We start from the raw sequence: 57,671 nt of genomic DNA on the forward strand, positions 1-57,671 counted from the left end.
GGTCGCTGCGCAGCGCGACGAAGGGGCGCTCCCCCGACGTCCACTGAGCGACGGTCCGCCAGCCCCCGGCGGCCGCGCGGTCGAGCAGGGCGCGGAGATCGCCGCCTGGGCCGTGCGCCGACGGTCGCCACGCTGGCGTGCGACGGGCTTCGGTCTCGCTGGAGTGGCAGAAGCCTCGCATCCGGCGTAGCAGCGGCTACGAACACCCTGTAGTGCCGCACGCTCGCGTACCGCTCTCGAGTCTCGTTCCTTGCTCGCCTGCTCGAGGCGTCACGTCCCGCAGGGAGGTGAACGCGTCAGGCGGACGGCCCATGAAAGCGTGCGCTTCTCCCGCACAGGACGCAGGGTCGAGCAGAGCCGTGAGGAGCACCGATGAACGAGAGAAGGGACGGTGCCGCAGAGGACGACTCGGAGCCCCACTGTGGACCGTCGTCCCGCGCAAACCGGGTGGACGTATTACTGACGCGCACAGCCGTGGGGGACGAGCAGGCGTTCGCCGGGGTCTACGACGCCCTCGCACCGCAGGTGATGGGACTGGCCTACCGGGTGCTGCGGGACCAGGCGCAGTCGGAGGAGGTTACCCAGGACGTGATGGTGGAGGTATGGCGCAACGCGAACCGGTTCCGACCGGAGCGGGGATCCGCTCGGAACTGGGTGCTCACTCTCGCGCATCGCCGAGCCGTGGACCGGGTGCGGTCGGTCGCCGCGGGCCGCGCCCGTGAGCTGCGAGTCGGGGCCCGGGACCGGAACCGGCCCTTCGACACCGTGGTCGAAGAGGTGGAGGGGCGAGAGGAACATCGCGTGGTCTTCCGCTGCCTGGCCGGACTTGCCAAGCATCTGAGACTCCCCCTGGTACTGGCGTACTACGAGGGACTCACGTACGCGGAGGTGGCCGATGCACTGGCTGCTCCCGCGGGCACCGTCAAGTCACGGATGCGGCAGGGACTGCGGCACCTGCGCGAGTGTCTGGAGACGGGGTCATGATTGCCGACGACGACCCGCACAACGATGCCGGAGCCTATGTGCTGCACGCTCTGCCGCCCGACGAGGCGCGCGCCTTCGAGAGCCACCTGGCCAACTGTGCGGCATGCTGGCGCGAGGTGGAGGAACTGTCCGGCGTGGCTGCCCTGCTGGGGGCGGCCGAGGCCCGCACTCCGCCCCCGCAGCTACGAGACAGAGTGCTCGGACTGATCATCGTAGTGGGCCAGGAGCGGGGCTCACTCGAGCCGTATGGGCCTGCCAAGCAGCAGGAGACGCCGGTCCGCCGTGCCGAAGTGAGAGAGCGGTGGTACCGACGCCGTGCCCGGCGTCTTGGTCTGGCCCTGGCAGCGGCTGTCGCGGCCGCGGTCGCTCTGGGTGGCGCCACTTGGTGGCAGTACTCGGAAGCCGACAGCGCACGTCAGCAGGCCGACAGCGCCCGTCGGCAGGCCGCCGCCGCCGATGCCGAAGGCGAGGCACTCACCGACCTTTTGGCCGCCCCCGACGCGACCATCAGCACGGCGGAGCTGTCCCAGGGCGCGACGGCCAGCGTGATCGCCTCACGCACTCAGGAACAGGCCGCGTTCGTTGCTGCGGGCCTGCCGCCGCTCACCGACGACCGTACATACGAACTCTGGTACGCGGAGGCCGGAACGTTCCGGCCCGCTGGCCTGCTGGCAGGCGTCGGCGGACGCCTCGCGCACATCCTTGAACGACCGCTCGAAGGGGCTACCGCCGTCGGCATCACCGTGGAACCCGCGGGTGGTTCGAAGCAGCCCACCACCGACCCGCTCGGCGTCATCACCGTCCCGGCGTGATCCACGACCCCTAACTCGGACTGTTTCTGTCTTGAGCATGGCCGTAATCGCAGGAGCGGTATGGGCCGCGTGGCTGGGCGGGACCAGCATCGCGATGTCGGCGCGGATGGTACGGCGACCGGCACGTACGAGGTATGGCAGATCCTGGGCCTGGTGGTGACCTTGCTGGTCCCGTCGACGTGGGCGGCGTCCTGCCGCCACGTCCCGGTGAGCGGTGATCGGCACGACGGCGGGTCTGGCCGTCGCGGCGTACATCGACTGGTCGGACCATGCGAGCAGTCTGATCGGGGTGGGGTCCTGCTGCCGGTGCTGGGCAGCCTGGCCGGGAAGGCGGCCACTTCGGCGGTGGTGAGTGTTTGCCTGCGGTCCTGTCTTGGCGTCGGCTCGTAGGCGCATGTCCGGGCGCGTCGGGTTGAAGCTCAGGACGCGCCCAAGGGCGCGACCCGCGAGCGGCGCGGCCGCGAGGCCCGGATCGTCGCCACGACAGCCCCGGATCCCGCCGTCCCGAGGCCGCCCTTCCAGCCGCGCGGCCCGCTGGTTCAGCGCTTCCTCATCGCCGTTGTCCAGGACAGGCGCACGAAGTGGAACTGGTTGCCGTGCCGTTACCGCTGCTGCCACAGCAGGCAGGGGAGCCGACCAGCCCGCGTTCGCCGCTTCCTGGTGCGTCGCGAGGCCGTACGCCGCGTACGCCTACAGCTTCTCGACGAGCCGGGACGACGCAGAGCAGCAGCACGCCTGAGGCTACTCCGATTAAACATGCCGCATGCAGCTAGTGCGCGTCAGGCAACGTCCCTCCCTGTTGCGGTCCGATCGCGGCGTCGGCTGGGTTCGGGGAGTGTCGGGAGTGAGGCCGCAGGTTGGCGAGACGCTCGCCAACTCGAGAATCCTCCGGTCGGCGGGCTGGTCTTCCGCCTAGGGTGTCGATCATGTTCAAGGCAGGAGTGGGGTTCTTCGCATTGTTCGGGCTTGGCTGGTGGTTGCTGGCCACGAGTGCGTTCGACGGCCTTGCACGGCTGGTCGAGGGCGTGGTCGGCTGCGCCGTAACCTTGGGGTTGATGCTCGCCGCGCGCCGGCTTCTCCCCTCGTCGGCAGGGGGTTCATTCCCCGCGGAACGGCGTCGGCGGTTCAATCAGATCAACGGTCTCCAGTGGCTGCTGATCGTCGTCATCGCCGTGGTGTGCGCCCGCGCCGCAATGCCAGTGCTCATTCCCCCGCTGGTCGCGATTGTCGTTGGGCTCCACTTCCTTCCGCTCGCAGGGGTGTTCGAGCAGTCCCGGCTGCGGGTGCCGGCGGTGCTGTTGATCACGGCCGGTGCATCGGGCATGGCCGTCTGGCTCACGAACGGCCCGGACAAGACCGTTCGCCTCGTAGTGGGCCTCATCTCTGCGCTTTGCCTGTGGGGCATGGCAATGTGGACGGTCACCGGGGCAGCTTCCGCTGCCGAGCACGGCATCCGGGAGTGAGGGGGCCAGCGGCACAAGACACTCACCCTGTAGGAGTGCAGAGCGGGTGATGGTGCGCGAGATCGAGGAGTTCGAGGACAGGCGACTGCTTCCACAACTTCAATACCCACTGCATTGACTCCCTGTATCCGAAGTACAACGACGGTCGGCCGAAGACCTTCACCCTGCCTAATACTCCAGTTGCAGTTCGCTATCTCTGCTGGTCAGAGGCGCCTTCTTGAGTCTATTCGGCTGCCGTGGCGTCAGGTGCCGGAAGTTCGTAACCTCCACCGTGGCGGCGACGGTAGTGGCAGCGTCGTGCGGTTGCCTGATGGCGGCGCCGCCACCAGGACCAGCTCAGTGCGTGATCGGTTTTCCGCCGGTGTGTCGGTGGGCGACGGTGAACTGCCAGGAGCCGCCGGACTTCTGCCACGGTGAGGGGTGCAAGGTCACCGGAACCGTTTCTGCGACCCCCCTTGCCGTCGGTGCGGTGGCGGACATGGCCGCGAGGAAGGCGTGGGCCAGCATGGCGAGGGCGATGTGCCGGTAGCAGCCCGGATAGCGTCGGACCTCGTACTGATCCAGGCCGCATTCGTTCTTCGCGGCCTGGAAGCACTCCTCGATCGCCCACCGGCTGCCGGCGATCCGGGCCAGCTCGGCAACCTCAGTGCCGACGGGTGCGTAGGCGAGGTAGTAGGCGATCTCTTTCGGCCGGGTGAGGCTGCGGCGGGCGAGGACCCACCGGTCGTGCGTGGGCTGATCACCGTCGAAGTCGTGGACGGCCGGCAGTTTCGCCGCGGCCCAGTCATAGACGCGAGGCCCCTTCGCCCCGTCACCGCAGGAATGACGTTCCCAGGCTTCATCCGGCGCTTGGGCGATCACGAGATCGATCCGGCCCAGCGCGGGGACGGGCTGGGACTTCGGGACGGCCAGGACATAGCCGATGCTGGCTTCCTCCAGCATTCGCCGCAGCCGCCATTCCTGGGGGTGAGGTCGGCGTGGCAGGCGAGTGGTGACCAGCAGGACGGCGGCGGTCCTGACGCTGACGCCGGGTATCGACGTCAGGACTTGGGAAAGAGACATCCGATGCAGTTGATCTGTCAAGGCTGGCAGCCTGGGAAGTCTGTCGGAGGTGTGTGGCAGCATCCGCAGCATGACGAGTACATGTCGGCGTACACGGGAACGTACTCTTCTCCGCAGCCGCGTACGGACGAACGTCCCCAGCTTTGACCGCGGGCAGCAGTGCGGCAGAGGACCCGGTTAGCAGGCGCGGCGGGTCTCTCCCCGCGAGACGGTCCAGCACGCGCATCCACTCGCACCGGCTGGCTCTCGGCGATGTGGTGACCGAAGAACGCGATCGCGTCGGCGTGCTCGTAGTTGCCCGGCTGCCCGTCCGAGCCGAAGCTCTCCTGAAGCGCCTCCCCGGCGGCGGCCGTACACAGCCGGGTGTGCCGTCGAGATGGGTGGTGCCGACGCCGCCCCGCGCGAGCACGGCGAGGGCGTAGTACTCCTCCAGGAACAGCTGCCCCGAGATGTAGGAGCCGATCGCTCCCGGGCTCGCTCATCGAGCAGCTCGCGCGAGCGGGCGGCCACCAACTCCATGGCGGTGTCCCATCCGCCTCCACCAGCCGCCCGTCCCGACGTACCAGCGGCCGGGTCAGCCAGTCGGAGCCATTCGCCTGCCAGTCGAACAGGTCTTTAGGACCGAGCCGACCCCGGTTGACCCGCTCCACCTCACGGCCCCGCACGCCCACCATCCGGCCGTCGGCCTCCGCGACGTCTATGGCTTCGCCGTCGGAGTGCAGGATCGACGCCGCCTGCACCCACCGCTGCACGGACGCTCGCGTCACCCCCTCTGCAAGGAAGTGTCCACCTGCCCTGGCCAGCTCCCGTGCCGCCCGCAGACCGTCCTCGCCCCCACGGCTGCGCGATACGACCCATCGAGTCCACCATGCCGTTCTCCTGCCCGTGTACCGGTGCCCGGCCCGGGGTACCCGCGCCGTGGAACTGACTCAGATGCCTGAGGCAAGGAAGGAGGGTCGCGTGTCCGAGAGCCGCGAACACAACGAGGAGCGTCCGGAGAGCGCGCTGGAGGAGATCTTGCGCGAGGTGGAGGACGCTGAGACCCGCGATCCAGCGTCTGCGACCGAGCGACGGCACCGGGGCGAGGCCGGCGACGCCACCTCACCGAACACCGGAGCCCAGAACGACAGCAACGGCGACTGAAGCGAGACCGGACTTCGCGACGGGTGCTCGAGCGCATAGCTGTTGGGCACGGAGCGAGGCCTGAAGGCGTGGTGCCGGCTGTGGAGAGCGGCTGCAGAGCTGGTGCCCCGCGCCATGCGAAGGCTGGCCAAGAGGCGGTAGGGGCCGTCCACCCGTGAAGCGGCACGCCGACGAAGCAGAGGCAGGACCCGGCAGGTAGATCCGTGGCAGCCGGTGAACCAGGACGGAGAGACAATGAGCGGGACGAGTCAGCGGACGGTCGTGGTGACCGGGGCCAGCGGAGGGATCGGTCGGGCAACCGCCCGCATGTTCGCTGAACGGGGCGATCGGGTGGCGCTCCTGGCGCGGGGCCGGGCAGGTCTGGACGCGGCGGCGGCCGATGTACGGCAGGCCGGAGGGCAGGCGCTGCCAGTCGTCACCGACATGGCGGAATGGGACCAGGTGCGGGACGCCGCCAAGCGAGTAGAAGAAGAGCTGGGCCTCGTCGACGTCTGGGTGAACAACGCCTTCACCGCCGCGTTCGGCAAGTTCACCGACGTTCCCCCGGAGGAGTTCCAGCAGGCGACGAGGTCGACCTACCTGGGGTACGTCCACGGCACCCGGGCGGCCCTCGACCACATGCTGGCACGGGACCGCGGCGCGATCGTGCAGGTCGGCTCTGCGCTCGCCTACCGCGGCATCCCCCTCCAGAGCGCCTACTGCGGTGCCAAGCACGCCATCCAGGGCTTCACCGAATCGGTGCGGTGCGAGCTGCTGCATGACAAGTCGTCCGTCCGCATCACGATGGTGCAGATGCCGGCCGTCAACACCCCCCAGTTCTCCTGGCTGCGCACCCACCTGCCCCAGCACGCCCAGCCGGTTCCCCCGATCTACCAGCCCGAGATCGCCGCCCGTGCCGTACTGCGCGCCGCCGACCACCCGCAGCGCCGGGAGTACTGGGTGGGTACGTCCACTGTGCTGACGCTGCTCGCCAACGCCGTCGTGCCGGGCCTCCTCGACCGCTATCTAGCGCACACCGGTTTCGACGCCCAGCAGACCGACGCCCACGCCCAGAGCGAAGGGCCCGGCAACCTCTGGGAACCCGCCGACGAGGATGAGGACTACGGCGCCCACGGCGTCTTCGACCGCCAGGCGTACACCCACAGCCCCCAGACATGGGCGAGCCGTCACCACCTGGGCAAGGCCCTGGCCGCCGCCGGGCTCGCCGGGGCGGGCTATGCCGCCCTGCGCCGCCGCAGCCGTCCCTGAAAGCCGAGACCCGCCCACCCGACGCACCGCGCGGTTTGCGTGCGCCGGGCCCGGGATACACGGTCGTGGCACTCCCGCCACCCCCAGTGGAAGGCCGTTCATGGACCCGGTCGATCTCCCCCTTCCCATAGTCAAGCGTCCCCGGTCGCAGACCGACGCGCAGGCACTCGAACGGGAGTTGCGGGCCAGGGTCGACGGAGAGGTCCGGTTCGACGCCGGCACCCGGGCGGCCTACTCGACGGACGGCTCGAACTATCGGCAGGTGCCCATCGCGGTGGTGCTCCCGCACACGGTGGAAGCGGTACAGGAGACAGTCGCCGTCTGCCAGGAGCTGGCGGCGCCGCTGCTGTCTAGGGGCGGAGGCACCAGTTTGGCGGGGGAGTGCTGCAACACCGCCGTCGTCATCGACTGGAGCAAGTACTGCCACCGCCTGGTCTCCGTGGATGAGGACAACCGGCGCTGCGTGGTGGAGCCGGGCATCGTCCTGGACGACCTGAACCGGCAGCTGGCCGAGTACGGCCTCATGTACGGGCCCAAGCCGGCCACCCATCCCAATTGCACCATCGGCGGGATGATCGGCAACAACTCCTGCGGGTCGACCGCGCAGGCGTACGGCAAGGTTGTGGACAACCTGCACCGCCTGGAAGTCCTGACCTACGACGGTGTCCGCATGTGGGTGGGGCGGACGGACGAGGAGAACCTGGAGCGGCTCATGGAATCCGACGGGCGCACGGGTGAACTGTTCCGGGGCCTGGCGGCGCTGCGAGACCGGTACGCCACTCTGATCCGCGAGCGCTACCCCGACATTCCGCGCCGCGTCTCCGGCTACAACCTGGATTCGCTGCTGCCCGAACACGGCTTCGATGTCGCCGGTCTGCTGACCGGTTCCGAGTCCACCCTGGTCACCGTCCTCCACGCCGAGCTGGACCTCGTCCCTGTACCGCAGGAGACCGCCCTCGTGGTCCTCGGCTACGAGGACATCTGCCGGGCAGCCGACCACATACCCGCGGTTCTGGACCACGAACCGGCCGCACTGGAGGGCGTGGATCACCAGCTGATCCACTTCCAGCAGGAGAAGCACCTGAACTCGAAGGCGCTCAAAGTTCTGCCCGACGGCCAGGCCTACCTGATGGTCGAACTGACCGGCGACACCCGCCAGGAGGTCGAGGACAAGGCGCGCGCCCTGATCGATGCCAAGCCGGACGACGTGGACCACACCTGGTACGACGACCGGGAGCACATGAGCGAGCTGTGGCAGGTGCGGGAGTCCGGGCTCGGGGCCACCGCGCACGTGCCCGGCAGACCCGACACCTGGGAAGGCTGGGAAGACTCGGCCGTGCCAGTCGACTGCCTCGGGGACTACCTCCGCGACCTGAAGAGGCTTTACGAGGAGTTCGACTACGGGCACCCTTCCGTTTACGGGCATTTCGGCCATGGCTGCGTCCACACCCGCATCCCCTTCGACCTGGAGTCCGAGGCGGGCATCGCCCGGATGAGGGCGTTCGTGGAACGCGCCGCCGACCTGGTGGTGTCCTATGGCGGTTCGCTGTCCGGGGAGCACGGCGACGGGCAGTCGCGGGGGGAGCTGCTGGGGAAGATGTTCGGGCCCGAGCTGATCGAGGGGTTCGAGAGACTGAAGGGGCTCTTCGACCCGGGCAACCGGATGAACCCCGGCAAGGTGGTCGTGCCGTACCGGCTGGACGAGAATCTCCGCCTCGGAGCCGATCACCTGCCGTGGGAGCCGGAGACGGTCTTCGCCTTCCCGGACGACGACGGCAGATTCAGCCGGGCGGCGACCCGGTGCGTCGGCGTCGGCAAGTGCCGCTCCTCGGAGGGCGGAGTGATGTGTCCCAGCTACCGGGCCACACGCGAGGAGGAGCACTCTACCCGGGGCCGCGCCCGCCTTCTGTTCGAGATGGTCAACAACGACGGCGACTCACCCATCACGGACGGCTGGCGGTCCGACGCCGTTCACGACGCCCTGGATCTGTGCCTCGCCTGCAAGGGCTGCAAGACGGACTGCCCGGTCAACGTCGACATGGCCACCTACAAGGCGGAGTTCCTGCACCACCACTACAAGGGTCGGCTCCGTCCCCTCGCGCACTATTCGATGGGGTGGCTGCCGGCGGTTGCCCGAGTCGTGGCACGCGCGCCGCGCACCGTCAACGCCCTCGCGGCGGTGGACTGGGTGGCGCGTGTGGCGAAGGCACTCGGGGGAGTGGCGCCGCAGCGGCAGGTGCCGGTTTTCGCGGAGCAGCGGTTCACCGAGTGGTGGCGCCGACGCGGCGGATCCCGCGGCAGTGGGCACCGGGGCGAGGTCGTGGTCTGGCCGGACACGTTCACCGACCACTTCCACCCCGCGATCGGCCGCGCCGCCGTGGAGGTCTTGGAGGCAGCCGGTTTCCGCGTCACGGTGCCCGAAGCCGTGGTCTGCTGCGGACTCACCTGGATTTCCACCGGTCAGCTGGGCGTCGCCCGGCGCGTCCTCGGCCACACCGTTGACGTGCTCCGCGAGGACCTGCGCCGCGGTACCCCCGTGGTGGGCCTGGAGCCCAGTTGTACGGCTGTTTTCCGGTCCGACGCGGGCGAGCTGCTGCCGAAGGATCCCGACGTGGAACGGTTGCGCGCCCAGACCCGCACCCTCGCGGAACTGCTCGTCGAACGGGCCGACGACTGGGAGCCGCCCCGGGTCGATGCCCGGGCGGTGGTGCAGCGCCACTGTCACCAGTACGCCGTCATGGGCTTCGATGCCGACCGGGAGATCCTCCGGCGCGCCGGGGTGGACGCCGATTTCCTCGACGAGGGCTGCTGCGGACTTGCCGGCAACTTCGGTTTCGAGAAGGGTCACTACGAGGTCTCCATGGCCTGCGCCGAAGCCGGTCTCCTCCCCGCCGTACGGGAGTCGGACGCGTCGACACTGGTCCTCGCGGACGGCTTCAGCTGCCGTACCCAGGTCGACCAGTGCGACGCCGGACGTACGCCGCTGCATCTGGCGGAGGTCTTGGCCGCCGGGCTCAAGGGTCACACCGCGGTGCCGGAGCGGCCGCAGGCACCAGGTGCGCGCGCGCTGCTTCCCACTGTCGCGGCTGGTGCCGTCGTGACGCTCCTTGGAGTTCTGACGGCCGCACGGCGCTTGAAGCACACAGGACGACGGAGGCAGTGACAGACGCCCTGTGAGCAAGCTCATGATCGAGAAGGAGTGGAAATGCCCACAGGATCGGACCGCAAGCGTGCGCGTCAGTACGAGCACATCAAGACATTTCATGAGGAGCGGGGCGCCTCCACGGCCGTGCGAAGGAAACCGCCGCCAGGACCGTGAACAAGGAACGCGCCCGTTCGGGTGAGTCACGGTCCGCCAGCCGCACCTCCACCGGGGATCCCAAGTCCGCCCCCCTAGTGTGGAAGCGGAGGGTCCGGGAATGGCAAGGGCCCTCAGGGGCGGACTTGCTGGCGATCAGCTCTACAACGAGGCTCGGCAGAGGAACATCAGGCACCTAAAGGGAGACGGGACCGAGACCGGCGGCAGAAGTTGGCTGCTACTTGGGCCCCTGCTGGACTCTCGGGTCTGTCACCGGCCCTCCAACGCGGGCCCTCCCTGACCACCGCCGAAGCGTGCCGAACACTCCAGGAGAAGGGCGTGCACGAAGCCCTGCGGCAGATTCCCCCGCAACTGGCGCTGCCTGACGTCGTACTCCTCGGCGAACAGCCCGGCGGATCCGCAGGCGGAACGGGTCCGCTCGAACCACCTCAGCGCCTCCTCCCTCCGGCCCAGAGCCTGGGAGGCCAGCGCCATCATGAAGCCACAGAGCAGAAACGCCCCCTCGGCATCGCCCAGCGGCTCGTCGCCGTGGTGGAAGCGGTAGACGTAGCCGTCCTCCGTCAGCCTGTGCAGCACTTCGGAGCACGTGCGGGCAAGGCTGGGGTCGGTCCGCGGCACCGCCCCGCGGGCCAGCGGCAGGAGGAGGGCCGCGTCGGGGCCCGGGTCATCTGCGGCGCGCTGCCAGTAGCCGTCGGGGTGCAGGCAGCGCGCCCGGGTGGCGTCCATGATGCGGTCGGCCAAGCGTGCCCAGTCACCGGACGCACGCGTCAGGTTCTGCTGCTCGAGGGCGCGCAGGCCGGCGACACAGCTGAGGCGCGAGTGCGTCCACCAGCGTTCCTCCAGTTCCCACAGCCCCGCCTCCGGTTCCTCCCAGCTCTCGGCGACGGCCTCCGCGGCCCGGCGGGCCGCTTTCACGCCCCGCGCATCGAGCGCGTCATGGCGGGCGGCAGCGGCGAACAACTGGAGAGCCTCGCCGTACGCGTCCAGCTGGAACTGCCGCCCGGCCCGGTTGCCCGCTCGGTCACCGCCTCCCGGGTAGCCGATGAAGGGCAGCGAGTGCTCGGCCGGCGGCGGGCGGCCGTCGACGGTGTAGGCGGGGCGCAGCCGGGGACCGTCCTCCAGGATGCGGTCGGCGACGAATCCCACCGCGCGGTCCAGCAGCCTGTGCGGACCGTGTGTGGCGACCGCGATGCCGGCGTAGCACTGGTCGCGGATCCAGGCGTAGCGGTAGTCGTAGTTGCGGCCGGTGTCGGCGCGTTCGGGCAGCGCGGTGGTGGCCGCTGCCACCATGCCGTCGTGCGTGCTGGTCAGCCCGTTCAGCACGGCATAAGTCATACGGGTGTCGCGGGGTGCCGCAGTGCCGGAGCAGTCGGGCACGGCCGTCCTCCACCAGCGTTCGGTGGCGTCCCAGAGCGCCCGCGGGAGCAGCGGGGCGTCCTGCGGTTCGGTGGCGATCTCTAGTACGAGGTCATGGGTTTCGCCCTCGGGCAGGCGTAGGCGGGCGGTCAGCCCGCCGTCATCGTCCACATGCGGGTTGTCCACGCCGGCGAGCCTCAGATGGAGGGGACCACTCTGGGCCCGCCACAGTCCGTCCTCCCGTCGGTGGACGCCCGTCATGGCCTGCCGGCCGTAGTCGGCACGCACGTCGAGATCAACGTCGACGACGGCCTCACCCCGTTCGGCACGGACTTGGCGGACCAATACGACCCGCCCGGTGTCGGCGGGTGCGGCCAGGGCCTCCCGGCAGGAGATGACGGTGTCGGTGGTCACCCATCGGCTGACCCGGATGAGCGTGCCGTCCTCGTAGTACCCGCCCCACACGTTCCAGTGGTCCGCGGGACCGACCCGGAAGCGGCCCGGGCCGCCCATGAGGCCGGAGAAGACCGCGCCGCTGTGCCAGGTGGGTGCGCACAGCCAGGCGATGCCACCGCGCGGGTCGAGGAGCGCGCCGCGCTCGCCGTCGGCGATCAGCGCGTAGTCCCGCAGCACCCACGGTCCTCCCGCGGCCGCTTTCGCGTGGTCCGTCCCGTCGAAGGCGTTCATGCTGTGCGGTACTCCTCAGCTACCCGTCGGTTCAGGGTCAATCCGTGCCCCGGCTCGCCCGAAGCGCCCGGGGCGACCGTTCCGCCGCAGGGGTCGAGCGTGCCGCGGAACAGCAGGTTCTCCAGGCGAACGTGATCATGGAACCACTCCAGGTGCCGGGTGTTGGGCACGGCGGAGGCGACGTGGGCGTGCAGGTGCGGGGCGCAGTGACCGGATATCTCCAGACCCAGTCCCTCGGCGACGGCGGCGGCGCGCAGCCACACGGTTACCCCGCCGCAGCGGGTGACGTCGGCCTGGAGGCAGTCGACGGCTCCCGATGCGGCCATCCGGGTCAGGTAGGGCAGGGAGTAGCCGTACTCGCCGGCGGCGACGTCGGCCGTGACCGCGTCGCGGACGACGCGCAGGCCCGTGAGATCGTTGGAGGAGACGGGCTCCTCCAACCAGGTGACGCCGAGGTTCGCCGTCACGGCGGCCACCCGGACAGCCTGCTTGCGGCTGTAGCCGCCGTTCGCGTCGACGTACAGGCCGGCGCCGTCCCCGATGACGCGGCGGGCCAGCCGTGTCCGGTGCAGGTCACGCTCCTGCTCGCGGCCCCAGGACTCACCAATCTTGATCTTCACCCGGTCGATGCCCTGCTCGCTCCAGCCGCGCAGCTGGCGTTCGAGCTGTTCGTCGTCGTACGTGGTGAGGCCGCCGCTGCCGTACACCGCTACCGATCCCCGGGCCGCTCCGAGCAGACGTGTCAGGGGGAGGTCGAGGAGGCGCGCCTTGAGGTCCCACAGGGCGGTGTCGACGGCGGAGATCGCCCCGGCCGCGATGCCGGGACGGCCGGTGTTGCGGACGGCCCGGCTCATCCGCTCGTTGGCGGCGGGGACGGCGAAGGCGTCGTGCCCGGTGACGAGCTGGGCCAGTTCGTCCGTCACGACGCGCGCCGTGGCGGGGGATCCGTAGGTCCAGCCGATGCCGGTCCGGTCGGCTGCTGCGGCCTCGACCAGGACCATGGTCGTGGAGTTCCAGGTCAGGGTTGCGTCGCCGCCGGGCAGATCGGTGGGCACGGTGTGGACCGACACGGACAGGCGGTCGACGGCGGGACCGCTGTCGACCGCAGGGTCGTTCTCCCGTCTCACTTGTTTTCTTCGCTGCTGTCGTGGGGGCCCGCGCCGGGCCGGTCACCGCGGTGGCGGCTGCCCGGCAGCATTTCCTGGACCTTCGCCTTGAGGCCCTGCCGGATCATGCCCTGCCGGTCGCTGTCGCCGTGCAGGACCGCCGAGGCGGCGGCCTCGATCTGGTCCAGGGAGGCGTGCGGCGGGATGGGCGGCACGGCGGGGTCGGTGCGGAAGTCGATGACGAAGGGCCGGTCGGCGGCGAGCGCGCGGTCCCAGGCCGCCTCCACGTGCTTCGGCTTCTCCACCCGGACCCCGTCCAGGCCCAGGTGCCGGGCGATGTCCGCGTAGGGCAGGTCGGGGATGTGCTGCGACGCCTCGAACTGCGGGGCGCCGGACATGGCGCGCATCTCCCAGGTGACCTGGTTGAGGTCACCGTTGTTCAGCACCGCGACGATCAGCCGCGGGTCGGACCACTCGCCGTAGTACTTGGCGGCGGTGACCATCTCCATCATGCCGTTCATCTGCATGGCCCCGTCGCCGACGAGGGCGATCGCCGGCCGGTCGGGGTGGGCGAACTTCGCACCGATGGCGTACGGCACGCCCGGGCCCATGGTGGCCAGGGTGCCGGACAGGGAGCCCCGCATCCGGCCGCGCAGACGCAGGTGCCGCGCGTACCAGTTGGCGGCGGAACCGGAGTCGGCGCTGAGGATCGCGTCCTCGGGCAGCCGGCCGTCCAGGGCGTGGACGACGTACTCGGGATTGACCGGCTCGGCGCTGACGGCGGCCCGCCGCTGCATCACCTCCCACCAGCGCGCGACGCTCTTCTCGATCCCCTCGCGCCACCCGCGGTCCTCCTTGCGGTGCAGCCGGGGCAGCAGGCGTTGCAGCGTCTCGCGGGCGTCGCCGACGAGATTGACCTCGAAGGGGTAGCGCAGGCCGATCATGTGCGGGTCGATGTCGATCTGCACCGCCCTGGCCTGGTCCAGCTCCGGCATGAACTGCGTGTACGGGAAGCTGGAGCCGATCATCAGCAGTGTGTCGCACTCCTGCATCAGCTCGTAGGAGGGACGGGTGCCGAGCAGTCCGATGGACCCGGTGACGTAGGGCAGGTCGTCCGGGAGCGCGTCCTTGCCGAGCAGCGCCTTGGCCACCCCCGCGCCGAGCACGTCGGCCGCCTGCTCGACCTCGGCGCGTGCCCCGCGGGCACCCTGGCCGATCAGGACCGCGACCTTCTCACCGGCGTTGAGTACGTCGGCGGCGCGCCGCAGGTCCTCGTCGGCCGGGACCGGGGCGTACCGGCCGAGGCCCAGGCTGGAGGGCACCATCTTGAAGTCGTGGGTGGGCGGCTCGTAGTCCAGGTCCTGGACGTCCGCGGGAAGGATGATCGCGGTGACCGTGCGCCTGGCGTACGCCGTGCGGAAGGCCCGGTCGATCAGGTTCGGCAGCTGCTCGGGCACCGTCGCCGTCTCGCAGAAGTCCGAGGCGACGTCCTTGTACAGGGCGGCGAGGTCCACCTCCTGCTGGTAGGAGCCGCCCATGGCGCTGCGGTTGGTCTGCCCCACCAGGGCCACCACCGGAACATGGTCCAGTTTCGCGTCGTACAGGCCGTTCAGCAGATGGATCGCGCCCGGCCCCGAGGTGGCCGCGCACACCCCGACCCGGCCGGAGAACTTGGCGTAGCCCACGGCCTGGAAGGCCGCCATCTCCTCGTGCCGGGCCTGCACGAACCGCGGCCGGTTCTCCGCCCGCCCCCATGCGGCCAGCAGGCCGTTGATGCCGTCGCCCGCGTAGGCGAAGACATGCTCGACGTCCCAGTCGCGCAGCCGCTGCAGGACGTAGTCGGACACCTTCGTACTGGCCATGCGAGTTCGCTCCCTCACTGATCCCGGAGACCGGCTGGGTAACCGGGCCCTGGAGCGAGAAACGTCACGAGCGTGATCAGGTTCAGGCGTGCCACTGTCGCCTGCCTACGCTGCTACGCCGACGGCACGGGGCGCCGCCCGCGGGGCCAGTGACGACTGGCGCACCCGACTCTAATACGGCCGTGGCTTCAACCAGCACAACTTGTTCCCGCCTGAATGAGACGCAGGGAGGGCCCCGCTCGCCCGGACGCTGCTAGACCCTTTCCGCGGAGCGGGCAAGGCGGTGCGCACGGATGTGCCGAGGGCTGGTGACGGTGGCGTCGTCGGCGAGACGTCTGTCGTCGGTAACGGTGAGGAGTCGGGTGCCTGGTGTCCCGTTCCGCTCGGCTCGGGCCGCGCAGCCCCGCGTGTCGCACGCAGGTGCGGAGGACGTACTCGGGGAGCAAGCCGACTATTCGGGTCAATCTGCCGGATATATACAGCCATCCTCACAGAACATCAGCGCCTCAGCAGTGCACCTTCCTGGAGGCGTGTCCGTCAGGGGGTTGGGTGTGCTGACGATCAACGTAGCGGTGCTCCCGGCGGTCATCATCGTCGTACGGCTACGTCGGCGGACCCAGGCACACTTCGAGCAGGGCGTCCTGGACGTTGTCGGCCAGCTTGCCGCCGGCATCAACGACTCCGGCTGCTGATGACAGAGACCTGACCTCCGTGGTGAGGGCGCCGGGGCTTCTCTTGTGACGCAGCCCGTCAGACGCAGTCGAGGAGTTGCAGCGGAAGCCGGCGCGCGGATGAGTGGGGCAGGGCCCTGGTACCGGGCGCGGCAATTCCAGGGCCCCCGTACATGTCCCCGTGGGGGCGGGAGCATGTGCATCACCACGAGCAGCAACGACACTCGGACAGGCGGGGACACGGGGGGGGGACAATGTGTGGTGCTGCCCGGTCGTGGCGTCCCGCCGGCCGGAGGCCAGCGGGACGCTTGCGTCCATCATGGACCCGCGACGGTCGGGCAACGGCCCGGCCGTCGCACCCGCGTGCACCCGAACGGCTCGGTGCGCGGGTGGGGACAGGCCTCGCGCTCTACTGTGGCGAAACCAGCCTGTACCACTCCGCACCCGCGTACGGCTGTACGCCGTGTCCGGCCAGGGGGCACCCTTCTGCCCCCTGGCCGGGCCGGCAACTGCCGGGCCGGCCGCACGATCAGGACATCCGTGGACGGGGCTTCTTCAGGCTGATTGCTGGCGCGCCATTGCTTCATCGTGGTCGCGTCTACACCGATCTGCTCGGCCGCCGCCCGACCCGTCATGCCCCTCGTTCCCCCGATCGCGCCCGTCATAGACGAGAGGCCAGCAGCGCGTGCTTTCTCAACCATCGCCGCACGCCGCGGCTCCGCCGCGGCCGGGATTGCCTGCCGCGCTCCGGCCGCCCGCGCAGCCTGCAACACCGGCAGGCCACTCTCTACCGACCGCGCCTCCGCTGGGGTCTGTACGGTGAGCGCTGAGGGGGCAGAGTTGTTGATGGGGCCGACGTCGACGTGGAGACAGCCGTTGGCCTCCTGGCCGTAGGGGCAGACTGCGTGACGCGGCCGGGGGCGGGGTCGTAGTAGGAGTGGCCCGCCTTGTACCGGCCGGTCGACTTCGTGCACGCGCATGGCGGTAGGACTGGGGACGGACTCCGGTGGAGTGGTCCGCGCAAGGGCCGTCCGCCCGTACATGCAGATATGCGTCCACTTGCTCGTGCTGACGCCGCGGCAGCTTCGAGGGTAGTGGTTGACCGGCCCGATCTGAGAGGGTTGCGTCGGCTTACGCGGTACCGATACCGCCGCCTTCACGCCGAACTCCTTCCGGGCATGGGTGTCCAAGTGTGCTTGAGAGCTGTGTCGGTGTTGATGGCCCGGACCGGGATTCGCCAACTGCCCGGCTCAGGCCCGCGAGATGTCGGTGGCGGTCATGAAGTGATCAGGACGCGCAGACGGCTTCGGCCGACAACGCCGGCCAGGGCGGAGGCGCACCGCTGGAGCAGCAGCGCGGCGGCGACGGTGAGAGCGGTCCCGACCGCGATTCCGGCAAGGACATCGTGGGGATAATGAGCGCCGACCCAGACGCGGGAACCGGCCATCGCCAGCGCGCCGACGGCGGCGATCGCGCCGAGCCGGACCGAGACGAACCACAGGGCGACAGCCGCGGCGGCGGCCAGGGTGGCGTGGTTGCTTGGGAACGACCAGTCGTCAGGCGCCGGACAGGCCTCTATCGTGACCACGTGCAGGGACCGGCACGGTCGGTTCTCATGCACCGTCTGCTTCACCAGCGTGCTGAGACCGAAGGCGACCACGGTCAGGACAGGCACAGCCAGGGCTTTGATCGCCTGCGGCGCGCCTTGGCGGCGGGCCCGCCACCATCCGACGAGCATCAGGGCGGCGAACAGCGTCAGCCCGTACGACGAGTAGTCGGAGACGGCACGGTCGAACCAGGCCGGAGCACGGTGTGCCATGTCCACCACTTCGAGGTAGGCGGTCCCGTCGACTCCCGAACCGTCATACACCTGGGCGCCGGACACCCTCATGGTTTCCTGCATCAGGCACCGTCTCCGTCGGCCGGGCGGGCGCGCCGGGAGCACAGCAGCTCCAGGGCGATGGGGATCAGTGAGACGAGCACGAAGACTGCGATGATCGGCAGGAGGTGTCGGTCAGAGTCGGGAGCCGATGCGCTCAGACCGTCGTACCCGGCGGGCATCAGGCCCGCGGTCAACACCAGCCCGCCGAGGACGTACCAGAGGGTGAATGTTCGGGCGGGCACGGCAAGGGCTTCGGCGAGCGGGTCCAGTGCGGTCCGTACAGGCGGCAGGGAAGGGGCCCGAATGATGACCTTGGCGTGCCGGTACCGTTTAGGAGTGTGTGCGACGCGTTCGGCGCCGTCGCGGATCATGCCGGGCTTCGTGCGGGCAAGCAGCGCCGGTCCGGCGCTGCCGCCGAGCAGATGGCTTGTCTGAGCGCCGGCCAGGGTGCTGGTCGTAGAGGCGACCAGGGCCCCCGGAATGGGTAGGGGACCCGCTGTGGCGGCCGAGTCTTTGAAGTACAGCAGTCCGGCGGTGAAGAGCGGTGAGTCACCGGGGAGGAAGGAATCGATGAGCAGGCCGGTCTCGGCGGACATCACGACGGCCTTGCGGATCGTGGCGAAGGCGGCAATCGGCGACTGCGCGTCGACGACGTTCACGGCGAGCGGGAGTGGGGGTGCGGCGTGGTGCGCGAGCGTCATCGGCGCTGAGCCCCTTCGATAATGGGTTGTCGGGTATACCGGACACGAACAAGTACCGCTTCTACGGCGCGCGAGGATAAGGCCCTTTGCGTCTACAGTGCAGTAGTCTGTCTACTCTACTGTAGACGATGCGGCGGAGAGGACAGCTCCATGACCGACACGGTGGGCGAGCGCAGGCCCGCGGGCGAGCTGGAGGCCAGCGTGCTGGCGGCGCTGTGTGCGGCGGACCGTCCGCAGTCGGCGGCCGAGGTGAGAGCGGCGATACCGCAGGAGTTGGCACGAACCACGGTGGCGACCCTGCTCACACGCCTGCACGAGAAGAGCGTGGTGGGGCGGACGCCTGGCCGACGGGGGTTCCTGTACTTCGCGGTGGAGGACTCGCACGGCCTGACAGCCCGGCGGATGCATCAGGAACTCCGGCAGGACGATGACCGCAGCACGGTGCTGGCCCGGTTTGTCGAAGGACTCGACCCTGCCGACGAGGCGGAGTTGAAGCGTCTGCTGGAGGGAGGCGGCCGTTGATCGCCCTCCTGTTGATCCCTCTCGTCCTGCCCTGGGCCCTCCCGCCGCTGGCGCGGCGCGCCGTGGAGAGCGTGCGGTCCGAAGTCGCGCTGTGGACGGTCACCTGCGCGACGGCCGCGCTGGCCGTCGGCGTCATGACGTGCTTGGGAGCCCTGGTGCTGCCCCTCGCCCTGGCCGTGCCGCCGGTGGGTGCTCTCGCGGATCTGGTCCAGCCGCTGGCTGCGGGTCCTGAGCCGGTGGTGCTGGGCATCTCGGCGTTCGCGGCCGGCGCCTTCACCCTGGCCGTGGCCCGCGCTGTGTGCAAGGCGTTCGCGGAGGTGTCGCGGCTGCGGGCTGCGCGTACATACGTCGCCGACCTGCCGGACGCCGGAGGACTCTGCGTACTGGACGACCCGCGCCCCGATGCCTTTGCACTGCCGGGCGGCCTGCGCGGCTCGGACAGGATCGTGGTGACCTCTGGGATGCTGCGCGCCTTGGGGCCGGCGGAGCGGGAGGCACTGCTCGCGCACGAACGGGCGCACCTCGCTGCGAAGCACCACCTATTCCTCTCCGTCTCCCAACTCGCCGGCTGGTGCCACCCGGCCCTGGCCACTGTCGCCGCCCACGCGTCGTTCGCCGTCGAACGGGCGGCGGACGACGCTGCTGCCCGCCACTGCGGGGATCGCTCGCTCACCGCCCAGGCCGTGGGCCGGGCCGCGCTCGCCGCTAGTCGCACCGCAGCGGCGTCGGACAATGCCACACTGGCCCCGGCCGCGGCGACGGGGCCGGTTCCGGCTCGCGTTCGGGCCCTGCTCGCACCGCCACCTGTCCGGCGCGTGGTCCCCGCAGTGCTCGTGATTGCCCTGGTGTGCACGGCAGCCGGAGCTTCGTCACTGAGCGGCGCTGTCTGGCTTCACCGCGGAGTCGAAACGGCCCAGGGCCAGCACCCCTCGGAGTGACCGCTCCCACACCAGGGCGAGATAAGGGCAGCCTTTCCTCACCGCCTGCTTTTACGTAGACTCCGCTGCGGCCGGGCAAGTACGCCCATGCCCCTGTCCGACCTGCGCGAATTGAGGACCATTCATGTCCGCCAGACCTCGTCACCTGCTCCGCGGTACCGGTGCGGCGATAGCCGTCGCCGTCACCCTGTCGGGCTGCACGCAGAAGGCGACGAGCGATGACGGCGCAGTTTCGGTGACCGCCTCGGACTCCGCATGCAAGGTCTCCGAGACCGAGATCCCCGCCGGACACGTCACCCTGGCTTTGGAGAATAAGGGCTCCAAGGTCACCGAGGTGTATGTCCTTTTCCCGGATGACCGGATCGCGGCCGAGCGCGAGAACATCGGCCCCGGCACGAAGGCGACCCTGGTCACCGAACTCAAGGCGGGTGACTACGAGATCGCGTGCAAGCCCGGCATGAAGGGCGACGGCATCCGCCAGAAGGTGACGCTCACCGGCAAGAACACGGCCGCCACGCGCAGCCCGGAAGCCGATACCGCCGTCGCCTCCTACCGCTCCTACGTGCTGAAGCAGGCCGAGCAGACCCTGCCCAAGGCCAAGGCATTCACCGACGCGGTCAAGGCCGGGGACATCGAGCAGGCCAAGAAGCTGTACGCGCCGTCCCGGATCGGGTGGGAGCGCACCGAACCGGTCGCAGAGTCCTTCGGCGACATCGACCCCAAGGTCGACGTCCGTGAGGACGGCCTGGAGGACGGCCAGGATCCGAAGACCGACTGGACCGGCTGGCACCGCCTGGAGAAGGCGTTGTGGCAGGAGAAGAAGATCGGCGCCCGTGAGAAGGCACTCGCCGACCAGCTGATGGCGGACCTGAACGACTGGGTGAGGAAGGTCGGCACCGCCGAGATCACCCCAACCTCCATCGCCAACGGCGCCAAGGAGCTACTCGACGAGGTCGCCTCCGGCAAGGTCACCGGCGAAGAGGAACGCTACTCGCACACCGACCTGGTCGACTTCAAGGCCAACCTGGAAGGCGCGCAGAAGTCCTATGACCTGCTGAAGCCGGTCGCGCGGAAGAACGACGCCTCGCTGGCCAAGGAACTCGACAAGCAGTTCGCCGCTCTGACCAAACAGCTGGACGCCTACCGCACTGATAACGGCGCGGACGAGGACTCCTACACCTACACGTCCTACGACAAGGTCCCCGAGGTCGAGCGCAAGGAACTCTCCGACGGCGTCAACGCCCTGGCCGAGCCGCTGTCGAAGCTCGCCGCCGCCGTGGCGAAGTAGTGGACAACACGGCACGACAGGCAGGAACAGAAATGTCCAGTCAACCGCGTGACGCCGCCTTCTCGAGGCGCGCGGTGCTCGGGTGGGGCGGCGCCGGGCTCGCGCTGGGTGCCGCCGCAGCCGGGGGCGCCGTAGCCGCAGCAGGCAGTGGAGGCAGTGACAGCGTCGGCGACGGTGGTGCCGTCCCCTTCCACGGCCCTCATCAGGCCGGCATCGCCACCGCGGTGCAGGACCGGCTGCATTTCGCGGCTTTCGACGTGAGGACGGACGACCGCGCCGAGCTGATCCGCATGCTCAAGGACTGGACGCGCGCGGCCGAGCGGATGACGGCGGGGCGCGTGGTCGGCGGCGGCGCGTACGGGGGAGTCCTCGAAGCGCCGCCCGACGACACCGGCGAAGCACTCGGCCTTCCACCCTCCCGCCTCACGCTCACCGTCGGCTTCGGCCCGTCCCTGTTCGACGACCGTTTCGGTTTGGCCAAGCAGCGGCCGGACGCACTGGTCGACCTGCCAAAGTTCCCCGGCGACAACCTCGACGCGGCCCGCAGCAACGGAGATCTGTGCATCCAGGCGTGCGCAGACGATCCGCAGGTCGCCGTGCACGCCATCCGCAACCTGGCCCGGATCGGTTTCGGCAAGGTCGCGGTGCGCTGGTCCCAGCTCGGCTTCGGCAAGACGTCCTCGACTACGCCCGACGCCCTGACCCCGCGCAACCTGTTCGGGTTCAAGGACGGCACCCGCAACGTCTCCGGGACGGACACTTCCTCCCTCAACCAGCACGTGTGGGCCACGGGGCGGGGCGGCGCCGACTGGATGACGGGCGGCTCATACCTGGTCGCCCGTCGAATCCGGATGAACATCGAGACCTGGGACCGCACCTCGCTCCAGGAACAGGAAGAAGTCTTCGGCCGTGACAAACGCGAAGGCGCTCCCGTTACCAAGGCCAAGGAGCATGACGAGCCGTTCCTGAAGGCCATGAAACCGGAGGCACACGTCCGCCTCGCGCACCCGGACTCCAACCACGGGGCGACCATCCTGCGGCGCGGCTACTCCTTCACCGACGGCACCGACGGCCTCGGCCGCCTGGAAGCGGGTTTGTTCTTCCTCGCCTACCAGAGTGATCCGCGTACCGGGTTCATTCCCGTCCAGACCAGCCTGGCGCGCTCCGACGCGCTCAACGAGTACATCCAGCACGTGGGTTCAGCGCTGTTCGCCGTCCCGCCCGGCGTCCGCGACACGGACGATTGGTGGGGCCGGGCGCTGTTCGCCTGAGACACCACGGGCCCACGGCATCAACTGGAGAAAGGAACCGGCGTGTTCGGCAACTTCCTGATCGGGCTGCGCGAGGGCCTAGAGGCGAGCCTCGTCGTCTGCATTCTCATCGCCTACCTCGTCAAGACCGACAACAAGGGCCGACTCACTCCCGTGTGGACAGGCGTCGCCATAGCCGTCGCACTCTCGCTCGCCTTCGGCGCGTTGCTTCAGTTCGGATCCTCCACCCTCACGTTCCAGGCGCAGGAGATCCTCGGTGGCAGCCTTTCCATTCTCTCCGTCGGCCTGGTCACGTGGATGGTGTTCTGGATGCGCCGTACCGCCCGACACCTCAAGAGCGAACTCCAGGGCAAGCTGGACGCCGCCCTGGCGCTCGGTACCGGCGCCCTGGTGATCACCGCCTTCTTCGCCGTCGGCCGTGAAGGGCTGGAAACGTCTCTGTTCATCTGGACTGCCGTGCAGGCCAGCGGAGACGGAGTGCGCCCACTGATCGGCGCCCTCCTCGGGCTGATCACCTCGGTGGTACTGGGCTGGCTGTTCTACAAGGGCACCCTGCGCATCAACCTGGCCAAGTTCTTCCGCTGGACCGGTGCCATGCTCGTCCTCGTCGCCGCGGGCGTCCTCGCCTATGGCATCCACGATCTCCAGGAGGGTGACGTCCTGCCCGGCCTGCGCACCCTTGCATTCGACATCAGCAGCACCATCCCGCCCGATTCCTGGTACGGCACTCTACTGAAGGGCATTTTCAACTTCCAGCCAGACCCCACCGTCCTCCAGGTCACGGTCTGGCTGTTCTACCTCATCCCGGTCATGGCCGTCTTCCTCGCTCCCGAACGCCGCCGCCGGGCCGCTGAGCCCTCAGCGGTGGGTCTGCCAAGTTGACGGGCCTCTTCGATCAGCTTGGTTTGTTGTCAACCCCGTCGGTGTCGCCGTTGTGGCGCGGCTGATGGAGCTGACGAGCAGCTTCGAACAGGGAGAAGGCCCGGAGGGTAAAAACGGCCCACACGGATGGGGGGCGACCGCAGCAGCTGGGTCACCACCCAGCCGTGTGTCCGGGCCACGGTCGCGGAGCGACGGGTCGTCAGCTAGCGCAGGGTGCGTCCGGCGTACCGCTGTAGAGGTTCCCGTCCGGCCTGCCGTCCGTAACGCTGCGCAGGTAGTAGTCGCAGGTGGGCCGGTGGGCGAAGTCGTAAAGGCTGCCGGGGCGTAGACGCCAGATCTTGAAGTTCGAGTAGGTCAGTGGCTGGCCCGGGGTGGCCTGTTCGGGCCGGTGGTCACCGAGGACAACATAGGCGTCGTCACCGTACTGGGTGGCCAGGCCGTTGTTGTCCAGATACAGGGAGCCGCCCTCTTCCACGCCCACACCCCAGGCGGTTCCGCCGGTGGTCAGCCCGTCCTGCAGTGCGCGTGCGACGAAGGCCATCGTGCGTCCCATGCGGTCGCGTGCGACGAAGTGCGAGTCGTTGACGGTGCTCGCGTAATGGGGCCAGGTGAACATGCCGGTGGTGAAGGTGACGGTGGGGTCGTAAGGGTCGTCGAGTGCCTCGCCCGAGGTGACGCTGCCGCGGCAGGCGTCGTACACGACCGAGCTGTTGATGTGGTGCCCCGCGCTGCCTCCGCCCGACCCGCCGCCCTTGGCGACCACTGACTCGACCGAGGATTCCAGCGCGGTGCCCTTCCAGGCCGCGTACCGGCACTGGTCGCCGCCCGCGAAGTACACGAACTCGGCGTTGCGGATGTCCGCGTTGACCTGTGAGTTGTTCGCGTCGCGGGCTCTGGTGAGGGTCCAGGTGGTGCAGGAGTTGACGCCCGCCAGGGCCATGACGGTGTCGCACTCGGGGGTCCTGCTGCCGGAGGAAGGTGAGGAGCCGGCGAGGACGACGACGTCCAGGCTTCCGGTGCCGGAGCGGATGTTGTTCACCGCCCGCTGCATGGAGGCGGGGACGACGCCCCCAGAACCGTTCATGGTGAAGGCGGGGCCCGACCATATGGCGCGGGTGGCGTCGGTCGTGCTGCCGAGTCTGATGCGGTCGGCCGCCGCTTGTGCGGCGCCTGTCGCACTGAGCGAGCCGGCGAGCGTGAGGCAGGCGATCGCCGCGGTGGTGGCGGATCTGCGCAGGAAGCCGGTGGGCATTCGTCCTCCGTAGGGAAGAGCGCGCTCGGGACGGACCCCGGAGAGGAGAATGGCGGGATCGGGCGCGGCTGTGGTGGTAGCGGAACTTACAAGTTGCGAGCACTTCAGGGAAGACGTATGCCCGATCCTTTGTGTAAGGGGATCCGTCACCCAGTCGATCTGCCGTTCAGGAGTCCCCTGCACGCCCATCCGTGCCGCTTGGTCGTCGTTACATGAAAGTAACAGGCGATACATCTGGTCAACTGGCTTGCGCGAATGTAATTTCCTCGATGTGCAGTCAGCGGCAGGTCGCGCCGCCCCGCTTCTCCGAGAGGTCCCACCGCGATGAACACTCGTCCGTACCGCCGCGCGGCGGCCGTCACCCTGACGGTCGCCGCCGTCATGACCCTCTCCGCATGCGGAGACGATGACCCCGCCGCCACGCCCGCTGCCGTCGGCAAGGCCACCGTCGCCGGTGTGGAGATCGAGAAGGACCCGGCGCTGCACAACGCGCTGCCCGAGTCGGTCCGCGAGTCGGGCACCGTCCGGGTCGCCACCGACGTGCCCTACCCGCCCTTCGAGATGTACGTGAAGGAGGGCGAGAGCGAACTCACCGGACTCGACTACGACCTTGGCCAGGCACTCGGCGCCAAGCTCGGCGTGCGCTTCGGGTTCAGCGCGCAGAAGTTCGACGGCATCATCCCCGGCATCCAGGCGGGCAAGTTCGAGATCGCCATGTCGGCGATCACGGACAACAAGGAGCGGCAGCAGGTCGTCGACTTCGTCGACTACACCCAGTCCGGCTCCGGCATCCTGGTCGCCGACGGCAACCCGGAGAAGATCACCACCCTGGACGACCTGTGCGGGAAGAAGGTCGCCGTACAAGCCGCCACCAACCAGCTCAAGCTGCTCAAGTCACACCAGGCTGCCTGTGATAAGGCCGGCGGCGGGCCGATCGGTATCCAGACCTTCCCGAAGGACTCGGACGCCCAGCTCGCCCTGCGGGCCGACAAGGCCGTTGCGCAGGTGGTCACCAAGCCGGCGGCGGGCTGGACGGCCAAGACGGCCGACGACGGCAAGGCGTTCGACCTGGTGGAGGACCCGGCGGTGCCCGGCGGGTACAACGCCTCGCCGAACGGCATCGCCGTGTCCAAGAAGCTGCCCGAGCTCACCGTCGCGATCCAGAAGGCGTTGCAGGCGCTGATCGATGAGGGAACGCTCGACAAGATCTGTGGCAAGTACGGCGTCGCCTCCATCGCCGTGAAGGAAGCCACGAAGAACGAGGCGGTCGACTAGGGATGATCGACACGAAACCTGCTGCCAAGACTCCCCGGTCGGCTGACACGAACGCCGCGGAGCTGGACGTCGTCCCGGTCCGCCACTACGGACGGTGGCTGGCCGCCATGGCATCGGTCGCCGTGCTGGTCGGCCTGGTCGGCTCGCTCGCCCGGAACGACAACCTGCGCTGGGACATCGTCGGCGACTACCTCGTCGCCGACCTCGTCTTCGATGGCCTGGTCACCACCCTGTGGCTGACAGTGGCGGCCATGGGCCTCGGCCTCGCCCTCGGCACCCTGATCGCCGTGATGCGGCTGTCGACCAGTCCCGTCCTGTACGGACTGGCCACGTTCTTCGTGTGGGTCTTCCGCGGCACCCCGCTGCTCGTGCAGATCATCTTCTGGGGATACGCGGCCGCCCTCTACAAGTACGTCATGATCGGCATTCCCTTCACCGACATCACCTTCTTCCGGGCCGAGACGAACTCGCTGCTCACTCCGGCTGTCGCGGCGCTGCTGGCGCTCGGTCTCAACGAGGCCGCCTATGCCTCGGAGATCGTGCGCGCCGGCATCCAGTCCGTCGACACCGGCCAGACGGAAGCCGCGCACTCGCTCGGCATGCGGCCTGCGCTCACCATGCGGCGGATCGTGCTGCCCCAGGCGATGCGGGTCATCATCCCGCCCATGGGCAACGAGACCATCAACATGCTCAAGATGACCGCGCTGGTCTCGGTCATCTCCGCGCATGACCTCATGTCCAACATCCAGGAGGTCTACGCCCAGAACTACCAGGTCATTCCCATGCTCGTCGTCGCGAGCCTGTGGTACCTGGCCCTGGTGTCCCTGCTCAGCGTCCCCCAGGCGTGGCTTGAGCGGCGCTACGGACGCGGCACGTCACGCGCCGGACACGTCTCCCCATTGCGGCGCGTGCTCGGCTCAGCCGCCGGGCTCGCGGCCCGGAAGTCCCCCGCCTCCGTACACGGCGAGCCGGCCGCGGACGCCACGAAGACCGCGGTCGACGGCGACACGGAAGACAAGGAGCGGGACCAATGAGCGTCCCCATGGTTCGTGCCGAAGGCCTTCACAAGCACTTCGGAAGACTCGAAGTCCTCAAGGGCATCGACCTTACAGTCGAACGAGGCCAGGTGTGCTGTCTCCTCGGCCCCTCGGGATCGGGCAAGTCCACCTTCCTGCGCTGCATCAACCACCTGGAGAAGGTCGACGGCGGTCGGCTCACCGTCGACGGCGAACTCGTGGGTTACCGCCAGCGGGGAGGCAAGCTGTACGAACTGCGCGAGCGCGAGGTCGCCGAGCGGCGCCGCGACATCGGGATGGTCTTCCAGCGTTTCAACCTGTTCCCGCACATGACAGCACTGGAGAACGTGGCGGAGGCCCCCGTCAAGGTCGTCGGCACCTCCCGGGCGGAGGCCCGTGAGCAGGCGCACCAGCTACTGGCCCAGGTCGGCTTGGCCGACCGGGCCGGGCACTACCCCGCACAGCTCTCCGGAGGACAGCAGCAGCGCGTCGCGATCGCCCGGGCCCTCGCGATGAGACCGAAGCTAATGCTCTTCGACGAGCCCACCTCCGCCCTGGACCCCGAGCTCGTCGGTGACGTCTTGGACGTGATGCGGGGCCTGGCCGGCGACGGCATGACGATGGTCGTCGTCACCCACGAGATCGGCTTCGCCCGCGAGGTCGGCGACACCGCCGTCTTCATGGACGAGGGGGTCGTAGTCGAGGCCGGAGACCCGCGCCGTGTCTTGGTCGAACCGGAGCAGGAACGCACCCGCGCGTTTCTGTCGAAGGTCCTGTGAGCGGCGCTCTGCGGCACCGGACGAGCACCGCGGAACTCCTCACGCTCGCCCGGCGCCGCCAGCGGCGATACCTGGCCGACCTCGCCGAACTGGTCGCCATCGACTCCGGCTCCTACAGCCCCGACGGGGTCAACAGGGTCGCCGACTGGGTCCAGGCCCGGCTGGAGCTCCTCGGCTTCACCGCCGAGAGAAAGCAACTGCCTGCCGTCGGCGGGCACCGCACCGGTGACGGTCTGGTGGCCCGTAAGCAGGGCAGGCTCGCGGAAGCGGAAGGCGGGCGGCGCATCCTGCTCGCCGCGCACATGGACACTGTCTTCGAGGACGGCACGGCGGTCCAGCGGCCGTTCCGTGTGGACGGTTCCTTGGCACACGGCCCCGGTGTCAGCGACGACAAGGGGGGCATGCTGGCCGGACTGGCCGCGCTGGAGATTTTGAACCAGCGTGGCGTCGACGCCTACACCGAACTGGTCTTCCTGGCCACTCCGGACGAGGAGATCGGCTCCCCGGCCAGCCGTTCGCTGACGGAGGAGACCGCGCGGGGCGTGCACTTCGCCCTTGGCCTGGAATGCGCCCGGGAGAACGGTGACCTGGTCATCGCCCGCAAGGGGGTGGCCGACTACCGGCTCACCGTTACCGGACGCGCGGCCCATGCCGGTATCGAACCCGAGCGTGGCGCCAACGCGGCACTCGCCGCCGCCCACCTCGTCGTGGCCCTCCAGCAGCTCAACGGGCGCTGGGACGGTGTCACCGTCAACGTTGGCGTGGTCCGGGCCGGCACCCGCGCCAACATCGTCTGTCCCGAGGCCGAACTGCGCCTAGAGGTCCGCACCGCGACCCTGGCCGGCGCCGCGACGGCCCGGCGTGCCGTCGAGGACCTCGCCGCCCGGCCGCAGGTGCCCGGTACGGCGGTGACGGTGGAGCAGCTGGACCTGTGTCCCCCCATGGAGGACACCCCCGCCGCGCGGCACATGCTCGCTCACGCCGAGGCGGTGGCCGGCGCCCTGGGGCTGGACATCGGCGTGGCCGCCACCGGCGGTGTCGGCGACGCCAACCTCATCGCGGGCACCGGCGTCCCCGTACTGGACGGCCTCGGACCGGTCGGCGGCGCCGACCACACCCCCCAGGAGTGGCTGGACACCACCAGCGTCCCCCACCGGGTCGCCCTGCTAGCCGGGCTCATCACCTCCCTCGGCGACAACGGTGGTTGACCCGCCACCATGCGGCCTCTCGACCTGACGCCAGGCTGGCCGCAAACATCCTCCGGCGGGCTGCCCTCCCGCCGGAAGCGGCCCGCCGGGCCAACCGGCGCCCGGGGAGGCGTATCGGGCCCCGGTCACTTCCCTTCACTCAAGGAGGTACTTATGCGCGTTCCTTCCCGTCCGCACCGCCGTACCCTGCTCGCATGCGGCGCCGCCTTCGCGCTCACGTTGACCGTGTCGCCCGCTGCACAGTCCGCACCGGACACCACCGGCCCGCGAGAGGGGTCGCTGGTGCTCGTCGGCGGTGCATTGGGCGCGGACAACGCCCAGGTCTTCGGCGAGATCGTCAAACGGGCCGGCGGCGAGCGAGCCCGCATCGGTGTGCTCACCGCGGCCTCGGTCCCCCAGAGCCAGGACCCGAACGCCGACGATCCCGACACCTGCAGCAACTCCGCCTGCAACGGTGCGTACTACTCCAGCCTGCTCGAGAAGCACGGCGCCGCGGACGCCCAGTGGATCCCGATCGACCTCGACCACGTCGCAGCCGCGGACTCCGACGAGGTCGTCGCCCAAGTGAACTCCATGACCGGATTCTTCTTCGGCGGCGGCGACCAGTTCCGCTACCTCACCGCCCTCATGCACGGCGAGCGGCACACCGACTCCAAGGTGCTCGCCGCAATCCGTGCCAAGCTCGCCAAGGGCGCGGTCGTCGCCGGAACCTCCGCCGGCGCGCAGATCGCCTCCGGCCCTCACATGGTCAGCGGCGGCGCATCCTACGAGGCGCTGCGCGACGGCAGCGCTCCGGGCTACTTCGAGGACCCGACCCGGCTTGGCCACATCCCCGAGGGCGGCTTCGGCTTCCTGCGCTCCGGCCTGATCGACACCCACACGGGTACCTCCGGCCGCGAGGGCCGCGCTCTGCGTCTGGCCGCGGACACCGGCCACGACCGGGTGTACGCCCTGGAGGAGAACACCGCCCTCGTCGTCGACCATCCCGGCACCACCCATGAGAAGCTCACCGTCCTCGGCCCCGAAGGCGTTGGCGTCCTCGACCTGCGCGACGCCCGCGCCCGCCCCACCCCAGCTGGCTGGACCCTGCGCGACGCCCGCTACACCTACCTCGCCGACGGCGACCGCTACGACGCCCGCCACCGCCGACCCCTGCCGGCACCGGGCAAGCGCCCGCTCGCACCGCACAGCCACGCACACGTCCCCGCCAACACTGACGTCTTCTCCTCACTCGCCAACCCCGACGCCGCGCCCTACTCCTTCCGGAACACCGCCCGCGCCCTCGCCGTGACCCGGGCCCAGCGCACCGCCACCGCCACCACCTACGAGAGCACACCGCGCTTCGCCGTCACCGTCGCCAAGCGGCCCGGCTTTTCCGCCTGGTCCACCGACCGCACCACCGCGCATACGCTCATCGGCCTGCGCGTCGACATCGCTCCCCGCTGAAACGTCGCGGCAGGGCCGGCGCCAGGCTTCTCCCGCCTCGGCCCTGCCGGCGGCAACCCAGCCCGTAAGCTCTTCCCCAGGACCCGGCATGACCGCAAAGGACACCCCCATGGCCTCCGGCACCCTCGCCGACGACATCCGTCAGAAGCTGGGCACCCTCAGCCCTGCCGAACGCAAGGTCGCCCGGGTGCTTCTGGCCGCCTACCCTGCCAGCGGCTTCGAGACCATCGCCACCCTGGCCGAACGCGCCGCCGTGAGCGCGCCGACGGTCCTGCGCTTCGTCGCCCGCCTGGGCTTCGACGGCTTCCCGGACTTCCAGGCCGCACTCCGCGCCGAACTCGACGAACGCAACGCCTCACCGCTGACCCTGTACGAGGCGTCCGAGGACACCGACACCGACTCGCCCCAGGCTCTCATCGCCCGCAGCGGCCAACTGCTCACCGCAGCGGTCGCCCAGACCCTGGCCGAGACACCCCCGCACGACCTGGAACGCGCCATCGTGCTGCTGTCCGACCGCAAGCGGCGTATCACCCTCGCCGGAGGCCGATTCACCCACCTCCTGTCCCAGTACCTCGGACTGCACCTGATGCAACTGCGTGACGACGTACGGTTCCTGCCGGACCGCCACGTCGAACGCACCGCCGCGCTCGGCGCGCTCGGTCGTAAGGACGTCCTGGTCCTCTTCGACTACCGCCGCTACGAGCAGGACAAACTGGCCATCGCCCAGCTCGCCCGCGACCAGGGCTGCAAGATCATCGTCTTCACCGACACCTGGCTCTCGCCCACCAGTACGCACGCCGAGGTCGTCCTGCCGAGCCGGGTCACCACCCCGTCCCCCTACGACAGCCTCGTACCGACGCTCGCCGTCGTCGAGACGGTGGTCGCGGGACTCGTCGCGGCTCTGGGCGAGGCGGCCCACCAGCACATGCAGCACAACGAGGACATCGCGCGTCGCGCGGGACTGATCTGACCGGTGAGGCATTCGGCCGTGCAGTGGACACCGGTCGCGTTTCCTGCCCGCGGTGAAAGTCGCTTCGTCCTGGTGTGTCGTCCGGGCACAGGATCTCGCCGGGGTTTCCCGTCCACCGGTCCGGCTCGGTTGCGGCCCGCTGATCGAGCGCGAACGGCTCGACAGGACGAACCGTTCCCGTCAGGAGCCACGACCGGATGTTCGGCGAGTTGCTGACGGCATGCCGTTCAGGGCACCAGAGACGGGTCCGCCACGGCGAGCGACGCGTAGCCGAACAGATGATGCTCCGCCTGCTGTCTGGTCATGAACGTCTGCGCGATCACGTGGTATCCGTAGGCGTCCTCCAGGGCGACGAGGTTCGCCGCGACCTCTTCCGCCGGACGGCGCAGCAGAAACCTCCCCGCGTCGGTGCCGGCCCTGAGGACCTGGACGTAGAGGTCCACTTGACGGCCGTACAACTCCCGTCGGAGCCGCGCGTCTGTAGGGCGCTGTCGTGCCCGGGGGGAGAACTCGTACAGGAGGCAGCACAACTCGTCGTCGGGGCCTGTCGGCAGCCCGGAGCGCAGAATGGCAGCGAGCTGCTCACGCGGCTCGGAACGGCTGGCCGCATCCCGTTCACGGACGGCACAAAATCGCTCGACCGCCTCGGCGAAGACGAGGTCGAAGAGTTCGTCGAGTTCCCGGAAGTAGTAGGTGACCGTGCCGGTGGCGACGCCCGCCTCGTCGGCGACGTCTCGGACGCGGGTAGCGTGCAGGCCGCGTCGGAGTATTGCCGTGCGGGCGGCGTTTAGCAGCTCCATGCGTCGTGCGTCCTGCTGTCTGGGGCGGGCCACTGATCATCCTGTCTGCTCACCGGACCGGACTCCTGATGTCAACCGTACACACTATTGACGTGTACACGCTTGGCTCTTACGTTTTCTTTCGTACGGTCCGAAGAACGAGTGCCGCGCCCTTGGGAGGGACAAGGCCATGGACGGCCCGACGTCATCCCAATCCAGTGCGGCACCTTTGGCGCCGGCGATCGGTCGGCCATCAGGGCCATCGACTTCGCCCTTCGACGGTACCCAGGTCCGCTCAACGCCCCCACAGACGTGTCCGGCATTGAGGTCGGCCTGGTCACCCTCGTCACCGGCGGCTGTCGCGTGCGCGCTGATCTGCAACGCCCCCCATGACCGGCCCGGAACGGAGACCACATCCTGGGCCTCGCTCACCAGAGGCCTTTCGAAGTCGTGCGGAGGAGATCCCACCCGTCTGAGCCTGTAGCGGATCCACTCGGTCACCAACAAGGAGAGAGCCCATGTTCCGGATCCCGAACACCAACCGCCGCAGAACCGCCATCGCTGTCACCGCGTCCGCCGCCGCTCTCGCGGGCGCCCTCGCCGCACCCGCCTCAGCCGCCCCGGCCCGCGACGCTGGTGCTCCCGCAGCGGACGCCGTGGTCCAGGAGGTCGGAGTCCGTCGGGCCGTCGTCGATGCGGCCAAGGCGTACCTCGGCACCCCATACAAGCTCGCCTACGGCTGGACGTGTGGCACCGCCCGCGTCGACTGCGAGTGCCTCAACCGTCACGTCATCTGGGACGGAACCAAGCGCGCCACAGGACGCGGCCTCCAGCTCAATTACTGGCTTCAGGGCCAGATCAACCAGGGCCGTCGCACCACCAACCCCCGGCCCGGCGACCTGGTCTTCTGGGACACCGACCCGAGCGACGGAATCCGCTACGGCGGCGATCTCGACCACACCGGTGTCTACATCGGTAACGGTCGGGCCATCGACGCCAATGCCTACTATGGACGTGTGAAGTACGACACCGTCACCCTCGGCGGCACCGAACGCGACCCTATCTACGTCGACGTTCTTACCCCCCACGGCTACTGACCCGGCCCCGCGGAGCGGGCTGTCCCAGCCAAGGGCCTTGGTCGGCGACGACGTGTCTGTCACGGTGGCGTCGCCGCTTGCTTCCCGGGGCCGGGACGGAGGTTGGCGCGGGCCTTGTCGCCTCCGTAGTGAGCCAGAAGCCGGGGGTCCATGACTGTGCGCCACAGGGGTGGAATCCAGGCCAGCACGATCATTGTGGCGTAGCCGGAGGGCAGTTGCGGGGCCTCATCGAAGTGGCGCAGGGTCTGGTAACGGCGCAGGGGATTCGCGTGATGGTCGGAGTGACGTTGAAGCTGGAAGAGGAGGAGGTTGCTGGTGGTGTTGTCGCTGTTCCAGCTGTGCTTCGGTGCCACCCGCTCGTAGCGGCCGTCCGGGCGCCGCTGCCGCAGCAGCCCGTAGTGTTCGAGGTAGTTTACCGTCTCCAGCAGGCAGAAGCCGAGGACCGCCTGGATCAGCAGGTAGGGCAGTACCCTCCAGCCGAACGTCGTGGTCAGCGCGCTGAACAGGACCACGGTCATCGACCAGGCCGTCAGGATGTCATTGTGCCTGCCCCACACGGCCCGGTTCCGCCGCGTCAGCCGGCGTCGCTCCAACTGCCACGCCGACCGGAGACCGCCCACGACGGTGCGGGGCAGGAAGCGCCAGAAACTCTCACCCATGCGCGAACTCGCAGGATCCTGAGGAGTGGCGACGCGTATGTGGTGGCCGTGGTTGTGTTCGACCTGGAAGTGTCCGTATCCGGTCTGCGCGAGTGCCATGCGGCTGAGTCGACGTTCTAACTGCTCTCTCTTGTGTCCCAGTTCGTGCGCCGTGTTGATGGCCACACCGGCAACCACCCCGGTGGTGGCGGCCAGACCCACGTCCGCCACGAGGCCCAGGCCGTCACCGGCCCACTGGCCGCAGGCCCACACCAGGGTCCCGAACTGGAGGGGCAGATAGAGGTAGGTGCACCAGCGGTAGTACCGGTCGGCCTCCAGGTCCGCCATGGCATCTTCCGGAGGGTTGCCGTCGTTCGACCCCAGCACCTGGTCCAGTACTGGCACGAGGACGAAGGCGAAGAAGGGCCCCCACCACCAGAAGACCGCCTGGCCGGTCAGTTCCGCGAGGCCGCCCGCCTGGAACGGCAGCGTCGGCACGGCCAGGGCGAGTGGCCAGAGGTGCCGCTTCGGGTCCCGCCAGCGCGGGGGGTCGTGCGGATGATCCGTAGCCACGGTGACTCCTTCGCGGGCATGCGCCACCGGCAGCCGATTGGCTGTGCGGGGGAGTGGCGGAGGTCGAGCGTGGCACTCTGCCGATACGGCTGACAAAGGCGGCGCTGTGTAAATATTCTGATGTTCCGTCAAGTTGAAGCGGAGGTCGTCGAGTGAGACCTGATTCCCTTCCTGATAGCCTGCCGGAACCGCCCCGGGTGGCCTGGCGCAGGCAGCTACGGGAGCGGGTGCTTGAGGAGGCGTGGGCGCTCGCGTCGGAGAAGGGCTGGGACAGGGTGCGCGTCGCGGATCTCGCCCAGCGGGCCGAGGTGTCGCGTCCCTCCATCTACGCCCAGTTCGGCGATCGGGCGGGCATCGGGCGCGCTCTGGTGCTCCGGGAGACGGAACGGTTCCTGGCCACGGTCGCCGACGTTCTTAAGGGGCAGAGCGACGACGTGGCCCTGGCGCTCGAGGCGGCCGTGGCGCATACCCTGACAGAGGCGGCCCGGAATCCCTTTATCGTGGCTGTCGTTACGGCGGCCCGTGGTGGCACCGACGCTTTGCTGCCTTTCCTCACCAGCCGACCCGAGCCGGTGTTCTCCGAGGCGCGGCACCTCGTCACGGCGTGGCTCGACACGGCCGCGGCCGAGCGTCCGGCGACCCTGCGGCGCGACGCCGCGGATGTAGCCGTTCGACTGACGGTCAGCCACATGCTGCTGCCATCGGCCGGACCTGACGACACGGCAGCTCGGGTGGCGCATGCCGCCTGTGCCGTCCTGGGGGTGGCCGTGCCGACGTTATCGGTGCGGTGAGGCGTGGCTTCGTAGGGTGAGGAAGGACAGTGTGTTTCGACGGTCTCGGACAGCACTTGGCGATCAACGCCGCAGAACGTTGACGAGGACGGAAACGCTCTGCCGCCTGCCAGGACCGCCCTGTCGGCCACTGCTGTACGTGAGGGCTGGCATACTCGCTGCTGCTGCGAGAGGCTGACTCATCATCACGGATTGATCTTCGGTGTACGGAGGCTACGAGATCATGACGGCATCAGGGGACCAGCTTCCACCAGCAGCAGGTGCATACGAGATCGATCAGGCGGCATCAACGGTCCGCTTCGACACACGCGCCATGTTCGGGCTGCTCCCGGTCCGAGGTACCTTCGCCATCGGTCATGGTTGCATTACTGTGGCGGACCCGGCAGAAGAGTCGTCGGTGCATGTTGCAGTAGAGGCGGGAAGCTTCGAGTCAGGCAATCGGCAGCGTGACGAACACGTCAGGTCCTCCCACTACCTCGACGTGGCTCGGCATCCCGAGTTCGTTTTCCGAAGCCAGCGTCTGGAACGATCCGTTGCCGAGGCCATCTTGTACGGTGAGTTGACGGTGTGCGGGGTGACTCAGCCGATCGCCGTCGCACTCGGCACGGTTACTTGCGAGGGCAAGCGGATGACGGCGAGCGGCACTGCCACGATCGACAGGTACGCCTTCAGCATCACCAAGGCCAAGGGCATGACGGGGCGGCGACTCAAGATCACTTTGGAAGTCGTCGCGCACCGCTGAACCGACCATGCCATGCAGTGCACGAACAACAGGACAATGGTGAGATCACCGTGCGGCCTCCTGTGCTCGGAAAGTCCTGGTAGGAGTCATGGTCAGACTGCAGATCCCCTCAGCCCGCCGAGCGGGTGGTGGGTCGTCGACCTGACCATCGTGGTCGAGCAGCCCGGTGATGGAGCTTGGCCCATGTCAGTGCGGCCGTCGCGACGAGGGCTGCGGTCGCTGCCAGGGCGGGGACTCCAAAGGTGAGGGCTCGCTGGAGGGATGCGGTGGCTGCGTATCCGGTGCCGGCTTCGAGGGTGGCCCACAGGGGGGCGGCGATGAGGCTGTAGGGGGCGATGCGGCGATAGGGGAGGCGCGTGGCGCCGGCGAGGTGAGGGATGAGGGTGCGGATCACGGGGAGGAAGCGGGCCAGGAAGATGGCGTGGCCGCCGCGGCGGGCCATCAGCGTCTCGGCTCGCTGCCATGCGGCGGTGGGGAGGCCTCGGCCGAGGCGGCCGGTGCGCAGGCGGGTGCCGAGCGCGTAGCCGGTGCGGTGGGCGAGGAAGTCACCCGCGATCACCGCGCATGCAGCGGTCGCGATCAGCAGCGGCAGGCTGAGCTGCCCGGTGCGTGCCAGTGCGCCAGCGGTGAGCAGCAGCGTGAGGGTGGGGATGAAGGCGCCGACGAGCAAGACCGACTCGGCCAAGACAGCCGCAGCCGTGATCGCGTAGGCAGCGGCCGGGGGTACGTGTCCGAGGACCGTGGTCAGTGTGTTCACCGGTCGGCTCCAGCCGTTTTGAGGGCCGGGGTGGGGGTGGAGGGCGTGGGTTGCGTGAGCTGCCAAACCCTGGCCGGGGGGAGATTCGCCCAGACTGCCCAGCAGCCGGTGGCGTAGCGGCGCTGGTAGCCGGTCAGGACCTCTTCCACCGCTGCATGGCGGCGTGTCTGGGTTCGAGAGGCGAGCAGGGTGCGGGCCCGGCGGCTGCCACGGTAGGCGAAGTAGGCGAGGGTGCCGCCGGGATGCAGCAGTTCCAGGTACCGGTCCATGATCTTCTCGACCTGGCCGGGGGTGAAGTTGGCGAAGGGCAGGCCGGAGACGATCACGTCGTAGCGCCGGTCGGTGTCGAGGTCCTCCACGCGCCGGGTGTGGATGTGGACCTGCCGCCGGTGGCCGGCGAGGTGCGGGTGGGTGTGGGTGAGATGGTGCAGCCGGGCGGTGAAACGCGGGTTGGCCTCGGCGATGTCCAGATGGCTTCCGGGTGACATTTGGGGGATCAGCGTGCGGGTGACCGCTCCCGTGCCGGCGCCCGCCTCCAGGATGTTCAGCGGCCGTCCCACCCTGGCGCGTACCGGGTCGGTCAGCGCACGGGCCAGTGCTCGGCCGCTGGGTGCGACGGCGCCGGTGGTGCGCAGGTCGCGGATGGCTTCGATGAGGAACATCCAGCCCTCGGCATGGCGCTGCGCGAGAACACGGTCGTGCGAGGTGGTCCAGTTTTCCATGGATACGACGCTAGGAACCGCACCTCGCCGCAGGATCCACCCTTGTGCGACGCCGGATACCTACGAAAGTTGGGGACCGGTGGGTAGGATCGTCGGAGGCGGCGCTGCTGGTGGCACCTCTAGCCTTTCAGGGTGAGCAGGAACAAGAGCTTTCGGTGGGCAAGGTACGGCCGCTCAGGGCTGGTACTGCTGCTGCTGACAGGTGTCGCCGTGCAGAACGCGGCGGCGACCTCCGGTGGCCGGTACCTGACGGTAGGCACCGCGGTGGCGTTGCTGTGCGGGCTGGCTCTGCTGGTGCGCCGGCTGCCCTGGTTCATCGCGCCGCTGCTGACAACGGTGGCGGCGGGGCTGTGGGGGTGGCCGCTGCTGCCGCTGCTCCTGGTGTCCCTGTTCGACCTGGCAGCCCAGCGCCGCATCGCGGTGGCTGTGGGCTGCTGCGTCGTCGTACTGGCTGCCAACACGGTGGCGCCATCGGCGCTCTCGCTGTGGCGGCCACAGCAGTACGGTGCCAGCCTCTTCCTCATCCTCGCCGTGGTCTCCGGGCTGTGGATGGGTAACCGACGCCGCCTGGTCGAAGTGCTGAATGCACAGGTCGAGCACTTGCGGATCGAACGGGAACTGCGCGAACAGGCGGCGCGGGCCGCCGAGCGCTCCCGCATCTCTGCCGAGATGCACGATGTGCTCGCCCACCGTCTCAGCCTCATCGCCCTGCACACCGGAGTCCTGACCACCCGTGCCGACGCCCTGCCAGGGCCGGTCGCCGAACGCATCGGTCTGCTGCGCACCGCCTCCACCGAAGCCCTGTCCGACCTGCGTGACGTACTGGGCGCCCTGCACGAACCCAGCCCCACGGCCGGCGACGCTGCGCCCGCCCCCGTCCTGCGCGAAGTGCGGGAGCTGGTCGAGCAGGCGCGAGAAGCAGGCCAGCAGGTCGACCTGCGGACCAGCGGGCAGCCCGAGCAGGCACCGGCCGCGCACCGCCTGGCCCTCTACCGTCTCGTCCAGGAAGGCCTGACCAACGCCCGCAAGCACGCCACCGGCGCACCCGTGCACATCCGCGTGGACTACGGGCCTCCTGCCACTGTCGTGGAAATCGTCAACGCCCCCGGCCCGCCCGCCGCACACACCGAAGCCTCCGGCTTCGGCCTGGTGGGCCTGAGCGAGCGGGTCCACGCCCTGGGTGGACACCTCAGCGCAGGCCCTAACGGCGCCGGTTCCTGGCGCCTGGCCGCGCGCATCCCCCACCCCGCCCACCCCGAGCAGAACGGTCCCCGCCCATGATCCGCGTGATGATCGCCGACGACGATGCCCTGGTCCGCCTCGGGCTGGCCGACCTCCTTACCACGGACGAGAGCATCCACGTCGTCGCCCAGGCCGCCGACGGCCTGCACGCCATCCAACTGGCCACCGCACACCGCGTCGACATCGCCCTGGTCGACGTCCGCATGCCCCGTATGGACGGCATCACCGCCATCACCCGCCTGCGAGCCCTACCTCATCCGCCGAAGGTCATCACCCTGACCACCTTTGACCTCGACGAGTACGTCTACAACGCCCTTGCGGCCGGAGCCGACGGCTTCCTCCTCAAAGACACCGACCCCGCCGAGATCCTGCGCGCTGTCCACCTCGTCCACGCCGGCTCCGCCATGCTCCACCCCACCGCTGCCCGTCGCCTCATCGACCGCTACCACCACTCCGGACAACCCCACAATGCCGCCGCCCGCAGCCGGCTCGACCAGCTCACCCCTCGCGAACACGACGTTCTGGCCATGCTCGCCCAAGGAGACACCAACGCCGGCATCGCCACCGCCCTGGGCATGCGCGAAAGCACCGTCAAAGCCCACGTCAGCCGCATCCTGACCGCCCTCGACGTCACCAACCGCGTCCAAGCCGCCCTTTTGGCCCGCGACGCCGGCCTCACCTGAGCTCACCGCAACGACGCCCTCACTCCCGCCGGCCGGGACGGACGGGGTGAAGCCCGCCTTCCACCGTCCAAAATCCCGCACTGCGAGTTCTGGCTGCAGCGAGCCGGCCGCGGTGGAAGAGCACCACCTCCGGTTGACACAGGCGCGTGATCCAGTCCTGCGCCAACCCTTCGTGGAACTGCTGCGCTGAAGCTGTAAGCAGTGATCTCGAGGTTCTCGGGACTGGGCCGGATCGCCTGCAGCGCTTCGGCGACGTGCTCACCGGTGGTACCGATCAGAGCGCTGTGGAGCGCGATCGGGGCTACCGACCAGGACATCGCCTGCCTTGCGCCCGACACCGCCGCGCGTATCAGGCGCGGGGGCTGCACGTCGGCCGCAGCCCGTGCGCAGGTCTCGGTACAGCCGGATTGCGCGCACGGGCTGCCGACCGAGGCTCGTCAGCGCTCGGCCTGCTCCAGCCAGCGGGTCAGCATGAGCAGGTCACGCGTTGTGGTCGCGGAGAAGCCCGGCTGGGGCTCCTCCCAGTGGCCGGCCAGCTCTGCGGCCTTCTCCAACTGCCGCCTTGCAGGTGCAGCGCCCCGATCTCCACTGATTTCCAGCAGCGTGCGGGCGACCGTCAGCCGCGTTGCCGCCTTGCGGGCGTCGCCGTCGGCCACGCACTTGCCCGAGGCGCTCGTGAGCCGGTCGGTCAGCGGGCCGAGAGCGCGGCGGGCCGCGTCCGCCGGGTCGGCGTGCGGGGCCCTCGCCTCGGTTCGGTAGGCGCCGTCGTGCAGCGCCTTGATCTGCGCGTCGGTGAGCTGGTTGTAGGCGAACAGTGCGGTGCCGTCGGAGCCGGCGTCCTTGACGGCCTGCAACTGGTCGCCCATAACGTCGGACGGGGAGCCGTTGATCGGGCCGTACGTCGCCGTGTAGAGGTAGGCGTCGCCGACGCGGTCCCGCATGACCTGCGTGTCCTCACCCACCGACTCGGGGGAGGAGCCGAAGGACATACCGGTGAGAAAGTCCAGGTAGTCCTTGTCGATCCAATCGGCCCAGTTCTGGAACTTCTTCTTCAGACCGTCGACCGGGTCGGCGAACACCGCGCCGGACAGCGGCAGGCCGGGATCGATCTCCCGCTGCATCTGGCGAACGCTCTGCACAAAGGTCGTGACGTTGTTCTCACGCCACTTGTCGAACGTCTCCCATTCGGGGTCGGTCTGCTTGAGCTCGTAGGGGTCGACGCCGTATTTCTCCTCGAACGCCTGTCGCGAGTAGTCGCTGTAGGAGAACGAGGACTCGTAGGGGAGCGAGACGGGGTAGCGGATGTAGTCCAGGTGCAGGCCGTCGATGTCGTAGTCCGTCATCAGCTCGCGGAACACCGAGCGGACGTAGTCGCGGACCTCGGGCATCGCCGGGTCGACCCAGTAGTAGCCGGGCTCCATCGTCGAGGGCTGCGGACCCACCTTGCCCACGTCGGAGCGTTCCACGGCTGCCCATTCCGGGTGTGCCTTCAGGATGGGCCCGGGCCCGGCCTGGCCGCCCGCGCTGTCGTCGCCCGCGCCTTCGGAGCCGACGAAGAAGGTGTGCGTCCAGGCGTGCAGTTCGATGCCCCGCTTGTGCGCCTCCTCGATCCACACCTTCAGCGGGTCGAAGCCCTTCATATTGGGGCGCTGCGCCTCGACACCGGCCGCCTTCGCCGCGTCAGACGGGAAGATCGTGTAGCCCTGCCAGACCGTCTCCAGGTACACCATGTTGAAACCGGCGTACTCGATGCGGTCCAGCGTCGCGCGGATCGCCTCCGGCGTCGTCTCCTTGGGGCGCACCCACACGCCGCGGCCCTCGACGGGACGGGACTCGCGGGTCTGGTCCGCGGCGCCGGTCGCCGTGGTGGCGGCCTGGGTGGCCAGTGCGACGGCGTCAGCGTCGCGGCCCTCGTCCAGGGCGCTGCGCGCGGCAGCAATCGCCTTGCCGGCCTCGGCCAGCCCCTTGGTCACCTCCGGTTCGGGGAAGACGGTGCAGGCGTCCTTCGCCCTGCCGAGCCGGGCGCGAGCGTCGTCGCGGAGGACCTCGGCACGGACGACGTGGGACTCGGTGTCGACGGTCAGGGTGAGCTTCCTGCCCGTGATCTCGACCTTGGTGCCGATCCGTGCGTTCTCGGCGAGCCACTTGGCGGCCGTGCCGTGACCGGACAGGACAAGCCCGTTCGCCGGGATGGTGCGGTCGCTGCCGCCGATGGCGGTGATGCGGCCGTCCTCTACGACGACGTCCTGGCCGTACTCGTTCGTGCCCGAGCTGGGGGAGGTGTAGGCGGGCGTGTAGGCGATGAGCTGGTTGGTGCCGCGGCAGCCGGGGAAGCAGGTGCCGTTCGAATCGACGCCCCCGGGATTGGTCTCGGCGGTGGGGTCGACCGCGTCCAGGTCGCGGGAGACCGGGGCCTGGAGCTGAGCTGCTGCCGCGTTCTTCGCTGCGTCACCGGTGGCACGGGAAGCGATGTTCGGGGTGGCGGCGGAAGCGGCCGTAGCGGGAGTGGTCGGTGCGATAAGGGCGGCGGACAGAGCTGCGGCAGTCAGGAAGGCGTGGGGCATCAAGCGCTTGTCGGGCACGTGCGGGACCTCCGGAGAGCGGGACTTCGGTCCGAGGCAGCATCCGCAAGAGGTCCGTACAAGTCAACGAAGAATGAAAGATTCACCTGAACTTTCCGCGAGCTATTGACTCCAGCGGTACGTACATCAAGACTTCACCCGTCGAAGTGGTACGGACCACTTTGTGGATCGATGTGGTGGGTGTCGCACACCCACCCTGCTTCGGGGGCCGCGTGCCCCTGCAGCCAGCCCATGACCGAGTCCCACCCTCCCCGGGAGTGCCATGTCCTCGCCCGCCAAGAGAGGCGCCCGTCTCTCCGCCCTCGCCCTCGCCGTCGCGACCCTCGCCACCGCCTGCGGTCTGAATTCCTCCGACGCCGGCACGGACGACGCGGCGGAGGGCGAGGTGAAGGGAAAGATCGTCTTCCAGACGCTGCAGCTGAAGCCGACCTTCACCGAGTACATCAACGGCGTGATCGCGGACTTCGAGAAGAAGTACCCGGGGACGGACGTCGAGTGGCGTGACATCCCCTTCGAGGGCGCCCAGGAGAAGATCACCGCCGACGCCAGCGCCGGCTCGCTCCCGGACGTAGTCAACCTCAACCCACAGTTCGCACAGGCGCTGGAAGAGAAGGGCGTCTTCGTCGACATGGACAAGGCCGCCGCCGACGTCAAGAGCGACTATGTGCCGGGCGCATGGGACGCCTTCACCGTCGCCGGCAAGTCGGGCTCGTTCGGCATCCCCTGGTACCTCACCTCCGAGGTCACCATGTACAACAAGGACTTGTTCAAGAAAGCCGGCCTGGACGCGGACAAGCCACCCACCACCTTCGACGAACTCCTCGATTTCGGCGCCACGCTGTCGAAGGCGGGCAAGGGTGGCTTCTACGGTATCCACCCGGCCCTGGAGAACCGCTTCATCACCGACCTGGCCAAGCAGGGCGTGCCGATCATCGGGGACGACGGGAAGTCCTGGAAGTTCAACACTCCCGAGGCTGCCGCCTACCTGAAGAAGCTGGTCGAGGCGTACCAGGGCGGCACCTACCCCAAGGACTCGCTGACTCAGGACCACAGCAAGGAGACCGAGGCGTACCAGGGCGGCCGGATCGGCCTGTTCCCCTCCGGCCCGAACTTCCTGACGATCATCAAGGAGAACGCTCCGAAGGTCGCCGAAGCGACCGGTGTCGGCCCGCAGATCACGGGAGACAGCGGCGTGACCAACATGTCCGTCATGGGCAACCTGGTTCCCAGGACCAGCAAGAACCAGAAGACGGCCGTCGAGTTCACCAAGTTCCTCTCCAACGCGGAGAACCAGCTCGCCTTCAGCAAGATCGTCACGGTGCTGCCGAGCACCAAGGAGTCGTTGAAGGACCCCTACTTCACCGACGCGGGAGACGGCACCGTCGAGGCGCGGGCCCGCCGGATCTCCGCCGACCAGATCGCCAAGGCGCAGAACCTGGTGCCCGTCCAGTACGACCAGCGAGTCACCGCCGCCGTCATCGGCCAGGTCGAGCTGGCGCTCAAGGGCGACATCTCTCCCCAGGAGGCTCTCGACAAGGCCATCGAGGCCGCCGACGCGATCACCCTCAAATGACCCCGAGCTGACCAAGCGCCCCGGACCGGTCGCCCTCCGCCCGGCACCGGTCCGGGCAGCGCCATCCGCACCACCCCGCACCCCTGGAGGCTCCCGTGACCGGCCGCCGCTGGTACGCCCCCTGGCTCTTCTGCGCCCCCGCCCTGTTCTTCGCGGTCGCGTTCTTCATCGTGCCGTTCGCCAACACCCTGGTGCTGTCCTTCACCGACGCGTCCACCCTCGGCGGCGGCGTCTTCACCGGCCTGGACAACTACACCCGCCTGCTGGACGACTCGGCGTTCTGGTTGTCCCTGCGCAACACGGCCCTCTATACCCTCCTCGTCGTGCCACTGCTGGTGGTGCTGCCGCTGCTGCTCGCCCTGCTGGTGCAGAAGAAGATCGCCGGCATCGGCCTCTTCCGGGCGGTGTTCTACTCGCCCGTGGTCGCGTCGATGGTCGTGGTCGGACTCATCTGGTCGTGGCTGCTGTCCTCCGACGGCCTCGTCAACTCGATGCTGCGCGGTCTGCACTTGATCTCCGAGCCCCTACCCTTCCTGACCGACTCGCAGCTGCTGCTGTTCAGCGCGATGGCCATGACGGTGTGGAAGGGCCTGGGCTACTACATGGTCGTGTACCTCGCGGCACTGGCCAACGTACCCCGGTCTCTCCTGGAGGCCGCCGAGGTCGACGGCGCCGGCCCGGTCCGCCGGTTCTGGCACGTCACGGTACCCACGGTGCGGCCCACCATGGTCCTCGTCGGCACACTCGCCGCCATCGCCTCGGGCAAGGTCTTCGCCGAGGTCTACACCCTCTCCGACGGCAGCGCCGGCCCCGGGGGAGGCGCCCGCACCCTGGTCTTCACCATCCGCGAGACCGGCCTGGGACTGGGCGGCGAAGCCGGATACGCCTCCGCCATGTCCGTCGTCCTCTTCCTCGCGACCCTCGGACTGTCCGTCGCCGTCACCCGGCTCAACACTCGGGAGGAAAGGGTCTGATGAGTACGGCCACCACCCGCCGTCCAGTCGAGAAGGACGGCTCCAGCACCACCGCGAACCACCCTGGCGCCGATCCCGATACGGCACGCCGTACCGCCCGAGGCCGCGTGGCCGTCCTGCACGCCCTGCGGTACGCCGCGCTGCTCCTCGTCCTCGGCGTGATGGTCGGCCCGTTCCTGTGGCAGCTGTCCACCTCGCTCAAGGGCCTGAGGGATCAGGTCTTCGGATATCCCCCGCAACTCCTGCCGCACGAGCCGACGCTGAGCCACTACGCGGCGGTCACCGAGACCGTGCCCGTGCTCAGGTACGCCACCAACTCCCTGGTCGTCGCGGTCAGCTGCGCTGCGACGAACATCGTCTTCGGCTCGATGGCCGGCTACGCGATGGCCCGTATGACCTTTAGGGGCCGGAAGATCGTCTTCGCCTGCTTCCTGGCAACGATCATCATTCCCTTCGAGTCGATCCTCGTCTCGGAGTTCCTCATCGTCCGCTCGCTGGGCATCAACGACACCCTGCTGGGCGTCATGGTGCCGCTGGCGGTCACCGGCCTGTCCGTCCTGCTGATGCGCAACGCGTTCGCGGGTCTGCCCGCCGAGGTAGAGGAGGCGGCTGTTCTGGACGGCGCCGGCGAGTGGCAGCGGTTCTGGCGCATCGCCATGCCTTCCGTACGCGGCACCATGGCCGTGGTCGGCATCTTCAGCTTCGTCTTCGCGTGGGACGACTTCCTGTGGCCGCTCGTCGTACTGTCCGACCCTGGCAACTACACCCTCACGGTGGGCATCCAGTACCTGTCCGGCACGTTCACGAACGATCAGCGGGTGATCGCCGCGGGCACGATGATGGCCGTCGTGCCGCTGATGGTGCTGTTCTTCAGCCTTCAGCGGTTCTTCTTTCGGGGTGTCGGCGAAGGGGCTGTGAAGGGATGAGTCGGGTGACCGAGGACACGACGGAGGTCGGTGCGCGGGATGAAGGAGCTTCTCCGATCCCGCGCGAAGACGGCGGTGCGGCCACGGCGAAGCACGAATCCCTGCGCCGCGCCCTGGCGGACATGATCGACGAGGGTCTCGCGCCGCACGAGGCGCTGCCCAGCGAGCGCGAGCTGATGCAGCGCTTCGGCGTCAGCCGCATGACCGTGCGCAGGGCGGTGGAGCGTCTTGCCCAGGAAGGCCGCGTCTACCGCGTCCAGGGAGCGGGGACGTTTGTCGCCGACCCCTCGACCATCAGCAAGTCGCTGCACCTGACGTCGTTCTCCGAGGACATCAGGGCACGGCGCATGGAGCCCGGCAGCCGCCTGGTGGAGATGTCCCGCACCGGCGCGGACATGGCGTGCGCACGGGACCTGTTCGTCGAACCGGGCACAGCGCTGGTGCACATCGTCCGGCTGCGTCTTGCCGACGGGGAACCGATGTGCCTGGAGAACGTGTGGCTGCCGGAAGCACTCGTGCCGGGCCTGGCCGAGCACGGCGACCCGGACTCGCTGTACCGCTGGCTCGACCGGGCGGGCGCCGCGCCCGAGAAGGCGGACCAGACCATCCGGGCGACCGTCGTGGACTCCGAGCAGGCCCGTCTGCTGGGCGTGCCGCCGAACTTCCCGGCCCTCGTCGTGCACCGGGTCACCCGCGACGCTCGTGGGCGAGCCGTCGAGCGGGCGATCAGTCTCTATCGCGCGGACCGCTATGACTTCCGGGTCACCATCTCCCGGGAGCGGCGCTGATGGCCCCGACCGCAACCATCGGACCGGCGACCACGATCTCGCCGGCCACCACCGCTCTGGGCATCGACGTCGGCGGGACGGGGATCAAGGCCGCTGTCGTCGGCCCGGGCGGCCAGCTGCTGGCTCGGCGCTCGGTACCCACTCCTGCCCGGCATGGAGCCGACGCCGTCCTGGACACCGTCGTGCTGCTGGCGCGTGAAGTCCTCGCCGAGGCGGGGCCTGTCCACACGGCGGGACTGGGCACGGCCGGGGTCGTTGCACCTGACGGGCGTAGCATCGCCCACGCGACGGACGCCCTGCCCGGCTGGGCGGGCACCCCCGTCGCAGAGCGCCTGGAGCAGGGAATCGGCCTCCCTTTCACCGTGCTGGGCGACGTACAGGCGTTCCTCGCGGGCGAAGCCGCCCTGGGTGCGGCACGGGGCGCGGCCACGGCCGTGGGGGTGATGGCCGGCACCGGCGTGGGCGGCGCGGTCTGGGCGAACGGAGCCCTGCTGCGCGGCGCCACGGGCGCCGCCGGCCACCTCGGACACATCGCCGTACCCGGCGCCGAAGGGGAACTCTGCCCCTGCGGGCGGACCGGACACGTCGAGGCCCTCGCCGCGGGTCCGGCGATGACCGGTCTCTTCCGCCGCGCCGTGCCGACAGCTTCTGCCACCGACCTGCGCGACGTGGCCCGACTCGCCGCCCAAGAACACCCCAAGGCGGTAGAAGTCCTGACGCGAGGCGGGCGGGCGCTGGGCACGGTAATCGGCGGCGTCGTCGCCGCCCTCGACCCGGACGTCGTCGTCCTGGCCGGAGGCGTCCTGGACTCCGGCCCATGGTACGAACACGCACTGCGCGCCGCGCTGTCCGAGACGACCCTGCCCTCCCTCGCCACCGTCAGTGTGGTACGCGCCGAACTCGGCTCCGACGCGGTGCTCCTCGGTGCCGCCGCAGCAGGGAGAGACGCCCACGCCACCTGAGACGTCACCTGTCGCAGCCGCACCGCGCCGGACAGCACGCATCGCGTCCGGGTCGCACCAGACAGCACAGCATCCAGAAAGAAACCCCGTTGAACGCCACTGACACACTCCGGCGCCCAGCCCCCCGCATCGCCCTCATCCCGCTGGACGAACGCCCCGCTTGCGCCACCCTGCCGGGCATGGTCGCCGCCCTGGCCGGTGTCACCGTGGAGGTCCCGCCCACCGCGCTGCTGCCCCGCCTGCGCACCCCGGGCAACCCCAGCGCACTTGGTGACTGGCTGACGCGCTCCCCGTCCGACGCCGCCGTCGTCTCCCTGGAGACCCTCGGCTACGGAGGCCTCATCGCCTCCCGCACCCAGGCCGCCACCGTCGCCGGAGTCACCGCCCGCTGGGAGGCCCTGCACACCCTCGCCACCGCAGGCACTCCAGTGCACGCCGTCACCCTTGTGACCCGCACCCCAGACTCCGACGACGCCATGGAGGAGCCCGCCTACTGGGACCCGTACGGCCCCGCCCTGCACCGCCACTCCGCCGCCCTGCACCGAGCGGCGGTCGAAGGCGCCGAGCCCGCGCCCTCCGAGGTCCCGGAAGAAGTCCGCGCCGACTTCCTGACCCGGCGGCTGCGCAACCACGCCCTGAACCTCGCCGCACTGGGTCTGCTCACGGACGGTACCCTCACCTCGCTGGTCATCGGCGCCGACGACACCGCGCCGCACGCCCTGGCCACCGCCGAACTCGGCTGGCTGACCACCTGGTCGGGCTGGCTCGACGTCCCCGGTGTCGCCGTGCGGCCCGGTGCCGACGAGGCGTGCACGACTCTCGTAGCCCGCACCGTGGCAGGCCTCCTTGGAGTCCCAGAGGTCCGCGTCGCGGTCGAGGCGGTCGATCCCGCCGGCCTGGATCGGATCGCGCCGTACGAGAACGTCCCCGTCGGCCGCACCGCTGCCGGGCAGGTCGCCGCGTGCGGGGGAGTGGTGACCGAGCACGACGCCGACGTGCACCTGCTGGTCCACACCCCGGACGGCAGCGGCGCCGACTGGGCCGTCGCCCCGGCCTCAGACGCCGACCGCCCCGCAGGGGCCCGAGCCCGTGCCGAAGCGGTCGCCACCCGCGCCGCCGCACTCCTCGCCGGAGGAAGCGAGGTGGCCGTCGCCGACTGCGCCCTGCCCAACGGTGCAGACCCGTTCCTCGTACGCGCCCTCGCCGAGACAGGCATCGCCGACCGGCTCGCCGCATATGCGGGGTGGAACACCGCCGGCAACACAGTCGGCACAACCGCGGCGCATGCCGTCACCCGAGTCGTCGCGAAGCGGGCCGGTGTCCTGGACGAGCGGGCACATCGCCGCCTGCTGCTCCACCGCTACTTGGAGGACCACGCCTACATGACGCGCGCCCGCGCCCTGGCCCGCGCCGAGCTGAACAGTGTGCCCGGCCGGCATGACCGGGTGGCGGACGGCCACCCCGTTCTCGGCCTCATCGAGGAGGAGCTCACCACCATGCAGACGGGACTCGGGCTGATGCTCGATCTGCGCGTCGTGCCCGGTTCGGTCCGGCTCCCATGGAACCGCACCTTCGAGATTGACTTCGCACTGGAGGACCGATGAGCGAGTACGAGACCGACATCGCCGTCATCGGGGGCGGACTGGGTGGCGTCGCCGCCGCGCTGGCAGCAGCCCGCGCCGGGCGCCGCGTCGTGCTGTGCGCCCACGCCGACCGACTCGGCGGTCAAACCACCACGCAGCTCGTGCCCGCCCTGGACGAACACCCCCATGTCGAGACCTTCGGCGTCTCCACCTCGTACCGCCTCCTGCGCGATCTGGTCCGCGCCGAGTACGGCGGCGCCGCCAACCCCGGCGGCGGCTGGGTGTCACGACTGTGCGCCGAGCCCGCGGCCTTCGAACGCGCACTGGAGACCCTGCTCGCACCGCACGCCGACGCGGGCAGGCTGACCGTGCTTCGCGGCCTGACCCCGCACAGCGCCGTCCGCGACGGGGACCACCTCGACGCCGTCGTCCTCACCCAAGCCGACGGCGTCCGGGTGACGGTGCAGGCGGAGGTGTTCTGCGACGCCACCGAATCCGGGGACCTCCTTCCGCTCGCCGGAGCCGACTGGGTGTGCGGCTCCGAGGGCACCGACGCGTACGGCGAAACCCTCGCCCTGCCCGGCGGCCCCCGGCCAGACGCCGTACAGTCCTGCACGGTGGGCTTCGTCGTCGAACACCGTGAGGGTGAGGACCACACCGGCCCCGAACCCGAGGACTACGCCGTCCTGCGCGACAGTCAGCCGTTCACCCTAGATATCGCCGGTTGGGACGACCGCGTCCACCGCTACCGCATGTTCACCGAGGGTCCCGACGGCCACCCGCCGTTCTGGACGTACCGCCGTCTGCGCTCCGGCGCCCTCCTCGGCGGCGACGACATCGCACTGATCAACTGGGCAGGCAACGACTACGCCGGCACGTCCGCCTTGGACGATCCCGTGGGCGCCTACGCCCGTGCCAAGCGGCTCAGCGCCGCGTTCCTCCACTGGCTGCGCACCGAGGTCCCCCGCGACCAGGGTTCCGGCACCGGCTACCCCGGCCTGATGCTGCGCCCGGACGTGACGGGCACGCCCGACGGGTTCGCCGCGGAGGCCTACCTGCGCGAGTCACGCCGACTGCGCACCGGGCGCGTCGTGCGCGAGCGGGACCTGCTGCCCATGCCGGGTCAGGCACGCGCCGCCACCATGCCCGACTCGGTCGGCCTGGCCAGCTACCACATGGACCTGCACGCCCGCATCGGCCACCCCACCAGCGCCTACGCGCCCACCGCCCCGTTCCAAGTTCCGCTGTCCGCCCTGGTGGCCCTCACCCCCTCGAACCTTGTCGCCGCAGCCAAGAACCTCGGCGCGACCCAGATCGCCGCCTCGGCCTACCGGGTCCACCACGGGGAGTGGGCCGTCGGCGAGGCGGCGGGCGCCCTCGCCGCCCACTGCATCGCCCGCTCCCTGGCACCCGGCGCGGTCGTTGCCGACCGACGCGAGACAAGCCGCCTCCAACGAAGCCTCGCCGCCGAGGGCGTACCGCTGGCCTGGCTGCGCGATGTACCCCTCGACGCGGACTTCGCCGTGGCCGCGCATCTGCTCGCCGCCGCCGACGGGCTCGCAGGGCGACGGCGCGCCGAACTGGACGTACGGCCCCACGATCCCACCACCGACCAGGACCGAGCGGCCCTGCGTGCCGCCGCGGAACGTCTCGTCGGGGGGGCGTTGGGCGATGCACCCGAGGAGTCCGACGGTTCGTGGGCGGCGTGCGTGAAGGCCCTCGGTACCGCCCTGGACCGGCATCTGGCCGTCACGGAGCAGCCCGCATGACCCCCTCACCACCACTCCCGACTCATGCGTGCAGGGCCACACCCCAGGAAAGGCCACTCGTGGATCAGCGGCAGTCCAGCGCCACGTCGTCCGCAGCCACTGCATTCCCGGGCGCCCAGCGCTTCCTGTGTGCCACGGCCGGTGCACTCGTCGTCTCCTGCCAGGCCCGCCCCGGTGAGCCGCTGGCGAAGCCGCACCACATGGCCGCCATGGCCCGCACCGTCGTCCTCGGCGGGGCGGCGGCCGTCCGCGCTGAGGGAGTCGACGACGTCGCCGCGATCCGGGTGGCCGTCGACGTCCCCGTCCTGGGCTTGTGGAAGGACGGCCACGAAGGCGTCTACATCACCCCCACCCTGCGCCACGCCCTCGCCGTCGCCCAAGCCGGGGCCGATGTCGTCGCCCTGGACGGCACCGACCGCCCCCGCCCAGACGGTCGCACCCTCGCCGACACCGTCGCTGAACTGCGCGCCGCCGGCATTGCCGTCATGGCCGACATCTCCACCGCGGCGGAGGGCACCGCCGCCATCGAGGCGGGGGCTCAGCTAATCTCCACGACCCTTTCCGGCTACACGCCCACCAGCTCACGCCAGGACGGCCCGGACGTCGCGCTCGTCGCCGAACTCGCCGCCGCACACCCTGGCTTCCCCGTCGTCGCCGAGGGCCGCTACCGCACACCCGAAGATGCCGCCCGCGCCCTGAAGGCCGGCGCCCATACCGTCGTCGTCGGCGGCGCCATCACCCGCCCCCTGGACCTGACCGCCCGCTTCGCCGCCGCACTCGCCCCGAAGGACGCCTGAGCCATGACCGACACCACGCTCCCCGGCCACCGCGCCCACTGCCACGTCGTCACCCACGTCCACTGGGACCGTGAGTGGTACCGGCCCTTCGAGGCGTTCCGCGCCCGACTCGTCGAACTCGCCGAGCAGATCTGCGCCGAACTCGACGACGGACGGCTCGGCGCCTTCCACCTCGACGGGCAGACCATCGTCCTCGCAGACATCACCGCGATGCGCCCCGACCTCGCCGAGCGGCTGCGCGCCCACGCCGCGGCCGGCCGCCTCACCGTCGGCCCCTGGCACGTCCTGGCCGACAACCAGCTCGTCTCCGGCGAGAACCTGATCCGCAACCTCCTCGCCGCCCGACGCTGGGCCGGCGACGCCAACCTCGCCGCCGTCGGCTACAGCCCCGACGCCTTCGGCCACCCGGCCGACCTCCCGCGCATCCTCTCCGGCTTCGGCATGGACACCGCCCTGGTATGGCGCGGCGCACCCGCCGGCGTCGCACGCTTCCGCTGGCGCTCCCCGGACGGCTCGGAGGTGTTCGCCGTCAACCAGGCGTACCACGCGGCCGAGGTTCTGTGGCCCGCCCAGGCGCCTGACACCGGGGAGGACGGCCGCGTCGCCGAATTCCTGCGAGCCGAACGGGACCGCCTGGCCACGGGCCCATGGTTGCTGATGAACGGGGGCGACCACCTCGCCCCTTCCGACGCCGCCGCCCGCGTCGCCGCCGTCCGCGATCGCGCCGCGGCTGAGAAAGTCGAGATACGCGAGTCGACGCTGGAGACCTTCTTCGCCGAAGCTCGCAAGGCCACCGCTGTCGAGGAACTCCCCTTGTACAAGGGCGAATTGCGGTATCCCGGCGACCGGCTCACCTTCCTCCTCCCGGGGACGCTCTCCGCACGCACCGATCTGAAGCAGGCCAATGCCGCGTGCCAGACGCTCCTGGAGCGCTGGGTGGAGCCCGCCATCGCTCTGCACGCCCCCGACGACGCGACACTCACCGCCGAACTCCGCCACGCCTGGGAGCTGCTGCTGCGCAACGCCCCGCACGACTCGATCTGCGGCTGCAGCGTCGACGAGGTCCACCGCGAGAACGAGGTCCGCTACGAACGCGTCACTCAGGTAGGGGAGCACCTGCTGCGACGCGCTCTGCTCGCCTCGGGTCTCGACACCCGTCTGTACGGCGAACGTCCCACCGAGCAAACGGATTTCGCCGTCCTCAACCCGCACGCAGCGTCCCATACCGGGCCGGTCGAGGCCGACATTCTCACCGACGTCGGCCGCTACCCCACTGAAGTGACCGGCCCCGACGGCAACCCGGTGCTGTTCGAAGCTGAGGACCTGGGCGTCGAGACGTCGTTCGAAGCCGATCTGGACCTGCTTCCTGACTCCACAACCTCGCGTCGGCACCGTCTGCGGCTGATCGCGTCCGGCGTGCCCGCCCTGGGCCGAGCCCTCTACCGCGTCCGACTCACGGACGCCAGCCCCGTCTCGGCTCGCGCCCACACCGAGAACGGCGTCGGCGAACTCACCCTGCCCGACGGTACCGTGGCCCGCGCCACCACCGACGCGTCCCTGACCCTCTCCCTTCCCGACGGACGCACGGTCGAAGGCTTCGGCCGCCTCATCGACGGCGGAGACAGCGGCGACACCTACAACTACGACCCGCCCCGTGACGACAGCCTGCACACCCCCCGACTGCGCTCCGTACGGCGAGTTTCCTCCGCGGTCCGCACCACACTGGAGCTGGAAGCCGAGCTGACCGTCCCCGCAGCGCTCACCACGGACCGCACCGCCCGTCACGCAGACACGGTCACCCTGCCCCTCCAACTGGCCGTCACCGCTTGGGCTGGCGAGAACGCCCTGCGCTGGACGATCGACATCGACAACCGTGCCGAGGACCACCGCCTGCGCCTGCACCTGCCCACGCCTGACGGCACCGGCACATGGACCGGCGACGCCCACTACTCCCTCGTCGAGCGCCCCGTCATCACCGACCTAGGGCCACTGCCCGACCAGCCCGGCCATGAGGCTGTCTGCGCCTCAGCCCCCGTACAGTCCGGTGCCTCGATCGGCACCGGAACTGGTCGCGTCCTTGTCGTCGCGTCCGGCCTGCCCGAGATGAGGGGCATCCCAGGCGCGACCGAAGGCGCCGAGGAACTCGTCGTCACCCTGCTGCGCTCCGTGGGCTGGCTCTCCCGCTTCGACCTGCGCTCCCGTACGACGGGCGCTGGCCCGATGCTCCCCACACCGGATGCGCAGATGCCCGGTCACCGCACTTTCACGCTGGCTACAGCGAACGGCGCGGAAACCGACCTGTCAGAGTTCGCGGCCGCTCAGCGGGTACCGCTACGGGCGCTGCAACTCCGCCCGGGGGCCGAGGCAACCGTCCCGGGACACGGACCGACCGTCAAGGGGGCGCGACTGGCGGCTTTCAAACCCGCTGAAGACGGATGCGGCACGATTCTCAGGATCTCCAACCCCACGCCTGACTTGGCAGAAGTGACCGTGGGCACCCACAAGGACACTGTCGCCGACGTCTGCCGTCTCGACGAGACCCTCGACCCGGCGGCCCCTCCACCTGTGACCGCGGACGGCGAGCTTCTCTGGAGTGCCTCCCCCTTCTCGGTCCTCACACTGCGCCTGACCACCTCATAAAGGGATTGGATCAGCCGTCCGCCTCGGCCGACCGGGTCCGACCTGCGCCGGCTAAGCGGACGTCGACCGAGCCTGGCAGGCGTTCCTGCGACGCTTCGACCTGGAGCACACCTTCCGCCTGTTCAAGCAGATGCCGGGCTGGATCCGTCCCCGGTTGCGGGACCCCGAGGCGGCCAACTGGTGGACCTGGCTGATCATCGCCACCTACACCCAGCTACGGCTCGCCCGCCCAATCACGCGATCGCCGGCGACCTGCGACACCCGTGGGAGAAGCCGGCCGCGCCACACTGGCTCACACCTGTCTGGGCCCGGCGGACGCTTCGGAACCTTCGCCAGCACCTGCCCTGCCCCGCCACAGCACCGAAACTCCACCTGCCAGGCCCCGGGCGCCCACCCGGCACCGGCCCGCTATGACATGGGCAAACCGTGCGCTGCGAACCCCTGATCGCCCTACAAGGTTGAAGGATGGATTAAAGAAACTTCCTAGTTACTGGCTCTAACAAGAGCTTCTGATCATGAGGCTGTCGGCCTCTCTGCTCGTATGTCTGGGTATGGGCAATCGTCAGTCGGGGCCGTGGATCGTGTCGGATGGACTGTGGTCGCTGGTGGAGCTGTTGCTGCCGAACCCGGGGCCGAAGATGCTTCAGGGCAAACCGCGGGTGCCGGAGCGGCAGGCCCTGTGCGGGATCCTCTTCGTCCTGCACACCGGCATTCAGTGGGAGTACCTGCCCCAGGAACGCGGCTGCGGCTCGGAAATGACCTGCTGGCGGCGCCTTGCGGCCTGGAACGAGGCCGGCGTCTGGGACCAGCTCCACCAGCTGCTGCTGAACGAGCTGCGGTCGAAGAACCAGCTGGACTGGGAACGGGCGGTGATCGACTCCTCGCACGTGCGGGCTGCCCGACGGGGCCCATACCGAGCCCGGCCCGGTAGGCCGCGCACGGCCGGGCAGCAATCACCACTTCATCGTCGACGGACAGGGCATCCCGCTCGCGGTGTCGCCGTCGTCCATGCCCGCAGTCCGAGCTCCCTTGTTGTCTGCAACCCGATGGACCGCGTAACGCAATGTCATCGAGTCGTGCACGAAATTGAACAGGTTGTCGAACCTGCGGCCAGAGTCGGCCGCCGCCCAACGGTGAAGCTTGGCCTGCATCCCCGATACCCGCCCACCGGCCCCTTCCGGATCCTCGACACGCAGGGCGCCGCCGTTCGACGGCGCATCTTTCGGCATTGCAGCCTCCTTCCCTTCTCGATACCGCTGCCGCCCTTCCCCATGTGCGCGGGCTTTCCCCGGCTCGGAGTAATACGGCGGCTCCGCCCCGGCCCGGTCCGATCGGCCGACGATGAGCCCAGCTCGTCGACCAGGACGGATCCCTGGTAGCGGGCGTGGACCGGAACGGTTCCCGTGTTCACTGCAACTCGCTCGACGAAGTAGGAGCCCAGCTCTGTCCCTGCGGCCTCGCCACGGTTACCCCGCAGCACTTCATGGTGGCCTCCCGACGGGCATGTCAAAGCCCGTCCGGGAGTTCCCCGCTCCGATCATCCGGTTCGAGGACGCACCGCATCCGGCCCATATCTGCACAGGCTTTAGCCGGCGGGGGTTGAGGGTCGTAAACGCTGGATTCTCTCGCACTCCTCTTCATCACGCTTGCCGGACCCAGGCCATCTGGCAGTTCTGGCCCGTCCCGGCTTTGTCGGGGCTGCTCTCGCCCTCACCGGCATCTCCCGGATCGGCTGCCCCCAGCTTCATCACCCTGCTGCGACAGGGATGACGGCGACGGTCTCTCTCCTGCGCACGAGTTCACAGCGCCTCACGGCGCACTGACACCACCCCCAGGTCATCCGTTCGACAGGGGGAGCAGTCACGCCGGGCCCAGAGGCCAGCGGACCTATTGCAGGACCGCGGAAAACATAACGGGGGCAACACGTGCGAACCCGTAGCGAGGACAGGCCGTCGGCCCAGGCAGACGGCCCCGGACGGTGCCCCGGCGCCTGTCCAGATCTGCGGGCGATGAGCGCTTGATCGCTGGCCCGAGATTCCACTGTCCTGCGAAAGGAGACGTCTCCTGGTGAGACGGCCGCTCAGCAGGCAGGCAACAACGTGCAAGTCCTCCTCATACGGTGGCTCCCTGGCGACGAATACCTAGCGAGACAGCAGGATCCACGACCGACACAGCCAAGGGGTCCTCATGACGGGACGGCAGCTCTGGGTGACCGGCAGTAACCGCTCGGTCGCCGCACAGTGCCGAATCCCCGGTCATGGCTCACTTCCGGGCCCGGTCGGGAAGGGGCCAAGTGGTTGACCTCGCCGTAGACGAGTTCGCCCACAACGGCGTGGCGCGGTCCGGGGAGCTGCGGATCATCGACGACTTCTTCCACGAACTGAGGCGGCACGGCTGAGCCGTCCCGCCGACCCACGGACACCTCCGAGGAGTGCATCGTGCCAGTCATCACCGCCCCCCAGTCCTTCAACGAGGAAGACCTCTACGTCGACCTCGCTCCGATGCTCGGGCACCGGCTCTTCCTCAAGTGCGAAGGCTTCAATTTCGCCGGCTCCATCAAGCTGAAGGCGGCCACCGAGATGGTGGAGTCCGCCGAACGCAGCGGAACGCTCTCCCCGGACTCGATCCTGGTGGAGTCCTCCTCCGGCAATCTCGGCGTGGCGCTGAGCATGATCGCGGCGAGCAAGGGATACCGGTTCGTCTGCGTGACGGACTCCCGCTGCAACCTGACCACCCGGCTGATGATGGAAGCCCTGGGCAGCCAGGTGCACGTCGTCTCCGACGAGCACGCCACCGGGGGCCTGCTGGGCGCGCGGCTGGCCCATGTGCGGGCCCTGTGCGCCGCGGACGCACACTATGTCTGGCTGAGTCAGTACACCAATGCCGACAATTGGCGGGCCCACTACTTCCGGACCGCTCCCGCCATCGCCCGCCGGTTCCCGCGACTGGACGTCATGTTCATCGGTGTCGGGACCACCGGCACCCTCATGGGATGCGCCCGCTGGTTCCGCTCCTGGCACCGGCCGGTGAGGATCGTCGCTGTGGACAGTGTCGGCTCCGCCATCTTCGGGGACCCGCCGGGCCGCCGGATGATCCCGGGCCTGGGCATGAGCACCCGGCCGCCGCTCCTCGACGAGGCGTACGTGGACGAGGCGGTGCGCGTCGAGGAGGTCGACACCATTCGCACCTGCCGGAGTCTGGCGCGGCGCGGTTTCCTCTTCGGCGGTTCCACCGGCACCGTGGTCAGCGGAGCGGCGAGCTGGCTCGCCCGGCACGGGACGCCCGACCTCACCACTGTCGCCATCGCCCCGGACCTCGGCGAGCGCTACCTGGACACCGTCTACCAGACCAACTGGGTACAGGCCCTCTACGGTGACGACGCCCTCGCCCCCGAGCAACTCCCCGACGATACGTCACCCCGGTCCTCCGCACCGTCCCCGCGGGTCACCCAGGGACGGAGATGACGCCGAACAGGTCGGTGGTCGCCCACGAGGACCCTCCGGCTGATCCCACCGCGATGTCGACGGCGACCCCCCGCCGACTGGGCCTGCGGGGACGTGCGCCTCACGGCGCGGGGTGGCGGGTCACCGAGCACGACGTGCCGTACCTGCCCCGCACCGGGGCGTCGAAGGTCACCGGGACCTGGCGCGGCACCTGGCACGCGGTACGGGACATGCGCGGCGTGCTCGCCGAGCGACCGGAGCAAAGGATTCCGCGTGACGCGGCCCGCGAGGGGAACACACGGTGAGCATGATGAGCACTCTCCTCGTCATCGCGAAGGAGCCCCGCCCCGGCCGGGTCAAGACCCGCCTCACCCCGCCGTTCACCCCGGACGAGGCGGCCGCGCTGGCCGAGGCGTCCCTCGCCGACACCCTGCGCGCGGTCGCCGCGACGCCCGCCCGGCGCCGGG

47 protein-coding genes and 6 pseudogenes (1 of these 53 running past the window's edge) are annotated in these 57,671 nt (G+C 69.6%); 39 read left to right on the forward strand and 14 right to left on the reverse strand.

Annotation, left to right across the window (positions count from 1 at the left end):
- Positions 1-372 precede the first annotated feature (372 nt).
- From sigK to ACFW01_RS28010, 4 genes and pseudogenes are all read left to right on the forward strand, one after another.
- Entirely contained in the window at positions 373-984 is a 612-nt protein-coding gene (sigK, locus tag ACFW01_RS27995) for an ECF RNA polymerase sigma factor SigK (RefSeq protein WP_384507971.1), read from the forward strand.
- Positions 981-1,796, forward strand: a complete 816-nt coding sequence (locus ACFW01_RS28000; RefSeq protein WP_384507974.1) for an anti-sigma factor domain-containing protein — start codon at positions 981-983, stop codon at positions 1,794-1,796. Before sigK ends, ACFW01_RS28000 begins: the two co-directional genes overlap by 4 nt.
- Positions 1,797-2,722: 926 nt before the next feature.
- Positions 2,723-3,259 (forward strand): hypothetical protein, encoded by a 537-nt coding sequence (locus ACFW01_RS28005; protein WP_384507977.1) that lies wholly within the window; start codon positions 2,723-2,725, stop codon positions 3,257-3,259.
- Positions 3,260-3,342: 83 nt separating this feature from the next.
- Positions 3,343-3,429, forward strand: a pseudogene (locus ACFW01_RS28010) (helix-turn-helix domain-containing protein); the annotation flags it as partial.
- A gap of 166 nt (positions 3,430-3,595) precedes the next feature.
- Here the strand turns inward: ACFW01_RS28010 and ACFW01_RS28015 are convergent.
- A complete protein-coding gene (locus ACFW01_RS28015; protein WP_384507980.1) occupies positions 3,596-4,201 on the reverse strand; it encodes a hypothetical protein in 606 nt (201 codons plus the stop codon).
- 228 nt (positions 4,202-4,429) lie between these two features.
- Positions 4,430-5,191, reverse strand: a pseudogene (locus ACFW01_RS28020) (molybdopterin-dependent oxidoreductase); the annotation flags it as partial.
- Positions 5,192-5,281: 90 nt separating this feature from the next.
- Between ACFW01_RS28020 and ACFW01_RS28025 the strand changes: the two are divergent.
- From ACFW01_RS28025 to ACFW01_RS28040, 4 genes and pseudogenes are all read left to right on the forward strand, one after another.
- Positions 5,282-5,464: a hypothetical protein gene (locus tag ACFW01_RS28025; protein ID WP_384507983.1), complete on the forward strand. Its 183-nt coding sequence runs from the start codon at positions 5,282-5,284 to the stop codon at positions 5,462-5,464.
- 234 nt (positions 5,465-5,698) lie between these two features.
- Positions 5,699-6,712 carry an SDR family oxidoreductase gene (locus ACFW01_RS28030; RefSeq protein ID WP_384507986.1) on the forward strand — a complete coding sequence of 338 codons (1,014 nt, stop codon included), beginning with the start codon at positions 5,699-5,701 and terminating at the stop codon, positions 6,710-6,712.
- Positions 6,713-6,812: 100 nt separating this feature from the next.
- Complete coding sequence (locus ACFW01_RS28035) at positions 6,813-9,875, forward strand: FAD-binding and (Fe-S)-binding domain-containing protein (protein ID WP_384507989.1); 3,063 nt, start codon at positions 6,813-6,815, stop codon at positions 9,873-9,875.
- Positions 9,876-9,917: 42 nt separating this feature from the next.
- Positions 9,918-10,200, forward strand: a pseudogene (locus ACFW01_RS28040) (plasmid stabilization protein); the annotation flags it as partial.
- Between the two features lie 80 nt (positions 10,201-10,280).
- Here ACFW01_RS28040 and ACFW01_RS28045 read toward each other — a convergent pair.
- The 3 genes from ACFW01_RS28045 to ACFW01_RS28055 are packed head-to-tail and all read right to left on the reverse strand — an operon-like array spanning position 10,281 to position 15,042.
- Positions 10,281-12,074: a glycoside hydrolase family 15 protein gene (locus ACFW01_RS28045; RefSeq protein ID WP_384507992.1), complete on the reverse strand. Its 1,794-nt coding sequence runs from the start codon at positions 12,072-12,074 to the stop codon at positions 10,281-10,283.
- The gene (locus ACFW01_RS28050; RefSeq protein WP_384507995.1) at positions 12,071-13,201 is read right to left on the reverse strand and encodes an enolase C-terminal domain-like protein; all 1,131 of its coding nucleotides are present in this window, start codon (positions 13,199-13,201) and stop codon (positions 12,071-12,073) included. Before ACFW01_RS28050 ends, ACFW01_RS28045 begins: the two co-directional genes overlap by 4 nt.
- Entirely contained in the window at positions 13,198-15,042 is a 1,845-nt protein-coding gene (locus ACFW01_RS28055; RefSeq protein ID WP_384507999.1) for a thiamine pyrophosphate-requiring protein, read from the reverse strand. The genes ACFW01_RS28050 and ACFW01_RS28055 overlap by 4 nt, the downstream gene beginning before the upstream one ends.
- A gap of 551 nt (positions 15,043-15,593) precedes the next feature.
- On the opposite strand from ACFW01_RS28055, the gene ACFW01_RS28060 reads away from it, so the two are divergent.
- Complete coding sequence (locus tag ACFW01_RS28060; RefSeq protein ID WP_384508002.1) at positions 15,594-15,734, forward strand: hypothetical protein; 141 nt, start codon at positions 15,594-15,596, stop codon at positions 15,732-15,734.
- A gap of 1,255 nt (positions 15,735-16,989) precedes the next feature.
- Here the strand turns inward: ACFW01_RS28060 and ACFW01_RS28065 are convergent.
- Together ACFW01_RS28065 and ACFW01_RS28070 are read right to left on the reverse strand one after the other, a co-directional pair.
- Entirely contained in the window at positions 16,990-17,616 is a 627-nt protein-coding gene (locus ACFW01_RS28065) for a phosphatase PAP2 family protein (protein ID WP_384508005.1), read from the reverse strand.
- Positions 17,616-18,296: a DedA family protein gene (locus tag ACFW01_RS28070; RefSeq protein ID WP_384508008.1), complete on the reverse strand. Its 681-nt coding sequence runs from the start codon at positions 18,294-18,296 to the stop codon at positions 17,616-17,618. The genes ACFW01_RS28065 and ACFW01_RS28070 overlap by 1 nt, the downstream gene beginning before the upstream one ends.
- A 150-nt stretch (positions 18,297-18,446) precedes the next feature.
- Here ACFW01_RS28070 and ACFW01_RS28075 point away from each other — a divergent pair, with 150 nt between their 5' ends.
- From ACFW01_RS28075 to efeU, 5 genes are all read left to right on the forward strand, one after another.
- Positions 18,447-18,818 carry a BlaI/MecI/CopY family transcriptional regulator gene (locus tag ACFW01_RS28075; protein ID WP_384508011.1) on the forward strand — a complete coding sequence of 124 codons (372 nt, stop codon included), beginning with the start codon at positions 18,447-18,449 and terminating at the stop codon, positions 18,816-18,818.
- Positions 18,815-19,756, forward strand: coding sequence for a M48 family metalloprotease (locus ACFW01_RS28080; RefSeq protein WP_384508014.1), 942 nt, complete (start codon positions 18,815-18,817; stop codon positions 19,754-19,756). The genes ACFW01_RS28075 and ACFW01_RS28080 overlap by 4 nt, the downstream gene beginning before the upstream one ends.
- Positions 19,757-19,880: 124 nt before the next feature.
- Positions 19,881-21,044 carry an iron uptake system protein EfeO gene (gene efeO, locus ACFW01_RS28085; protein ID WP_384508017.1) on the forward strand — a complete coding sequence of 388 codons (1,164 nt, stop codon included), beginning with the start codon at positions 19,881-19,883 and terminating at the stop codon, positions 21,042-21,044.
- Between the two features lie 32 nt (positions 21,045-21,076).
- Entirely contained in the window at positions 21,077-22,315 is a 1,239-nt protein-coding gene (gene efeB, locus ACFW01_RS28090) for an iron uptake transporter deferrochelatase/peroxidase subunit (protein WP_384508020.1), read from the forward strand.
- 42 nt (positions 22,316-22,357) lie between these two features.
- A complete protein-coding gene (efeU, locus tag ACFW01_RS28095; protein WP_384508023.1) occupies positions 22,358-23,197 on the forward strand; it encodes an iron uptake transporter permease EfeU in 840 nt (279 codons plus the stop codon).
- Between the two features lie 199 nt (positions 23,198-23,396).
- On the opposite strand, the gene ACFW01_RS28100 is transcribed toward efeU, so the two are convergent.
- A complete protein-coding gene (locus ACFW01_RS28100) occupies positions 23,397-24,449 on the reverse strand; it encodes a hypothetical protein (RefSeq protein ID WP_384508026.1) in 1,053 nt (350 codons plus the stop codon).
- Positions 24,450-24,773: 324 nt separating this feature from the next.
- Here ACFW01_RS28100 and ACFW01_RS28105 point away from each other — a divergent pair, with 324 nt between their 5' ends.
- The 6 genes from ACFW01_RS28105 (at position 24,774) to ACFW01_RS28130 (ending at position 31,143) form a co-directional block, all read left to right on the forward strand.
- Positions 24,774-25,724 (forward strand): ABC transporter substrate-binding protein, encoded by a 951-nt coding sequence (locus ACFW01_RS28105; RefSeq protein ID WP_384508029.1) that lies wholly within the window; start codon positions 24,774-24,776, stop codon positions 25,722-25,724.
- Between the two features lie 2 nt (positions 25,725-25,726).
- The gene (locus tag ACFW01_RS28110) at positions 25,727-26,758 is read left to right on the forward strand and encodes an amino acid ABC transporter permease (RefSeq protein WP_384508032.1); all 1,032 of its coding nucleotides are present in this window, start codon (positions 25,727-25,729) and stop codon (positions 26,756-26,758) included.
- 8 nt (positions 26,759-26,766) lie between these two features.
- Positions 26,767-27,519, forward strand: coding sequence for an amino acid ABC transporter ATP-binding protein (locus ACFW01_RS28115; RefSeq protein WP_384508176.1), 753 nt, complete (start codon positions 26,767-26,769; stop codon positions 27,517-27,519).
- Positions 27,516-28,727, forward strand: coding sequence for a M20 family metallopeptidase (locus tag ACFW01_RS28120; protein ID WP_384508035.1), 1,212 nt, complete (start codon positions 27,516-27,518; stop codon positions 28,725-28,727). Before ACFW01_RS28115 ends, ACFW01_RS28120 begins: the two co-directional genes overlap by 4 nt.
- Before the next feature lie 153 nt (positions 28,728-28,880).
- Positions 28,881-30,173 carry a cyanophycinase gene (locus ACFW01_RS28125; RefSeq protein ID WP_384508038.1) on the forward strand — a complete coding sequence of 431 codons (1,293 nt, stop codon included), beginning with the start codon at positions 28,881-28,883 and terminating at the stop codon, positions 30,171-30,173.
- A gap of 88 nt (positions 30,174-30,261) precedes the next feature.
- The gene (locus ACFW01_RS28130; protein ID WP_384508041.1) at positions 30,262-31,143 is read left to right on the forward strand and encodes a MurR/RpiR family transcriptional regulator; all 882 of its coding nucleotides are present in this window, start codon (positions 30,262-30,264) and stop codon (positions 31,141-31,143) included.
- A 227-nt stretch (positions 31,144-31,370) separates the two neighbouring features.
- Here ACFW01_RS28130 and ACFW01_RS28135 read toward each other — a convergent pair whose 3' ends face one another.
- Positions 31,371-31,943, reverse strand: coding sequence for a TetR/AcrR family transcriptional regulator (locus ACFW01_RS28135; RefSeq protein ID WP_384508044.1), 573 nt, complete (start codon positions 31,941-31,943; stop codon positions 31,371-31,373).
- A 497-nt stretch (positions 31,944-32,440) separates the two neighbouring features.
- Between ACFW01_RS28135 and ACFW01_RS28140 the strand changes: the two genes are divergently transcribed.
- Complete coding sequence (locus tag ACFW01_RS28140) at positions 32,441-33,019, forward strand: NlpC/P60 family protein (RefSeq protein WP_384508047.1); 579 nt, start codon at positions 32,441-32,443, stop codon at positions 33,017-33,019.
- Positions 33,020-33,078: 59 nt separating this feature from the next.
- Here the strand turns inward: ACFW01_RS28140 and ACFW01_RS28145 are convergent, their stop codons facing one another.
- A complete protein-coding gene (locus ACFW01_RS28145) occupies positions 33,079-34,230 on the reverse strand; it encodes an alkane 1-monooxygenase (RefSeq protein WP_384508050.1) in 1,152 nt (383 codons plus the stop codon).
- A 227-nt stretch (positions 34,231-34,457) separates the two neighbouring features.
- Between ACFW01_RS28145 and ACFW01_RS28150 the strand changes: the two genes are divergently transcribed.
- The gene (locus ACFW01_RS28150; protein ID WP_384508053.1) at positions 34,458-35,021 is read left to right on the forward strand and encodes a TetR family transcriptional regulator; all 564 of its coding nucleotides are present in this window, start codon (positions 34,458-34,460) and stop codon (positions 35,019-35,021) included.
- Positions 35,022-35,244: 223 nt separating this feature from the next.
- Positions 35,245-35,763 (forward strand): YceI family protein, encoded by a 519-nt coding sequence (locus ACFW01_RS28155; RefSeq protein WP_384508056.1) that lies wholly within the window; start codon positions 35,245-35,247, stop codon positions 35,761-35,763.
- A 109-nt stretch (positions 35,764-35,872) separates the two neighbouring features.
- Here ACFW01_RS28155 and ACFW01_RS28160 read toward each other — a convergent pair whose 3' ends face one another.
- The gene (locus ACFW01_RS28160) at positions 35,873-36,520 is read right to left on the reverse strand and encodes a DedA family protein (protein ID WP_384508059.1); all 648 of its coding nucleotides are present in this window, start codon (positions 36,518-36,520) and stop codon (positions 35,873-35,875) included.
- Entirely contained in the window at positions 36,517-37,242 is a 726-nt protein-coding gene (locus tag ACFW01_RS28165; protein ID WP_384508062.1) for a class I SAM-dependent methyltransferase, read from the reverse strand. Before ACFW01_RS28165 ends, ACFW01_RS28160 begins: the two co-directional genes overlap by 4 nt.
- Before the next feature lie 132 nt (positions 37,243-37,374).
- Between ACFW01_RS28165 and ACFW01_RS28170 the strand changes: the two genes are divergently transcribed.
- A complete protein-coding gene (locus ACFW01_RS28170) occupies positions 37,375-38,523 on the forward strand; it encodes a sensor histidine kinase (RefSeq protein WP_384508065.1) in 1,149 nt (382 codons plus the stop codon).
- Positions 38,520-39,167: a response regulator gene (locus ACFW01_RS28175; protein ID WP_384508068.1), complete on the forward strand. Its 648-nt coding sequence runs from the start codon at positions 38,520-38,522 to the stop codon at positions 39,165-39,167. Before ACFW01_RS28170 ends, ACFW01_RS28175 begins: the two co-directional genes overlap by 4 nt.
- 437 nt (positions 39,168-39,604) lie before the next feature.
- Here ACFW01_RS28175 and ACFW01_RS28180 read toward each other — a convergent pair whose 3' ends face one another.
- Positions 39,605-41,749 carry a glycoside hydrolase family 10 protein gene (locus ACFW01_RS28180; RefSeq protein WP_384508071.1) on the reverse strand — a complete coding sequence of 715 codons (2,145 nt, stop codon included), beginning with the start codon at positions 41,747-41,749 and terminating at the stop codon, positions 39,605-39,607.
- 262 nt (positions 41,750-42,011) lie between these two features.
- Here ACFW01_RS28180 and ACFW01_RS28185 point away from each other — a divergent pair, with 262 nt between their 5' ends.
- The 11 genes and pseudogenes from ACFW01_RS28185 to ACFW01_RS28235 all read left to right on the forward strand — a co-directional run.
- Entirely contained in the window at positions 42,012-43,322 is a 1,311-nt protein-coding gene (locus ACFW01_RS28185) for an ABC transporter substrate-binding protein (RefSeq protein WP_384508074.1), read from the forward strand.
- 95 nt (positions 43,323-43,417) lie between these two features.
- Positions 43,418-44,296, forward strand: a complete 879-nt coding sequence (locus tag ACFW01_RS28190) for a carbohydrate ABC transporter permease (RefSeq protein ID WP_384508077.1) — start codon at positions 43,418-43,420, stop codon at positions 44,294-44,296.
- A complete protein-coding gene (locus tag ACFW01_RS28195; protein WP_384508080.1) occupies positions 44,296-45,222 on the forward strand; it encodes a carbohydrate ABC transporter permease in 927 nt (308 codons plus the stop codon). The genes ACFW01_RS28190 and ACFW01_RS28195 overlap by 1 nt, the downstream gene beginning before the upstream one ends.
- On the forward strand, positions 45,219-46,010 hold the full coding sequence (locus ACFW01_RS28200; protein WP_384508083.1) for a GntR family transcriptional regulator: 792 nt from the start codon (positions 45,219-45,221) through the stop codon (positions 46,008-46,010). The genes ACFW01_RS28195 and ACFW01_RS28200 overlap by 4 nt, the downstream gene beginning before the upstream one ends.
- Complete coding sequence (locus tag ACFW01_RS28205; protein ID WP_384508086.1) at positions 46,010-46,972, forward strand: ROK family protein; 963 nt, start codon at positions 46,010-46,012, stop codon at positions 46,970-46,972. Before ACFW01_RS28200 ends, ACFW01_RS28205 begins: the two co-directional genes overlap by 1 nt.
- Positions 46,973-47,061: 89 nt before the next feature.
- A complete protein-coding gene (locus ACFW01_RS28210; RefSeq protein WP_384508089.1) occupies positions 47,062-48,576 on the forward strand; it encodes a DUF4127 family protein in 1,515 nt (504 codons plus the stop codon).
- On the forward strand, positions 48,573-50,324 hold the full coding sequence (locus ACFW01_RS28215; protein ID WP_384508092.1) for an FAD-dependent oxidoreductase: 1,752 nt from the start codon (positions 48,573-48,575) through the stop codon (positions 50,322-50,324). The genes ACFW01_RS28210 and ACFW01_RS28215 overlap by 4 nt, the downstream gene beginning before the upstream one ends.
- Before the next feature lie 59 nt (positions 50,325-50,383).
- Complete coding sequence (locus tag ACFW01_RS28220; RefSeq protein ID WP_384508095.1) at positions 50,384-51,121, forward strand: N-acetylmannosamine-6-phosphate 2-epimerase; 738 nt, start codon at positions 50,384-50,386, stop codon at positions 51,119-51,121.
- Positions 51,122-51,124: 3 nt separating this feature from the next.
- On the forward strand, positions 51,125-53,761 hold the full coding sequence (locus ACFW01_RS28225; protein WP_384508098.1) for a hypothetical protein: 2,637 nt from the start codon (positions 51,125-51,127) through the stop codon (positions 53,759-53,761).
- Between the two features lie 55 nt (positions 53,762-53,816).
- Positions 53,817-54,163 (forward strand): annotated as a pseudogene (locus ACFW01_RS28230) (transposase); the annotation flags it as partial.
- A 236-nt stretch (positions 54,164-54,399) separates the two neighbouring features.
- Positions 54,400-54,516, forward strand: a pseudogene (locus ACFW01_RS28235) (transposase); the annotation flags it as partial.
- Positions 54,517-54,714: 198 nt separating this feature from the next.
- On the opposite strand, the gene ACFW01_RS28240 reads toward ACFW01_RS28235, so the two are convergent.
- The gene (locus tag ACFW01_RS28240) at positions 54,715-54,990 is read right to left on the reverse strand and encodes a hypothetical protein (protein WP_384508182.1); all 276 of its coding nucleotides are present in this window, start codon (positions 54,988-54,990) and stop codon (positions 54,715-54,717) included.
- 1,209 nt (positions 54,991-56,199) lie between these two features.
- Here ACFW01_RS28240 and sbnA point away from each other — a divergent pair.
- The 3 genes and pseudogenes from sbnA to ACFW01_RS28255 all read left to right on the forward strand — a co-directional run.
- Positions 56,200-57,225, forward strand: coding sequence for a 2,3-diaminopropionate biosynthesis protein SbnA (gene sbnA / locus ACFW01_RS28245; protein ID WP_384508101.1), 1,026 nt, complete (start codon positions 56,200-56,202; stop codon positions 57,223-57,225).
- 107 nt (positions 57,226-57,332) lie between these two features.
- Positions 57,333-57,509, forward strand: a pseudogene (locus ACFW01_RS28250) (glycosyltransferase); the annotation flags it as partial.
- A gap of 5 nt (positions 57,510-57,514) precedes the next feature.
- Positions 57,515-57,671, forward strand: partial view of a DUF2064 domain-containing protein gene (locus ACFW01_RS28255; protein WP_384508179.1) — the 5' portion only. Its footprint extends 473 nt past the window's final position; the window shows 157 of its 630 coding nt (coding positions 1-157); its start codon is at positions 57,515-57,517; its stop codon lies beyond the right edge, outside the window.

The organism is Streptomyces sp. NPDC058985 (assembly GCF_042740985.1).
GTDB lineage: Bacteria > Actinomycetota > Actinomycetes > Streptomycetales > Streptomycetaceae > Streptomyces.

Bases quoted from the DNA above. Each gene is read 5' to 3' on its own strand.
- ACFW01_RS28005 (WP_384507977.1), top strand. From the start codon at position 2,723: ATGTTCAAGGCAGGAGTGGGGTTCTTCGCATTGTTCGGGCTTGGCTGG.
- ACFW01_RS28130 (WP_384508041.1), top strand. From the start codon at position 30,262: ATGACCGCAAAGGACACCCCCATGGCCTCCGGCACCCTCGCCGACGAC.
- ACFW01_RS28075 (WP_384508011.1), top strand. From the start codon at position 18,447: ATGACCGACACGGTGGGCGAGCGCAGGCCCGCGGGCGAGCTGGAGGCC.
- ACFW01_RS28035 (WP_384507989.1), top strand. From the start codon at position 6,813: ATGGACCCGGTCGATCTCCCCCTTCCCATAGTCAAGCGTCCCCGGTCG.
- ACFW01_RS28015 (WP_384507980.1), bottom strand. From the start codon at position 4,201: ATGCTGGAGGAAGCCAGCATCGGCTATGTCCTGGCCGTCCCGAAGTCC.
- ACFW01_RS28115 (WP_384508176.1), top strand. From the start codon at position 26,767: ATGGTTCGTGCCGAAGGCCTTCACAAGCACTTCGGAAGACTCGAAGTC.
- ACFW01_RS28070 (WP_384508008.1), bottom strand. From the start codon at position 18,296: ATGACGCTCGCGCACCACGCCGCACCCCCACTCCCGCTCGCCGTGAAC.
- ACFW01_RS28240 (WP_384508182.1), bottom strand. From the start codon at position 54,990: ATGCCGAAAGATGCGCCGTCGAACGGCGGCGCCCTGCGTGTCGAGGAT.
- ACFW01_RS28165 (WP_384508062.1), bottom strand. From the start codon at position 37,242: ATGGAAAACTGGACCACCTCGCACGACCGTGTTCTCGCGCAGCGCCAT.
- ACFW01_RS28065 (WP_384508005.1), bottom strand. From the start codon at position 17,616: ATGCAGGAAACCATGAGGGTGTCCGGCGCCCAGGTGTATGACGGTTCG.
- ACFW01_RS28110 (WP_384508032.1), top strand. From the start codon at position 25,727: ATGATCGACACGAAACCTGCTGCCAAGACTCCCCGGTCGGCTGACACG.
- ACFW01_RS28215 (WP_384508092.1), top strand. From the start codon at position 48,573: ATGAGCGAGTACGAGACCGACATCGCCGTCATCGGGGGCGGACTGGGT.
- ACFW01_RS28205 (WP_384508086.1), top strand. From the start codon at position 46,010: ATGGCCCCGACCGCAACCATCGGACCGGCGACCACGATCTCGCCGGCC.
- ACFW01_RS28100 (WP_384508026.1), bottom strand. From the start codon at position 24,449: ATGCCCACCGGCTTCCTGCGCAGATCCGCCACCACCGCGGCGATCGCC.
- efeO (WP_384508017.1), top strand. From the start codon at position 19,881: ATGTCCGCCAGACCTCGTCACCTGCTCCGCGGTACCGGTGCGGCGATA.
- ACFW01_RS28045 (WP_384507992.1), bottom strand. From the start codon at position 12,074: ATGAACGCCTTCGACGGGACGGACCACGCGAAAGCGGCCGCGGGAGGA.
- ACFW01_RS28225 (WP_384508098.1), top strand. From the start codon at position 51,125: ATGACCGACACCACGCTCCCCGGCCACCGCGCCCACTGCCACGTCGTC.
- ACFW01_RS28200 (WP_384508083.1), top strand. From the start codon at position 45,219: ATGAGTCGGGTGACCGAGGACACGACGGAGGTCGGTGCGCGGGATGAA.
- ACFW01_RS28155 (WP_384508056.1), top strand. From the start codon at position 35,245: ATGACGGCATCAGGGGACCAGCTTCCACCAGCAGCAGGTGCATACGAG.
- ACFW01_RS28195 (WP_384508080.1), top strand. From the start codon at position 44,296: ATGAGTACGGCCACCACCCGCCGTCCAGTCGAGAAGGACGGCTCCAGC.
- ACFW01_RS28000 (WP_384507974.1), top strand. From the start codon at position 981: ATGATTGCCGACGACGACCCGCACAACGATGCCGGAGCCTATGTGCTG.
- ACFW01_RS28055 (WP_384507999.1), bottom strand. From the start codon at position 15,042: ATGGCCAGTACGAAGGTGTCCGACTACGTCCTGCAGCGGCTGCGCGAC.
- sigK (WP_384507971.1), top strand. From the start codon at position 373: ATGAACGAGAGAAGGGACGGTGCCGCAGAGGACGACTCGGAGCCCCAC.
- ACFW01_RS28175 (WP_384508068.1), top strand. From the start codon at position 38,520: ATGATCCGCGTGATGATCGCCGACGACGATGCCCTGGTCCGCCTCGGG.
- ACFW01_RS28125 (WP_384508038.1), top strand. From the start codon at position 28,881: ATGCGCGTTCCTTCCCGTCCGCACCGCCGTACCCTGCTCGCATGCGGC.
- ACFW01_RS28030 (WP_384507986.1), top strand. From the start codon at position 5,699: ATGAGCGGGACGAGTCAGCGGACGGTCGTGGTGACCGGGGCCAGCGGA.
- ACFW01_RS28135 (WP_384508044.1), bottom strand. From the start codon at position 31,943: ATGGAGCTGCTAAACGCCGCCCGCACGGCAATACTCCGACGCGGCCTG.
- efeB (WP_384508020.1), top strand. From the start codon at position 21,077: ATGTCCAGTCAACCGCGTGACGCCGCCTTCTCGAGGCGCGCGGTGCTC.
- ACFW01_RS28185 (WP_384508074.1), top strand. From the start codon at position 42,012: ATGTCCTCGCCCGCCAAGAGAGGCGCCCGTCTCTCCGCCCTCGCCCTC.
- ACFW01_RS28105 (WP_384508029.1), top strand. From the start codon at position 24,774: ATGAACACTCGTCCGTACCGCCGCGCGGCGGCCGTCACCCTGACGGTC.
- ACFW01_RS28140 (WP_384508047.1), top strand. From the start codon at position 32,441: ATGTTCCGGATCCCGAACACCAACCGCCGCAGAACCGCCATCGCTGTC.